Origin of the sequence: Bacillus sp. FSL K6-3176 (genome assembly GCF_038003325.1) — a bacterium.
GTDB classification, from domain to species: domain Bacteria; phylum Bacillota; class Bacilli; order Bacillales; family Bacillaceae; genus Bacillus; species Bacillus altitudinis.
Map to the genome: position 1 here is coordinate 1725624 of NZ_JBBOOX010000001.1, position 57375 is coordinate 1782998.

General features: G+C 39.7%; 63 protein-coding genes and 1 pseudogene (2 of these 64 running past the window's edge). 48 read left to right on the forward strand and 16 right to left on the reverse strand.

The window, feature by feature from the left end; genetic code table 11:
- Window positions 1–888, forward strand: the 3' portion of a protein-coding gene (gene mutS, locus MHB38_RS08860) for a DNA mismatch repair protein MutS (RefSeq protein ID WP_341003117.1). The gene continues 1689 nt to the left of window position 1, outside the view; 888 of the gene's 2577 nt are visible here — the last part of the coding sequence; its start codon lies off the left edge, out of view; its stop codon occupies window positions 886–888.
- Window positions 889–910: 22 nt separating this feature from the next.
- Window positions 911–2812, forward strand: coding sequence for a DNA mismatch repair endonuclease MutL (gene mutL, locus MHB38_RS08865; RefSeq protein WP_046343564.1), 1902 nt, complete (start codon window positions 911–913; stop codon window positions 2810–2812).
- A gap of 520 nt (window positions 2813–3332) precedes the next feature.
- On the opposite strand, the gene bslA is transcribed toward mutL, so the two are convergent.
- Together bslA and MHB38_RS08875 are read right to left on the reverse strand one after the other, a co-directional pair.
- Complete coding sequence (gene bslA, locus MHB38_RS08870; protein ID WP_017359045.1) at window positions 3333–3869, reverse strand: biofilm surface layer hydrophobin BslA; 537 nt, start codon at window positions 3867–3869, stop codon at window positions 3333–3335.
- 125 nt (window positions 3870–3994) lie between these two features.
- The gene (locus MHB38_RS08875; RefSeq protein WP_029575494.1) at window positions 3995–4396 is read right to left on the reverse strand and encodes a hypothetical protein; all 402 of its coding nucleotides are present in this window, start codon (window positions 4394–4396) and stop codon (window positions 3995–3997) included.
- 589 nt (window positions 4397–4985) lie between these two features.
- Between MHB38_RS08875 and MHB38_RS08880 the strand changes: the two genes are divergently transcribed.
- The 3 genes from MHB38_RS08880 (at window position 4986) to MHB38_RS08890 (ending at window position 7837) form a co-directional block, all read left to right on the forward strand.
- On the forward strand, window positions 4986–5459 hold the full coding sequence (locus MHB38_RS08880) for a CarD family transcriptional regulator (protein WP_007499456.1): 474 nt from the start codon (window positions 4986–4988) through the stop codon (window positions 5457–5459).
- A gap of 314 nt (window positions 5460–5773) precedes the next feature.
- The gene (locus MHB38_RS08885; protein ID WP_046343567.1) at window positions 5774–6523 is read left to right on the forward strand and encodes a poly-gamma-glutamate hydrolase family protein; all 750 of its coding nucleotides are present in this window, start codon (window positions 5774–5776) and stop codon (window positions 6521–6523) included.
- Between the two features lie 165 nt (window positions 6524–6688).
- Window positions 6689–7837 carry a Rap family tetratricopeptide repeat protein gene (locus MHB38_RS08890; RefSeq protein ID WP_046343569.1) on the forward strand — a complete coding sequence of 383 codons (1149 nt, stop codon included), beginning with the start codon at window positions 6689–6691 and terminating at the stop codon, window positions 7835–7837.
- Window positions 7838–7926: 89 nt separating this feature from the next.
- Here the strand turns inward: MHB38_RS08890 and MHB38_RS08895 are convergent, their stop codons facing one another.
- Window positions 7927–9252, reverse strand: a complete 1326-nt coding sequence (locus MHB38_RS08895; RefSeq protein ID WP_046343570.1) for a S8 family peptidase — start codon at window positions 9250–9252, stop codon at window positions 7927–7929.
- Between the two features lie 584 nt (window positions 9253–9836).
- On the opposite strand from MHB38_RS08895, the gene MHB38_RS08900 reads away from it, so the two are divergent.
- Window positions 9837–10571 carry a poly-gamma-glutamate hydrolase family protein gene (locus MHB38_RS08900; protein ID WP_007499447.1) on the forward strand — a complete coding sequence of 245 codons (735 nt, stop codon included), beginning with the start codon at window positions 9837–9839 and terminating at the stop codon, window positions 10569–10571.
- Window positions 10572–10647: 76 nt separating this feature from the next.
- The gene (locus MHB38_RS08905) at window positions 10648–11097 is read left to right on the forward strand and encodes an OsmC family protein (RefSeq protein ID WP_008344017.1); all 450 of its coding nucleotides are present in this window, start codon (window positions 10648–10650) and stop codon (window positions 11095–11097) included.
- 46 nt (window positions 11098–11143) lie between these two features.
- Here the strand turns inward: MHB38_RS08905 and erbB are convergent, their stop codons facing one another.
- The 4 genes from erbB to MHB38_RS08925 form a co-directional block, all read right to left on the reverse strand.
- Window positions 11144–11512 (reverse strand): SMR family multidrug efflux transporter EbrB, encoded by a 369-nt coding sequence (erbB, locus tag MHB38_RS08910; protein WP_007499443.1) that lies wholly within the window; start codon window positions 11510–11512, stop codon window positions 11144–11146.
- Between the two features lie 15 nt (window positions 11513–11527).
- Entirely contained in the window at window positions 11528–11845 is a 318-nt protein-coding gene (gene erbA, locus MHB38_RS08915; RefSeq protein WP_017367286.1) for an SMR family multidrug efflux transporter EbrA, read from the reverse strand.
- 2 nt (window positions 11846–11847) lie between these two features.
- Window positions 11848–12390 (reverse strand): TetR/AcrR family transcriptional regulator, encoded by a 543-nt coding sequence (locus tag MHB38_RS08920; RefSeq protein WP_046343573.1) that lies wholly within the window; start codon window positions 12388–12390, stop codon window positions 11848–11850.
- 112 nt (window positions 12391–12502) lie between these two features.
- Entirely contained in the window at window positions 12503–12766 is a 264-nt protein-coding gene (locus MHB38_RS08925) for a hypothetical protein (protein WP_017359036.1), read from the reverse strand.
- Window positions 12767–12870: 104 nt separating this feature from the next.
- Between MHB38_RS08925 and MHB38_RS08930 the strand changes: the two genes are divergently transcribed.
- From MHB38_RS08930 to MHB38_RS08970, 9 genes are all read left to right on the forward strand, one after another.
- Complete coding sequence (locus MHB38_RS08930; RefSeq protein WP_007499437.1) at window positions 12871–13272, forward strand: YmaF family protein; 402 nt, start codon at window positions 12871–12873, stop codon at window positions 13270–13272.
- Between the two features lie 68 nt (window positions 13273–13340).
- Entirely contained in the window at window positions 13341–14291 is a 951-nt protein-coding gene (miaA, locus tag MHB38_RS08935; RefSeq protein ID WP_017359035.1) for a tRNA (adenosine(37)-N6)-dimethylallyltransferase MiaA, read from the forward strand.
- A gap of 25 nt (window positions 14292–14316) precedes the next feature.
- The gene (gene hfq, locus MHB38_RS08940; RefSeq protein WP_003211269.1) at window positions 14317–14538 is read left to right on the forward strand and encodes an RNA chaperone Hfq; all 222 of its coding nucleotides are present in this window, start codon (window positions 14317–14319) and stop codon (window positions 14536–14538) included.
- Between the two features lie 162 nt (window positions 14539–14700).
- Entirely contained in the window at window positions 14701–15033 is a 333-nt protein-coding gene (locus MHB38_RS08945; protein WP_046343575.1) for a YmzC family protein, read from the forward strand.
- Between the two features lie 79 nt (window positions 15034–15112).
- Complete coding sequence (locus MHB38_RS08950) at window positions 15113–15325, forward strand: hypothetical protein (protein ID WP_003212415.1); 213 nt, start codon at window positions 15113–15115, stop codon at window positions 15323–15325.
- A gap of 265 nt (window positions 15326–15590) precedes the next feature.
- Window positions 15591–15983, forward strand: a complete 393-nt coding sequence (gene nrdI, locus MHB38_RS08955; protein WP_017359034.1) for a class Ib ribonucleoside-diphosphate reductase assembly flavoprotein NrdI — start codon at window positions 15591–15593, stop codon at window positions 15981–15983.
- On the forward strand, window positions 15943–18045 hold the full coding sequence (nrdE, locus tag MHB38_RS08960) for a class 1b ribonucleoside-diphosphate reductase subunit alpha (RefSeq protein ID WP_019743850.1): 2103 nt from the start codon (window positions 15943–15945) through the stop codon (window positions 18043–18045). The genes nrdI and nrdE overlap by 41 nt, the downstream gene beginning before the upstream one ends.
- 17 nt (window positions 18046–18062) lie before the next feature.
- A complete protein-coding gene (nrdF, locus tag MHB38_RS08965; protein ID WP_008344010.1) occupies window positions 18063–19043 on the forward strand; it encodes a class 1b ribonucleoside-diphosphate reductase subunit beta in 981 nt (326 codons plus the stop codon).
- Between the two features lie 84 nt (window positions 19044–19127).
- Window positions 19128–19745, forward strand: coding sequence for a hypothetical protein (locus tag MHB38_RS08970; RefSeq protein ID WP_146270279.1), 618 nt, complete (start codon window positions 19128–19130; stop codon window positions 19743–19745).
- A gap of 55 nt (window positions 19746–19800) precedes the next feature.
- Here the strand turns inward: MHB38_RS08970 and MHB38_RS08975 are convergent, their stop codons facing one another.
- Window positions 19801–20559, reverse strand: coding sequence for an N-acetylmuramoyl-L-alanine amidase (locus MHB38_RS08975; protein WP_341003126.1), 759 nt, complete (start codon window positions 20557–20559; stop codon window positions 19801–19803).
- Between the two features lie 320 nt (window positions 20560–20879).
- Here MHB38_RS08975 and spoVK point away from each other — a divergent pair, with 320 nt between their 5' ends.
- From spoVK to MHB38_RS09020, 10 genes and pseudogenes are all read left to right on the forward strand, one after another.
- On the forward strand, window positions 20880–21839 hold the full coding sequence (gene spoVK / locus MHB38_RS08980) for a stage V sporulation protein K (protein WP_008344008.1): 960 nt from the start codon (window positions 20880–20882) through the stop codon (window positions 21837–21839).
- Window positions 21840–21959: 120 nt separating this feature from the next.
- Window positions 21960–23222: a GTPase HflX gene (hflX, locus tag MHB38_RS08985; RefSeq protein WP_017359031.1), complete on the forward strand. Its 1263-nt coding sequence runs from the start codon at window positions 21960–21962 to the stop codon at window positions 23220–23222.
- Window positions 23223–23240: 18 nt separating this feature from the next.
- The gene (locus MHB38_RS08990) at window positions 23241–24521 is read left to right on the forward strand and encodes a methionine gamma-lyase family protein (RefSeq protein ID WP_048002222.1); all 1281 of its coding nucleotides are present in this window, start codon (window positions 23241–23243) and stop codon (window positions 24519–24521) included.
- A 91-nt stretch (window positions 24522–24612) separates the two neighbouring features.
- Entirely contained in the window at window positions 24613–25023 is a 411-nt protein-coding gene (locus tag MHB38_RS08995; RefSeq protein WP_007499423.1) for a MerR family transcriptional regulator, read from the forward strand.
- A gap of 60 nt (window positions 25024–25083) precedes the next feature.
- On the forward strand, window positions 25084–26418 hold the full coding sequence (glnA, locus tag MHB38_RS09000; protein WP_007499421.1) for a type I glutamate--ammonia ligase: 1335 nt from the start codon (window positions 25084–25086) through the stop codon (window positions 26416–26418).
- 434 nt (window positions 26419–26852) lie between these two features.
- Entirely contained in the window at window positions 26853–26978 is a 126-nt protein-coding gene (locus MHB38_RS09005; RefSeq protein ID WP_268989646.1) for a hypothetical protein, read from the forward strand.
- A 40-nt stretch (window positions 26979–27018) separates the two neighbouring features.
- Window positions 27019–27243 carry a S8 family serine peptidase gene (locus MHB38_RS19560; protein ID WP_445661573.1) on the forward strand — a complete coding sequence of 75 codons (225 nt, stop codon included), beginning with the start codon at window positions 27019–27021 and terminating at the stop codon, window positions 27241–27243.
- The gene (locus MHB38_RS09010) at window positions 27173–27412 is read left to right on the forward strand and encodes a S8 family serine peptidase (RefSeq protein ID WP_123768174.1); all 240 of its coding nucleotides are present in this window, start codon (window positions 27173–27175) and stop codon (window positions 27410–27412) included. Before MHB38_RS19560 ends, MHB38_RS09010 begins: the two co-directional genes overlap by 71 nt.
- 199 nt (window positions 27413–27611) lie before the next feature.
- The gene (locus MHB38_RS09015) at window positions 27612–28274 is read left to right on the forward strand and encodes a DUF3986 family protein (RefSeq protein ID WP_341003132.1); all 663 of its coding nucleotides are present in this window, start codon (window positions 27612–27614) and stop codon (window positions 28272–28274) included.
- A 371-nt stretch (window positions 28275–28645) separates the two neighbouring features.
- Window positions 28646–29869 (forward strand): annotated as a pseudogene (locus MHB38_RS09020) (ribonuclease YeeF family protein); the annotation flags it as partial.
- A 435-nt stretch (window positions 29870–30304) separates the two neighbouring features.
- Here the strand turns inward: MHB38_RS09020 and MHB38_RS09025 are convergent.
- A complete protein-coding gene (locus tag MHB38_RS09025) occupies window positions 30305–30565 on the reverse strand; it encodes a YesK family protein (RefSeq protein ID WP_135227065.1) in 261 nt (86 codons plus the stop codon).
- 34 nt (window positions 30566–30599) lie between these two features.
- Window positions 30600–31019 (reverse strand): stress protein, encoded by a 420-nt coding sequence (locus tag MHB38_RS09030; protein ID WP_202734434.1) that lies wholly within the window; start codon window positions 31017–31019, stop codon window positions 30600–30602.
- Between the two features lie 191 nt (window positions 31020–31210).
- Between MHB38_RS09030 and MHB38_RS09035 the strand changes: the two genes are divergently transcribed.
- From MHB38_RS09035 to MHB38_RS09055, 5 genes are all read left to right on the forward strand, one after another.
- Window positions 31211–32050 carry an SMI1/KNR4 family protein gene (locus MHB38_RS09035; RefSeq protein WP_202734433.1) on the forward strand — a complete coding sequence of 280 codons (840 nt, stop codon included), beginning with the start codon at window positions 31211–31213 and terminating at the stop codon, window positions 32048–32050.
- A gap of 25 nt (window positions 32051–32075) precedes the next feature.
- Window positions 32076–32513, forward strand: coding sequence for an NUDIX hydrolase (locus MHB38_RS09040; RefSeq protein ID WP_202734700.1), 438 nt, complete (start codon window positions 32076–32078; stop codon window positions 32511–32513).
- Window positions 32514–32927: 414 nt separating this feature from the next.
- Window positions 32928–34019, forward strand: a complete 1092-nt coding sequence (locus tag MHB38_RS09045; protein ID WP_202734432.1) for a Rap family tetratricopeptide repeat protein — start codon at window positions 32928–32930, stop codon at window positions 34017–34019.
- Window positions 34020–34021: 2 nt separating this feature from the next.
- On the forward strand, window positions 34022–34156 hold the full coding sequence (locus MHB38_RS09050; RefSeq protein WP_273542936.1) for a hypothetical protein: 135 nt from the start codon (window positions 34022–34024) through the stop codon (window positions 34154–34156).
- Window positions 34157–35188: 1032 nt separating this feature from the next.
- Entirely contained in the window at window positions 35189–35521 is a 333-nt protein-coding gene (locus tag MHB38_RS09055) for a hypothetical protein (RefSeq protein WP_202734699.1), read from the forward strand.
- 132 nt (window positions 35522–35653) lie between these two features.
- On the opposite strand, the gene MHB38_RS09060 is transcribed toward MHB38_RS09055, so the two are convergent.
- Window positions 35654–36640 carry a YhdH/YhfP family quinone oxidoreductase gene (locus MHB38_RS09060; protein WP_202734431.1) on the reverse strand — a complete coding sequence of 329 codons (987 nt, stop codon included), beginning with the start codon at window positions 36638–36640 and terminating at the stop codon, window positions 35654–35656.
- 112 nt (window positions 36641–36752) lie between these two features.
- Here MHB38_RS09060 and MHB38_RS09065 point away from each other — a divergent pair, with 112 nt between their 5' ends.
- The 3 genes from MHB38_RS09065 (at window position 36753) to MHB38_RS09075 (ending at window position 39717) form a co-directional block, all read left to right on the forward strand.
- Window positions 36753–37172, forward strand: a complete 420-nt coding sequence (locus tag MHB38_RS09065) for a MarR family winged helix-turn-helix transcriptional regulator (RefSeq protein WP_079920565.1) — start codon at window positions 36753–36755, stop codon at window positions 37170–37172.
- Between the two features lie 142 nt (window positions 37173–37314).
- A complete protein-coding gene (locus tag MHB38_RS09070; RefSeq protein WP_202734430.1) occupies window positions 37315–39240 on the forward strand; it encodes a T7SS effector LXG polymorphic toxin in 1926 nt (641 codons plus the stop codon).
- A gap of 6 nt (window positions 39241–39246) precedes the next feature.
- On the forward strand, window positions 39247–39717 hold the full coding sequence (locus tag MHB38_RS09075) for an immunity protein YezG family protein (protein WP_074042019.1): 471 nt from the start codon (window positions 39247–39249) through the stop codon (window positions 39715–39717).
- A 77-nt stretch (window positions 39718–39794) separates the two neighbouring features.
- Here the strand turns inward: MHB38_RS09075 and MHB38_RS09080 are convergent, their stop codons facing one another.
- Window positions 39795–40256: a macro domain-containing protein gene (locus MHB38_RS09080; RefSeq protein ID WP_017367303.1), complete on the reverse strand. Its 462-nt coding sequence runs from the start codon at window positions 40254–40256 to the stop codon at window positions 39795–39797.
- A 165-nt stretch (window positions 40257–40421) separates the two neighbouring features.
- On the opposite strand from MHB38_RS09080, the gene MHB38_RS09085 reads away from it, so the two are divergent.
- Both MHB38_RS09085 and MHB38_RS09090 read left to right on the forward strand, forming a co-directional pair.
- Window positions 40422–40964 (forward strand): GNAT family N-acetyltransferase, encoded by a 543-nt coding sequence (locus tag MHB38_RS09085; RefSeq protein ID WP_052320859.1) that lies wholly within the window; start codon window positions 40422–40424, stop codon window positions 40962–40964.
- Between the two features lie 140 nt (window positions 40965–41104).
- On the forward strand, window positions 41105–41686 hold the full coding sequence (locus tag MHB38_RS09090) for an undecaprenyl-diphosphatase (protein WP_008343955.1): 582 nt from the start codon (window positions 41105–41107) through the stop codon (window positions 41684–41686).
- 57 nt (window positions 41687–41743) lie between these two features.
- Here MHB38_RS09090 and MHB38_RS09095 read toward each other — a convergent pair whose 3' ends face one another.
- Complete coding sequence (locus MHB38_RS09095) at window positions 41744–42115, reverse strand: iron chaperone (protein ID WP_008343954.1); 372 nt, start codon at window positions 42113–42115, stop codon at window positions 41744–41746.
- A gap of 386 nt (window positions 42116–42501) precedes the next feature.
- Between MHB38_RS09095 and MHB38_RS09100 the strand changes: the two genes are divergently transcribed.
- The 5 genes from MHB38_RS09100 to MHB38_RS09120 all read left to right on the forward strand — a co-directional run bounded on the left by MHB38_RS09100 (window position 42502) and on the right by MHB38_RS09120 (window position 47183).
- The gene (locus MHB38_RS09100; protein ID WP_017367305.1) at window positions 42502–43155 is read left to right on the forward strand and encodes a CotZ-related putative spore coat protein; all 654 of its coding nucleotides are present in this window, start codon (window positions 42502–42504) and stop codon (window positions 43153–43155) included.
- 74 nt (window positions 43156–43229) lie between these two features.
- The gene (locus MHB38_RS09105; protein ID WP_008343952.1) at window positions 43230–43574 is read left to right on the forward strand and encodes a DUF3992 domain-containing protein; all 345 of its coding nucleotides are present in this window, start codon (window positions 43230–43232) and stop codon (window positions 43572–43574) included.
- 44 nt (window positions 43575–43618) lie between these two features.
- A complete protein-coding gene (locus tag MHB38_RS09110) occupies window positions 43619–45142 on the forward strand; it encodes a BclA C-terminal domain-containing protein (RefSeq protein WP_445661574.1) in 1524 nt (507 codons plus the stop codon).
- A 244-nt stretch (window positions 45143–45386) separates the two neighbouring features.
- Window positions 45387–46499, forward strand: a complete 1113-nt coding sequence (locus MHB38_RS09115) for a response regulator aspartate phosphatase (RefSeq protein ID WP_035391960.1) — start codon at window positions 45387–45389, stop codon at window positions 46497–46499.
- Between the two features lie 462 nt (window positions 46500–46961).
- A complete protein-coding gene (locus tag MHB38_RS09120) occupies window positions 46962–47183 on the forward strand; it encodes a hypothetical protein (RefSeq protein ID WP_008343948.1) in 222 nt (73 codons plus the stop codon).
- Window positions 47184–47222: 39 nt separating this feature from the next.
- On the opposite strand, the gene MHB38_RS09125 is transcribed toward MHB38_RS09120, so the two are convergent.
- Entirely contained in the window at window positions 47223–47918 is a 696-nt protein-coding gene (locus MHB38_RS09125) for a YoaK family protein (RefSeq protein ID WP_008343947.1), read from the reverse strand.
- Between the two features lie 34 nt (window positions 47919–47952).
- On the reverse strand, window positions 47953–49818 hold the full coding sequence (locus tag MHB38_RS09130) for a DNA ligase D (protein ID WP_052321075.1): 1866 nt from the start codon (window positions 49816–49818) through the stop codon (window positions 47953–47955).
- A 114-nt stretch (window positions 49819–49932) separates the two neighbouring features.
- Here MHB38_RS09130 and ku point away from each other — a divergent pair, with 114 nt between their 5' ends.
- Window positions 49933–50781, forward strand: a complete 849-nt coding sequence (ku, locus tag MHB38_RS09135; RefSeq protein WP_052321076.1) for a non-homologous end joining protein Ku — start codon at window positions 49933–49935, stop codon at window positions 50779–50781.
- A gap of 28 nt (window positions 50782–50809) precedes the next feature.
- On the opposite strand, the gene MHB38_RS09140 is transcribed toward ku, so the two are convergent.
- Window positions 50810–51253 carry a DUF2188 domain-containing protein gene (locus tag MHB38_RS09140; protein ID WP_052321077.1) on the reverse strand — a complete coding sequence of 148 codons (444 nt, stop codon included), beginning with the start codon at window positions 51251–51253 and terminating at the stop codon, window positions 50810–50812.
- A 159-nt stretch (window positions 51254–51412) separates the two neighbouring features.
- Between MHB38_RS09140 and MHB38_RS09145 the strand changes: the two genes are divergently transcribed.
- From MHB38_RS09145 to MHB38_RS09170, 6 genes are all read left to right on the forward strand, one after another.
- Window positions 51413–51886, forward strand: coding sequence for a VOC family protein (locus MHB38_RS09145; RefSeq protein WP_052321078.1), 474 nt, complete (start codon window positions 51413–51415; stop codon window positions 51884–51886).
- 48 nt (window positions 51887–51934) lie between these two features.
- Window positions 51935–52348 (forward strand): Rrf2 family transcriptional regulator, encoded by a 414-nt coding sequence (locus MHB38_RS09150; protein WP_017367312.1) that lies wholly within the window; start codon window positions 51935–51937, stop codon window positions 52346–52348.
- Between the two features lie 135 nt (window positions 52349–52483).
- A complete protein-coding gene (locus MHB38_RS09155; protein ID WP_135227053.1) occupies window positions 52484–53335 on the forward strand; it encodes an SDR family oxidoreductase in 852 nt (283 codons plus the stop codon).
- Between the two features lie 283 nt (window positions 53336–53618).
- Window positions 53619–55157, forward strand: coding sequence for a M48 family metallopeptidase (locus MHB38_RS09160; RefSeq protein WP_223255620.1), 1539 nt, complete (start codon window positions 53619–53621; stop codon window positions 55155–55157).
- A 245-nt stretch (window positions 55158–55402) separates the two neighbouring features.
- Entirely contained in the window at window positions 55403–56119 is a 717-nt protein-coding gene (locus tag MHB38_RS09165; protein ID WP_019743842.1) for a (Fe-S)-binding protein, read from the forward strand.
- 21 nt (window positions 56120–56140) lie between these two features.
- Window positions 56141–57375 carry the 5' portion of a LutB/LldF family L-lactate oxidation iron-sulfur protein gene (locus tag MHB38_RS09170; protein WP_008343938.1) on the forward strand. Its footprint extends 190 nt past the window's final position, so only the first 1235 of its 1425 coding nucleotides appear in the window; the start codon lies at window positions 56141–56143; the stop codon falls past the right edge of the window.

Consider the following 57375-nt stretch of genomic DNA (forward strand, 5'->3'; position numbering starts at 1 on the left):
GAAGTCATTGATGGTCGTCATCCTGTTGTTGAAAAAGTGATGGATCATCAAGAGTATGTGCCGAATGACTGCCAAATGGGCAAAGGGAGACAAACCTTGCTCATTACTGGTCCGAATATGTCAGGGAAAAGCACATATATGAGACAAATGGCATTGATCTCGATTCTTGCGCAAATCGGCTGTTTTGTGCCAGCATCAAAGGCAACCCTTCCGATTTTTGATCAAATCTTTACACGCATTGGGGCGGCAGATGATTTGATTTCTGGTCAAAGTACTTTTATGGTAGAGATGCTTGAAGCAAAAAATGCGATGGTACATGCGACAAAGAACAGCTTGATTTTATTTGATGAAATTGGACGGGGGACAAGCACTTATGATGGAATGGCTCTTGCGCAGGCAATCATTGAATTTGTGCATGATCATATTGGTGCCAAAACCCTTTTCTCCACTCATTATCATGAACTGACGGTACTTGAATCCCAATTAAGCGAGCTGAAAAATGTCCACGTACGAGCTGAAGAGCATGAAGGGACAGTTGTTTTCTTACATCAAATCAAAGAAGGAGCAGCGGATAAAAGCTACGGCATCCATGTAGCGCAGCTTGCTGAACTGCCTGATGCGATCATTGATCGAGCTCAGACCATCTTAACGGAGCTTGAGAGCGGATCACATGAAGTGATTCCGCGCGTCTCTAAAGCCCCGAAAAAAGAACTGGCTGAGGAAAAACAGCAGCTTTCTTTCTTTGAAGTGGAAGAAAAACCGCAAACAAAACCTTTGCTGAAAAACAAAGATCAAGCAGTGATCGAAGAATTGAAGTCATTTAATTTAATGGATATGACACCGCTTGAAGCGATGACAAAGCTATATGAATTGCAAAAGAAATTATAATGTAAGGTGAGGTGAGCAAGAAATGGCAAAGATTATTCAGTTATCCGATGACCTATCAAATAAAATTGCAGCTGGTGAAGTGGTCGAACGTCCGGCTTCTGTTGTGAAGGAGCTCGTGGAAAATGCGATCGATGCTAGTAGTACTGTCATTGAAATCGATGTAGAAGAAGCAGGACTTTCTTCTATTAGAATTATTGATAATGGGGTGGGAATCGATGCTGAAGATTGTAAGCTCGCCTTTCAGCGTCATGCGACGAGTAAAATCAAAGATGAAAATGATCTGTTTCGTGTCAGGACGCTCGGTTTCAGGGGGGAGGCGCTGCCAAGTATTGCCTCTGTCTCTCACTTAGAAATGAAGACAAGTACCGGTGAAGGTGCTGGAACACACTTAGCTCTCCAAGGCGGGAAGATCATTTCGGAGAAAAAAACCTCTGGCCGTCGCGGCACCGAAATTGTGGTCACCAACTTATTTTATAATACGCCAGCCCGTCTAAAATACATGAAAACTGTTCATACGGAGCTTGGCAACATTTCTGATGTTGTGAACCGAATTGCACTTGCTCATCCAGAAGTGTCGATTCGTTTGCGACATCAAGGAAAAGTGCTGCTTCAAACAAATGGAAACGGAGATGTGCGGCATGTGCTTGCGTCCATTTATGGAACGGCAGTGGCCAAAAAAATGCTGCCACTACATGTACAATCACTTGATTTTGAAGTAAAAGGCTATATTTCCTTACCAGAAGTGACAAGGGCATCACGTAATTATATGTCTTCTGTTGTCAACGGCAGATATGTCAAGCATTTCCCGCTGGTGAAAGCCATTCATGAAGGATACCATACACTCCTCCCGATCGGACGCCATCCGATTACATTTATTGAGATGAAGATGGACCCAATTTTAGTCGATGTGAACGTACATCCTTCTAAACTTGAAGTAAGACTAAGTAAAGAGCAGGAACTTCATGAATTGATCAAACAAGGGATTAAGGACGTCTTTCAAAAACAGCAGCTCATTCCAAGTGCTTCAGTGCCAAAAAAAGCACCAATGCCAGCAGTGAAAAATGAGCAGCAGTCTTTATCTTTTGATTCTAAACAAACAATGAAAAGCCGAATGGAAACACCGGTTTCCTATGAGCCGGACTCGCTCGAATCGGCTGTATACGAGACCAGTCAGAACGACACATACGGGATGCGTGAACCGGAAAGTACGGAAGCGACTTTACCAGCATCGTCTGAAGAAACGTTTGACCATGTATATGTAGAGGAATCTGCAGCTTCGCATGAACAACATGACGAAGTGATACTGGAAGACAGTGCAGCCCAGCATCAGGCTGAAAGTGAACGTGTCCCTGTGATGTATCCGATTGGACAAATGCACGGAACGTATATTTTGGCTCAAAATGAACGCGGTCTTTATATCATCGATCAGCACGCTGCCCAAGAGCGAATCAAGTATGAGTACTTTCGTGAAAAGGTAGGAGACATTGAACAGGAAGTGCAAGAAATGCTTGTTCCATTAACCTTTCACTACTCAAAAAACGATATGTTGATTATTGAAGAGCATATCGATATTTTAGCAAAAGTAGGGGTCTTCTTAGAGCCATTCGGATCAGGCAGCTATATCGTACGATCGCATCCGCAGTGGTTTCCTAAAGGGGAAGAGGCTGAACTCATCGAAGAAATCATTCAGCAAGTACTTGATGAAAAGCGTGTGGACATCAAGAAACTGAGAGAAGAAGCGGCGATCATGATGAGCTGTAAAGGCTCGATTAAAGCAAATCGTCATTTGCGTCACGATGAAATCAAAGCCTTATTAGATGAACTCCGGCAAACACAAGACCCATTTACATGTCCGCATGGCCGGCCGATTATGATTCATCATTCCACATATGAAATGGAGAAGATGTTTAAACGTGTCATGTAGCAAGGTTTAAGATGGTGGGTGAATCGGTTTGCCCACCAATTAATTTTTCAATCCGATAGTTTGGTTCGTGTTTTTGTGATGTGAAGATAAACACCCGCTGTCATGTTGTAAGGATAAACCTCTTTCCTCAAATGGATAGGGGTTTTTGTTATTTGGTTATACGATTAGGTGAAGCGTGATATGATTGTAAAAAGGAGGGAATATGATGACATTCAAAAAAGCGTTCAATATAGGTTACTTTGTTTTGCTTTTATCTTTTTTTGTCGTATATTTTTTGCTTCCATCGACCAACTATTTACCGCAATTATGATTCTAACCTTACTATTTGGCGTATATCAATTTGTGATTTTTAAAAAACTAAAAGAGTAAAAATAATAATAAAAAACGCCATATATGGGTTTGCCAACTAAATGATGACAGACCATAATGAGATATGGTGTAACAATTATATAAAATGCAGTAAGCACAGCGGCAAGGGTTGTGATGAATGAGAAAAAGCGCTCTAAGAGCGCTTTTTTGTTTAGCATCCGCAAGGATTTGGCGGTGTGACGACAACTGGCCGTTTATTAATATCAATCGTATCCTCTGCATAAAATGTGGAACCGATGCTGATCGCACGATTTTCTGCGCGGAACGTATATGTACCTGCAGCAGGAAGTACTTTATGAGAAAGTTGTAATGTATATTGGGAACTTCCGAATAAATCGAAACGAGCTGGAATGCGAACAGTTTTTCCGTTGTTCAAAATGTAACTGTCTTTTAATGCTTTTCCGTTGATAATATCCTTTGTTGTGGCTTGAAAACCTGCTGGTAAAGTAAATTCAACTGCACCAATACTAAGAACAGAATTTGGACGGTAAGTCAGGTCAATGTCAGAAAAAGACCATTCCTGTTTACTTGCTCCTGTGATTTTTGCATAAAGGGCAGCTGGTCGTGCATTTGTTGAAGCTTTGCCTTCCTCTGTTTTAGCCCCTTCAGCTGATGCGGCTAGCGGTACTGAGAGTGCCATGACCAATGTAAGCATCCCCATCATAATGATTGTCCATGTTTTCTTCATTTCTTCCTTCCCCCTTGGTTGATTATAGGTAAATAATAGATGATTACATCCATTATTTACCTATAAGGTTACCATATTCCCATATGTCATTAAATGGTATTTTATACCCTTATTTTGCTTGTTTTTTAGTAATAACGGGGTAGGAATGCATTTGGTTGGTTCATTCCGTAAGCATTTCCTGTCATATGATGATTTGCCGGCATCATCATCTGCATATCATGATAGCCATATGGCTGGTAGGGAGCCATACCATAATTGCCGTAGTGACCGAAGTGATGGTGATCGTTCATCTGTACATTTGAATAGGGTTCATACTGCTTCATAAAAGGGGAATAGGCTGAATGATGATGCGGATGGTGTCCGCTATAAGCATCTTTTTTACCGGTATGATAATGATTTGGCATATTCATAGGGTCATGCATGTTTGGTGCGATCATATGCTCATGATTGGCTGTATACACATTTTCAAACGTGTGATAGGGATTTCCTTGATGGTAATGGTTGGTTTGGTTATTCATATTGTTCATTTTGTATCTCATCCTTTTTTTCAGGTTGCCATATCTTATGAACTGCACCTGTTTCATGAGCCTATCCATATGAAAGAAAAGAACGACATGCAACAAAAAAACCGGCTTTTCAGCCGGGAAAACAAAAGCAGGTGCAGCGTCAAGCACTAAAATGAGAAGCTATGTCTTTTTCTGCGACGCTTCTTACATCTGCTGCAGACACTTTTAGGAAAATAATGGGGATCGTAACTTCTTGAAGTATCCCAAAAATCGCTCTCAAACCAATCATCTTTTTTATGATAAAACTTCTTTTTTTCACACGGATCCATATGGTGATGATCGTCATGCTTTTTATAGCATTTTGAGTGGGAATGTTTGCTCTTGCATTTGCACATTGTCATCCCTCCTAAATGTGACTCAATGCTAGTATATGCAAGAAAGGTGTACGAGGACTGGATGGTGGCGCTCCTTTTGTAAAAAAAGGCTAATTCTTTAAAAACTCAAATAAAAAGAATTGACTAGTGCTAAATTAACATGATAAAATATAAATTTTTATCCTCTGCTGAAATGTGTTATAATGATATTGTGAATACTTTCGGAGGTGGCGGATTTGTTTCAAATAGGTGATAAAATTGTTTATCCAATGCATGGAGCCGGTGTGATTGAAGGAATGGAAGAAAAAGAGATTTTAGGTAAGACGCAGGAATATTTTCTGATTCAAATGCCGAATATGCAGATGATGGTCCCAAAAGGCAGAATCAATCAACTAGGTATACGTCCGGTAGCTGATCAAGCTACGCTGAAAGTTGTGATGAACAATTTTGCAGAAGAAACAAACGACGACACGCTTACTTGGAAGCAAAGATATGATGAAAATCTGAAAAAGCTAAAAACAGGTTCGATTGAAGATGGCGCAGACGTTGTCAAAGATCTGATGAGACGTAATCAGAAAAAAGCCTTAAATTCTAGTGAAAAGAAGATGCTTGAAGATGCACGGGGCATGTTAGTGAGCGAAATTTCACTTGCACAAGGCATGTCGCAAGATGAAGTGCTGACAGCATTAGAGAATGAATTAAGAGTTTAATGCTGGATATACAGAGACTGGCTGTAAACAGAAGGAGATATTCCTTTTGTTTACAGCTTTTTTATTTGAAAAAAGATGAAAATTCCCAATTTTGTAGGTGTTTTTGACTAAAACTAAAATGAGGTCATAGGATTTAGTTTTTACTTGCACATGAACCGTTTGAAAGAAGCCGAAAATACCTAGGGCAACATAAAAAAACAGGTAAGTTCTCCTGATTCATGAAAAGGAGCCGGACATTCTTTGAATTCTTTTAGCGATTGATAGTAAAATAATGCGATAAGATGACATCGAAGAGAATGAAAAGGAGCGGTGAAATGAAAAGACTACTCATAAGTGGATTCATCTTTCTCATCCTGTGTGCTCTTTTAATGGTGAAATGCAGCCATTCTATCCAAGAAAATAAAGAGCAAAAACAACATCATGAAGAAGTAGAAAAGTATAAGAAAGAGCGAAAAAAAGGGGATCAATATGATAGTTTTAAACAGCTTATACGGCATGAAAGAGACGGCTATGAGATAGAGTTTCATGAAAAAGGGGGAAGTGACTTACTTGTCTTTTCTCCTCACGGCGGCGAAATTGAACCAGGAACAAGTGAAATTGTAGAAGCATTTGAAAAGAAGTACTCTACGTATTTATTTGAAGGGACAAAACAAGATAACAATCGTGACTTGCATATCACTAGTACAAAATTCGATGAACCGATTTTGGTTCAAATGATTAAAACATATCCCTTTTCTATATCAATCCACGGCTATAAAAGTGATAGAAGACATACACTTGTGGGCGGGACAAACGAAAAAATGCAAGAAGCGGTTGTGCGAGAACTAAAAGACCGGGGCTTCTCCGCAGAGCTCGTGCAAAAAGGCGAGCGCCTCTCTGGAACGGATCCAAACAACATTAATAATCAAAATGCCAGTGGCGAAAGTGTCCAGTTAGAAATTAGTACGGCGCAGAGAAAAGCCTTTTTTGACAACTTTGATACGAGAAAAGGAAAGAAAAAAGCATTTAGTCGCTATGTCAGTGGTTTAAAAGAAGTGCTTAGAGAATTCGACCCTTCTTCGTAGAAAAAAGGTTTTGATGGGCAAAAGTACTCTCTTTAAACTTGGTAAAAAAGATAGAAATGTGCAAAAACAACATAAAATATGAAATAAATGACAATTTGCCTTAAAATCATAAATTATGTAAAATAATAGTTATCAGTTTGATATGATAGAATGGGGCTGAAGTGGATGGCACACAAAATACCATCTTCCGAAGTAGGTGTAAAAATCAATCAATGGTACACACATATTTGCAAATTTGAAGTCGATCAGGCAAACGATATGAAGCGCCTTGTTGAAGAAGACATTCATGAGATGGAAGAAGATCAAGATTTATTACTCTATTATTCTCTCATGGATTTTCGCCATCAAATGATGCTTCAGCACTTAACGCCAGTCCATGCAGGGAATGAATCGCTTCAAGCGGTTTCTTTTCCAAAAGAAATTGAAGAGGCAGAAGATGAGATGACGGGTTTATTGGGCTATTACTTTCATTTTTTCCATGGAATGTATGCATTTATCCAGCACCGGTATATCGAAGCCATTTCCTATTATAAGCATGCGGAACATCAGCTGATCTTAGTGACAGATGAGATCGAAAAAGCGGAATTTTATTATAAAATTGCTGAAGTATACTATCATATGAAACAAACCTATTTTTCTATGCATTATGCGAAAAAAGCGAGAGACATCTATAAGAAACATCAGCTTTATGGAAAAAGAAGCATTCAATGCGATTTTGTGATGGCAGGTAATTGGATTGATGTAAGTCAGCATCAAAAAGCGCTCCCTTATTTAGAAAAAGCTTTAAAAGTGTGTGAAGCAATGGAAAGAAAAGAATGCACATCTTATTTTAAGGCGATGGCCCTCAATAACTTAGGAACTTGTCATTATAGTATGGGAACCTACCATACAGCGACTGTCTTCTTTGAACAAGCCATTTCACTTTATCAAAAAGATCAAGCTGCAATGATGATCAAATCATTGTTTTCACTGGCTCTTACTTGTTTTAAACTCGAAGATATGGAGCGAGCGAGTGAGGCTATAAAGGAAGGCATGAATCAGGCCTCTATATTGGGAGATGAAATTTATCAATTGAAATTCCAATTTTTACAGGCACTCTATATAGAAACAGACAGCTGGGAACAATTGAGGTCAGCCCTTTTGGGACTACGAAACAAAAAAATGTTTGCTGATTTAGAGGAATTGGCACTTGATGCGGCTAATTATTATAAGGAACGCGGCATGTACAAGGAATCTTCCACTTTTTTTGAAATTGTGATCGAAGCGCGTACGCACATTCAAAAAGGAGATGAGATGTATGAGAACGAAGCATAACATGTCAGCTGCTCAAGTAGAAGAAAGACTTCACACATAAAAACAGATAAAACAACACCCTTTACGAAAAACGTAAAGGGCTTTTTTATTTATTCTTGGATTGCTTTTTCTGCGTCGATGGCACCTGCTCCGTAAATCATTGGATCCTCTCCAGACCACTTGCTTGTATTTTCTTTTAATAAAGTTTTGACTTCATCAGGAGTTAAATCTGATGAATGCTCTAATAATAGTGCGCAGATTCCGGCACAAATAGGCGTCGCCATCGAAGTGCCAGATAACGTCGTATAAACATCATCGACTCTGCTTGATTTATCTAGTTTATCTAGGAATGATCTTGGTGATCTAAGAGAGACGATATTGACTCCTGGTGCGAGGAGGTCGGGCTTTGTTTCACCATAGACCGTTGGACCTCTGCTCGAAAATGGTGCCACGACATCGTCACTTGATTCGGGCGTATTTCGATCATCATAGGCTCCGACTGTAATGACTTTTTGACTCACGGCAGGGCTGGCGATCGTTTGACTGTTAGGGCCGGAGTTCCCAGCAGCAACGCATACGACAATCCCTTGATCCCAAGCCGCATTGACAGCGCGCACCATCGGATCGTCTTGTTCGTCATCATAACGCTGCGCATCGCCGCCAAGTGACATACTGATAATGTGAATTGGGTCGTCAGGATGGTCTTCGTTGAACTGTATGCACCATTCAACACCTTCTATAATAGTAGAAAGTGATCCAGCTCCTTGTTTATTTAACACTTTCACCCCAATGATATTGGCTTTTGGAGCAGGACCTTTGTATAAGCCACCTGAAGCAGCTCCGTCTCCAGCCACATCCCCAGCGCAATGCGTTCCATGACCGTTATCATCATAAGGTTTCGTTTTTTGTTTGACTAAATCTACAAAGTCGCGAATTCTTCCATCTAAGTCCTCATGTGGGTATACGCCTGTGTCAACGACCGCAACCGTAATGCCTTCGCCAGTTAAGGTCGTGCCATTTCGAACGACTTCATCCGCATGACTTGATTGTGTCGCCACATCCAGCAGTGCATGTACCTGTCTGTCTAAATATATTTTGCGAATATGCTCCCCATTCGCTAAGAGTTCCTCTAAAGCAGCAGGGGTAAGATCAGCTGCGCAGCAGTCAATGTGTGAAAAATGTTTTTTGATGTTTGTTTTTCTGCTTTTTTTCAATAGCTGCTTTGTGCTTTGAATACCTGCTTCGACTGCATCTTCTTTAAATTCAATGATGACCCGAAGCTTCTTGCTCTTCTTTAACCTACCTTCAAAAAAACGATGAAGAAAACAAGGTGTCCACTTAAAAGGTTTATAGAGGTGAAGGACGGTCTCTCTTAAAGGTTGATCCAATTTACTAGCATGTGTTCTGACCATTTGTACCATGGAAAATCCAAACATGTGATGCCCTCCATTCTAGCTATCAATTCTCGTACACTCTTACGTTATGAACATGACAGCATCTTCGTTCGGATTCTTGTCCCTTCTTTTGTTCATATTGGCGTCTGACTCATTTCATCCAAAAAGAAAAAGCGTTTACATTTTGTAAAATAATAGAAAAAGGTGGAAATCATATCAAAACTGCCGATGATAGGTGGGAGAGTTCTTCTTAGAGAACCAGTAAAACAGAGGATTCTGCAGAAAAAAGGGGGTTCTAGACAGGGTCAATGCTCATACAAATGTGATTCATTCCAGATGAAAAAAACCAAATCAGCATAAAAAAAAGACGAATTAAAGAAAACAGACTGGGTAGGACTAGGTCATTTTAAACATAACTTCATTTGTTTGTCATACTATTCTAACTCTGTTTTCAATCAGGAGAGGCGTTTCTGTGTATATAAATGCAATTATCTTATTTTTGAGGAATCTCATGATCTAGAGTGTTATGATCAAATTTGAAGAGAAAATGTGGAAAAAATGAAAAGAAATGATGATTCAATATTAATCATAGAAACGGCTTAGAAATCTGTTAAAGGAGAACGGGAATGAAGAAGTTTTTTGCTTTGCTTCTCCTGCTTGTCATCGGATGGGGCGTCTATTATACCATGCAAGCACAGGAACATGATGAGCCAGTGTCATCAGGTGGAGAAGACGAAAGCGGTTCAAATGATATGTATCGAAATTTTAAAGAACTGGAAGAGAATGAATCAACAGATCATTATCAAATCACATCCAATCCAGTGCCCGGCAGCCGTCTTCTAGTGATGTCGCCTCATGGCGGGAGAATCGAAGGCGGCGTTAGTGAGATTGTCCATTTTTTTGATAACGATTTTTCTACGTACTTATTTGAAGGTTTTAGAGAAAATGCATCAGAACTTCATATTACAAGTACAAACTTCGATGAACCAATCGGAGTCGCACAGGCAAAAGCACATGATTATGTATTAGCTGTTCATGGATATAAAGGGGAGCCGGGAATTGACCACACCCTTGTTGGCGGAACAGACTATGACCGTGCTGAAAAAATTGTGAACTCATTAGAGCGCAACGGTTTTTCTGCTGAACTTGCAGTTGCACACGCAACCCTAAGCGGAACGAGCAATCATAATATTAATAATCTTACAAAAACAGGGCAAAGTGTACAGCTTGAGATTAGTAGAAGTCAACGGGAAGCGTTATTTGACAGTTTCGATTTTCGGCAGCGATCGAGTACAAAAAACGAGACGTTCTACCGGTATGTCAGGGCGATTCGAACGGTGCTGGATGAAGAATATACGTAAGGATGGTGCACATCTTAAGACAGCAAGGTGAATTCTTGTTACACTATAAAAAGTGATAACAAAAGGAGAGACAGATATGGCGCGTCATCATTTTCATCTTCAGGCAAGCTGGCCTGGTCTGCGTAACGATGTGGGGACAATCGAATGTGCACAGTTAAAGACGGAGATTTCCATTCCAAAAGAAATGGATGGACCGGGTATTGGAACAAATCCAGATGAAATGCTCCTAGGTGCAGCGGCCACATGTTATATCATTACACTTGCAGCCATGATGGAGCGGATTCAATTAGAGAAAGAGGATCTATCGATGAGCTCTGAGGCAGTTGTCGATGTGACAAACGGTGTGTTTACATATGAGAAAATCATTCACCGTCCTGTCATCATTCTCAAAGAGTCTGCTACTGCACAGGACATAGAACGAGCTCGTAAGCTTGCACATAAAGCTGAAAGCTCATGTATGATCTCTAGAGCTGTGCAAGGGAATGTCCATATTTCTTTAGAAGAAACCATCAAAGCGGGTCATTAAGACAAAAAAGTCATTTTCTCTTGATTAATGGAGAAAATGACTTTTTTTATGACGTCCATTCGGTTTGATCGAATGGTTCTTTCTTTTCTTCCTTTTGTTTTTTGGATTGATTTAAGACAATGACGCCGCATATGACAAGTGCAAGACCAATGAATCCTTTCATATGAATGGTTTCGTTAAATAGTACGAGGCCCACAAGAGCAGTAAGTGCTGTACCGACCCCAGACCAAGTGGCATATGCAGATGACAGCTCAATTGTTTTGAGTGCCAAACTGAGAAAGGTAAAGGCGCACCCAAATCCGATCAGGACCCCCATACTCGGCAGCACCTGTGTAAAACCTTGCGAAAGCTTCAGCATCGTACTGCCAAAAACCTCTGTCAAAATGGCTCCTGTTAAATAAAGCATTCCTTTCATATCACTTCACATCCTTTAAGACATATTTAATAGTACGACCCCTGAAACAAGCATTGCCATTCCAATAAGTGCTTGACGGTTCAAGGTTTCTTTGAAAAAGAGCACGCCAAAAAAAGCCGTGAGGACGGTACCGACCCCAGACCATGTGGCGTAAGACATGCTAAGTGGAATGATATTAAGGGTCAATGACAGCATGTAAAAAGCAAGTGTATAGCCAGCGACAACGACAGCGCTAGGTTTAAAGCGTGTGAAACCATTTGATAGTTTCAGCATCGCTGCCCCAATCGCTTCTGAAAAAATGGCGATAGCCAAAAAAAGATATCCGAGGATCATCATCATCCCTCCTCTAAAATGTGTAAAATCCGATGAAGTAAAAGGGTTTTTTCCTCTCGATTCAATGGTTCAAGCTGAAACATTTCTGAAAACCATATACCATCACAGGCAAGACGGATCAGCTGGCTAAGTGCAGGGTCATTGATTTCCTCGGTTGCTTTTTCTTTAAATTCCGCATAAAAATGACGCCAAGGATTTAATAATGCTTCATCAAATGACATGGTAGCCAGCATGCTTGTACATAGCTGTGTGGTGTTTTGTCTATCAAGGTCATTTAATGTGGCCAATATATAGGCACGTACATAAGGTGCCTTTTCGTTTTTGTATGTTTCCTGATACGTGTCAAGCTGCTGACGAAAAGAGACAACCGCATGCTCATTCATTTGCTGGATCAGGTCTTCCTTGCTCGAAAAATGATACAGTAGCCCGGCTTTGGTCATATTTGCATGTTCTGCCACCTGCTGAAGGGTGAGCTGACTCAATCCTTCTTTTAGAATGGTGTGAGCTGCTGCCTCAAAAATTTGTTCTTTTTTCGTTTTAGACATAAAAAAAACACCTACTTTACTGAACGGTCGGTAAAGTAAATGTTAACCTATGAAAAACAAATGTGTCAATCGATTCATTTTATAAGAGGATGTTTTCACTAAATCGTCATATTTAATAATAAGGGTATGGTCCATATGGCGGGTATGGCGGTGGATAAGGATAACCATAGCCATATCCTGGAGCAAGAAGCGACCCAGCTAGAAGTCCTCCAGCAAAACCACCTAAAAATGGCGGTCCAAAAAATCCAGGTCTCCCATAGCCAAAACCAGGGCGCCCAAAACCAAACCCAGGTCTTCCAAAACCAAATCCAGGGCGTCCAAATCCAAAAGGTCTTCTCATCTCATCTTGAACAAACGGTGCGTCAAAATAATTCATAAAAAAAGACTCCTTTCACATAAAATCACTGTAACTGACATCAGTGTATTCGAGTGGCCCACTTGTGTTTGGGTGAATGCCTAAAATAAGGAGGAATGTAAAAAATGGGCCTGTATCCGTCTGATTGGGCTAAATGTCCACCTCATGCACATGCTTATAAAGCGCGAACGGATGTAACAGAAGAACATTATCATTTAATAGAAGGTATTTCTCAGCCTGTGAATGGAAGCAGTACCGATAGACATACTCATTATTATCGGGGGATCACGTCATTTGAAAGAGGGCATTTCCATAGATATTATGGCGTCACTGGACCTGCTATCCCAAGAGTGGACGGGACGCACTATCATGAAATTGAGGAAGTCACGTTTTCTGCCTATACCGATTCTGTCCCGATTCCATACGGGGGAGTCGTTTACAGTCCAGATGAAGAAAGGCCAACGCATAAGCACCGTTTAAAAGGAAAGACATATGAAGTGGTCGGGAATGAACCACTTGGCTGGTGACGGGAGGATATAGGAGAGAAAGAGAAGTTATGCTATACTGTAGGCAGTTTGTAAAAGAGAGTGATGTTATGAAAAAACAACCAGTGATTGTATTAGTAGGTCCGACGGCTGTCGGAAAAACAAAGCTGAGCATTGATATAGCGAAAGCATTTAATGGAGAAATTATCAGCGGGGATTCCATGCAGATCTATAAAGGGATGGATATTGGCACAGCGAAAATCACCCCTGAAGAAATGAATGGCGTTCCGCACCATTTAATCGATATTAAACAACCGGATGAATCGTTTTCTACAGCTGAATTTCAGCAGCTTGTCCGCTTAAAAATCAAAGAGATTGCTGCGAGAGGAAAAACGCCCATGATTGTTGGTGGAACTGGGCTATATATTCAGTCTGTTTTATATGATTACACGTTTACTGATGAGAAAAGTGATCCTGCTTTTAGAGAAGAGATGACGCTGTTTAAGCAGCAGCATGGACCGATCAAGCTGTATGAAAAGCTAAAAGAAGCCGATCCTGACGCTGCAAAAGCGATTCATCCGAATAACGTCCGCCGCGTGATCAGGGCGCTTGAAATCATCCATACAACAGGTCAGAAAATGTCTGATATGCAAAACGGGCATCAAGAAGTTCCTCTGTATGACACTGCCTTCATTGGGCTGAAAATGGACCGAGAGCTTTTGTACGAGCGCATTCATCAAAGAATTGATATGATGTTAGATGAAGGCTTAATTGAAGAAGTGAGCGCACTTTATCAATCTGGTTTGAAAGATTGTCAGTCTGTTCAAGCGATTGGTTATAAAGAGTTGTATGCCTATTTTCAAGGCAACTGCTCACTTGATGAAGCCATCCAGCAATTAAAACAAAATTCCCGAAGATATGCGAAGCGTCAGTTTACGTGGTTCCGTAATAAAATGGATGTCACCTGGTTTGATATGACACCACCTTGCCACTTTTCGGACAAAAAAGAGGAAATTTTCGCATATATAGCAGGAAAGCTTGGACTTAAAGCGAAACTGTAGTTATCAGAATCAAGGAGGACGAAACATGAAACCGATTAATATTCAGGACCAATTTTTGAATCAGATCCGCAAAGACAATACATTTGTCACAGTATTTTTACTGAATGGCTTTCAGCTTCGCGGTCAAGTAAAGGGATTTGACAATTTCACGGTGCTGCTTGAGACAGAAGGGAAGCAGCAGCTTATTTATAAACATGCGATTTCAACATTTGCACCTCAAAAAAATGTAAATCTTGAATTAGAATAAACACCCGTTTTCACCAATAGCCCCATGCAGCTGCGAATAAACCGGCCGAAACCCGCTACGTTTTTTGTCAGTGCAGAGGGGCTATTTTGCATGCCATGAAACTTTTCTGTCCAAGTTGCGTATAAATCCTTATTGGACATTTAAAAGGGTGAGGGGATTTATATGGAAAATGCAGAGCTTGAATTAAGAAGGATTAGAGTGATCCTTCTTTTGATTGGAATCGTTGTCTTATTTGGATCATGCGCCATCTCGAACATCGAAACGAGACAAGAAAGTTGGCATAACCATTCTTGTGAGCATGATGGGAGCCGTGTTGATGGTCTTTTGCCATCATCTGTTGCGCTAAAAAATAATCACATTGCTGTTGTGAAAGATGATGAAGTACATGTATACCGGTTTGATGAAAAAGAAGGAGAGCTGACGCTCATTACGACAAAGTACATAGATGAATGGGATGAAGATGATGGTGATAGTGAAGACTTTGATGAAGAGTAAGCACGTAAATTTACAAATGAATGTGAAGTCGCTACACTATAAACATGCATCAGACATCTAGACAGAAAAGGATGAGTTCATGACACACAAAATTAAAATTAATCATTGGGAACAAACTTGTGAAGATGACTCCTGTTTCGAATATGGAACAAGCGTTTCTGTAAACGGGAAAGAGTTAGTAAGAGAAGCCTCGATCGTCTCTGCGCTTGAAGCGGTGCTGAAAGAATTAGGTGTTGAAGTGGAAATAACAGAAGTGTCAGAAGATTTACAGTGCGATGCCTACAAAAAATAAAACAAAAAGTCTAGTCTACTAAGCGATTTTTTTTCGTGTTATGATAGATTTCGGTTTCAGTTGAATAGGGAGTAGGGCAGTCTATTTTTAGAACCTGCTCTGCTCTATTTATTTGAACGTACGAGTTCGGCTATGAATGTTCGGCCGGGTTGGTTGATTTTTTTCGTTTCGAGCATCTATATATTGTGTTTTGAAAAAACATAGTATACTATATATAGTGAATAACGAAATGATCAACAATACTAAAAACTAGGTCGTGATGGAATTGATTCAAATCGTATTTGATTCAAAAACAGGAAATGTTCAACGCTTTTTGGACAAGACCCCTTTTACAGACAAACGAAAATTGACTGGAGAAGAGTTTTTGGATACGCCGTTTATTCTCGTCACCTTTACGACAGGATTTGGACAAGTCCCTGGTACCACTCAGTCATTTTTAGAGAAAAATGCGCACCTTTTACTAGGTGTAGCGGTGAGTGGGAACAAAGTGTGGGGAGATAACTTTGCCAAAAGCGCTGATACGATTTCTAAACAATATCAAGTTCCTATTTTGCACACCTTTGAACTAAGCGGAACAAAAAGGGATGTTGAATTGTTTACACAGGAGGTAGAAAGAATTGTCACAAAATCAGGTTCCAAAGTGGATACAATTAAATAACGAGATTATGATTCAAAAAGAAGGAAAGTTTCAGTTCGACAAGGACAAAGAAGCTGTACATAGTTATTTCGTAGATTATATTAATCAAAACACGGTCTTCTTTCATAATCTAGAAGAGAAGATTGATTACTTAATAGAAAACGACTACTATGAGGAAGAATTTTTAAGACAATACAGCATGTCAGATATTAAAGAAGTATTTGAAGCTGCATATGCCAAGAAATTTAGATTCCCATCATTTATGAGTGCGTTTAAGTTTTACAATGACTATGCACTGAAAACAAATGACAAAAAGAAAATCCTTGAACGCTATGAAGACCGCATTTCAGTTGTGGCTCTTTTCTTTGCGGGTGGAGACAAAAAGAAAGCACTTGAGTTTGTGGAACTGATGATCAACCAAGAGTATCAGCCAAGTACACCAACATTCTTAAACGCAGGCCGTAAAAGACGTGGTGAGCTGGTGAGCTGCTTCTTGCTTGAAGTGAATGACTCATTAAACGATATTTCAAGAGCCATTGATATTTCCATGCAGCTGTCTAAATTAGGCGGCGGCGTCAGCTTGAACCTTTCAAAGCTTCGTGCGAAAGGTGAAGCGATCAAAGATGTTGAAAATGCGACCAAAGGTGTCGTAGGCGTCATGAAACTTCTTGATAATGCATTCCGATATGCAGATCAAATGGGACAAAGACAAGGTTCAGGCAGTGCCTACCTGAATATTTTCCACAGAGATATTAATGATTTCTTAGATACGAAAAAAATCTCTGCGGATGAAGATGTTCGTGTGAAAACACTTTCGATCGGTGTCGTCATTCCAGATAAATTTATCGAGCTTGCTAGAGAAGATAAAACAGCTTATACATTCTATCCTCATACAGTTTATAAAACTTATGGACAGCATCTTGATGAGATGGATATGGAAGAAATGTATGACGAGCTTGTAGAAAACCCGAAAGTCAAAAAAGAAAAAGTCAATCCAAGAAAACTTCTTGAAAAATTAGCTGTTCTGCGCTCAGAATCAGGCTATCCATATATCATGTTCCAAGATAATGTGAATAGAGAGCACGCTCTGAACCATATTTCACGTGTGAAATTCTCAAACCTTTGCTCAGAAGTACTTCAAGCTTCAGAAGTCTCTTCTTACACGGACTATGATCAAGATGATGAGATCGGACTTGATATTTCTTGTAACCTTGGTTCTTTAAATATCATGAACGTGATGAAAAACAAATCCATTGAAAAAACAGTCAAGCTTGCAACGGACTCACTTACACTTGTGTCTGAAACAACAGATATCCGCAATGCACCAGCTGTTAGAAAAGCGAACAAAGCGATGAAATCAATTGGACTTGGTGCGATGAACCTTCATGGGTATTTAGCTCAAAACCAAATTGCTTATGAAAGTGAAGAAGCAAGAGATTTCGCTAATACGTTCTTTATGATGGTGAACTATTACTCCATTAAGCGTTCAAGTGAGCTTGCAAAAGAAAAAGGGGAAACATTCCATCGTTATGAGGGCTCTGGTTATGCAACAGGTGAGTACTTCAATAAATACGTAGAAAATGATTTCACTCCAAAAACAGAAAAAGCGGCTGCGCTATTTGAAGGCATGCACATTCCAACAAAAGAAGATTGGGCAGCACTCAAAGACTTTGTAGCGGAAAATGGCATGTACCATAGCTATCGATTATGTATTGCGCCAACAGGTTCTATTTCGTATGTTCAATCGGCAACAGCTTCTGTAATGCCAATTATGGAACGTATCGAAGAAAGAACATACGGAAACAGCAAAACGTATTATCCAATGCCAGGACTTTCAGCACAAAACTGGTTCTTCTATAAAGAAGCATACGATATGGACATGTTTAAAGTAGTCGATATGATCGCAACCATTCAGCAGCACGTCGATCAAGGAATTAGCTTTACATTATTCCTAAAAGATACGATGACAACGCGTGACTTAAACCGCATCGATCTTTATGCACACCATAAAGGCATTAAGACACTTTATTATGCAAGAACGAAGGATACAGGGCAGGAAGGCTGTCTTTCTTGTGTTGTTTGATTAAAGGAGAGTTTAACGTGACAAAAATTTATGATGCAGCCAACTGGTCAAAACACGAAGATGATTTTACACAAATGTTTTACAACCAAAACGTCAAGCAATTCTGGCTTCCAGAAGAGATTTCCTTAAACGGGGATCTCTTAACATGGAAATATTTAGGTGAAGAAGAGCGAGATACGTACATGAAGGTACTGGCTGGACTGACGTTACTTGATACAGAACAAGGAAATACAGGAATGCCGATAGTGGCTGAACATGTGGACGGTCATCAGCGTAAAGCCGTGTTAAACTTTATGGCCATGATGGAAAATGCCGTGCATGCAAAATCATACTCAAATATCTTCATGACGCTTGCACCGACTGAAACGATTAGTGAAGTATTTGAATGGGTCAAGAAAAATAAATTCTTGCAAAAGAAAGCAGATATGATTGTAGGTCTGTACCGTTCCATTCAAAAGGATGACCCGATTTCCTTATTTAAAGCAATGGTTGCTTCAGTGTATTTAGAAAGCTTCCTATTCTATAGCGGCTTTTACTACCCGCTATATTTCTACGGTCAAGGAAAGCTCATGCAAAGTGGTGAAATCATTAACTTGATTTTGCGCGATGAAGCGATTCACGGTGTGTATGTTGGATTGTTGGCACAAGAAATTTACAACAAACAAACACCTGACGTGCAAAAAGAGCTTTATGATTTCTCTATCGATCTGCTTAATGAGCTTTATGAAAATGAACTTCATTACACTGAGGATATTTATGACCAAGTCAATTTATCGCATGATGTGAAAAAGTTCATTCGTTACAATGCCAATAAAGCGTTAATGAACCTTGGATTTGCCCCTTACTTTGAAGAAGAAGAGATCAATCCAATTGTATTGAACGGACTCAATACAAAAACAAAGTCACATGACTTCTTCTCAATGAAAGGGAACGGCTACAAAAAGGCAACAGTTGAGCCGTTAAAAGATGACGATTTCTTCTTTGGAGATGAATCATAAGGAAAGCGTAAAAGTCAAAACGCATCACTCGTTTTGGCTTTTTGCCATTTCTAACAATGTGTTACATACTGGAGGTTACCGAACATGGGAAAAATGGACGAAATGATTTTAGTTGCACCGCGCGCACGCGTGTTCCAAAACGAAACACTTGCGTTTAATGGTGTGAATAGTGAAGAGAAAACAATCAGCACTATTATGAAAGAAATCGAAGAGCACTTCGAGCAGATGCGAAGAGGCGATGCAGAAGAAAATCCTGACTTCAAACAGCCGATACCTTATGTCGTGATTAAGCGTGAGGACGAAGTGTATGTATATGAAAGACTTCAAGGCGGGGGAGAGACGCGCTTACATCATAAGTTATCTCTTGGCTTTGGGGGTCATATGAATTTCATTGAAGGAAAAAAATTTGCTGAGATTCTAAAAGAAAATACCGATCGTGAACTGGACGAGGAACTTTCGATTCAAGAAGCAGACAAACTTGAGATGAAAACCCTTGGACTCATTAATGATGATGACAACAGTGTCGGCCGTGTGCACATCGGACTGTTATCAGCCCTTGAATTATCACCGGGTGCTCATGTAGAAGTAAAAGAAACAGATCAAATCTCAGGCAAATGGATGAAAGTAACAGATTTGAAAAAGCCTGAGTACTTCGATCGTCTTGAAACATGGTCTCAATTTGTCGTGAACATTTTAGCATAATTGGATAGACAACAAACCGGCTCTAAAGATGACTTGAGCCGGTTTGTTTTTTAGATTATTGAAAAACGAATGCGTCGTGACCGGCCTGCTTTAATCGAGCGACGAGGTCATCTGCATTTTGCTTTGAACGGAAAGCGCCAGCTTGGACTCGGTACATGCCGCTATCCAGTACGACCAGCGCTTCAAATCCTTTGGATCTGAGTGTAGCTGCTAGTTCATCCGCATTGGCTTTGACCTTGAAAGCCCCTGCTTGCACTTTATATAGGTTACTTGCTTTTTTTTTCAATTGAAGGGCTTTTTCTAATCCAGTGGCATGAGCACGAGCGATCCCTTGAAGGAAAGTAGCGTTACGGAGCTTATTTGCATCAGCTACCGTATCAATGAAACCGTTTTCAGTTAAAATGGCAGACATAGAAGTTTCCCGCAGAACGTGGAAGTTCGCCGTTTTCTTGCCGCGGTCGGCAAATTCAACGGAGCGGACAATCTCATCATGAAGAGCATTGCGATACGTGGTGGTTGGTGCTGAAACGCCAGGGTACACATAACTTTCAAAACCTGTGCCTCCGCCAGCATTAATATGAATAGACACGAAATAGTCAGCTCCCCAGCTGTTTGCCGCATTGGTACGCTGGGATAACGTGACGGATTGGTCAATTGAACGACTTAAGCGGACGGAAACCCCATCATATTCACTAATCAACATATCTCTCAGAAAAAGCGCAATTTGCAGTGTGATATTTTTCTCCAAAAGTCCATTAGCAGCAGCTCCAGAATCTGTTCCTCCGTGGCCAGGATCAATAAAAATTTTCACCATCTATTCATCACCTCGTCTTTATTTTATGAGGAAATAGAAAAATTGCCTGTACAAAATGCGGAAATCATCGAGACTCTTTTCTGCACAATTTGTGATGAAAAAGCGCCATTTTTCTAAGAAAAAACAAATTGTTGGTTTGTCCGCCCGAAATGGATGAATACAATGGAAATAGCACATCATTTCCTGGGAAACCGCACAATCCCCTACAATAACCGGTATCTCGGGTCATTTTGACAGTAAACTGATGCTAGTGCGGGCGATTGTCACGATTACAGCTCCACCCGAATAGATTAAAGAGAGAAGAGCGAGAGGTGAATACGTTGGAGCGAGCTGTCACATATAAAAATAACGGCCAAATCAACATTATACTTAATGGACAGAAGCAAGTATTGGTTGATGCAGATTCAGAGGCAGAATACTTAGAGGCCTTGCAAAAAAATGAGGCCAAACACAGCATCTTACGAGAAATAGAACGAGAAATGAACAGCCTTGTCGGGATGGATGAAATGAAACGAAACATAAAAGAAATTTATGCTTGGATTTTTGTCAATCAAAAAAGACAAGAACAAGGATTAAAGGTAGGAAAGCAAGCGCTTCATATGATGTTTAAAGGAAATCCTGGCACAGGGAAAACAACGGTTGCACGGCTTGTCGGGAAGCTTTTCTTTGAAATGAATGTTCTTTCAAAAGGGCACTTAATTGAGGCGGAACGAGGAGATCTGGTTGGAGAGTACATTGGACATACAGCTCAAAAAACAAGAGATTTGATTAAAAAATCACTAGGCGGCATTTTGTTCATCGATGAAGCCTATTCTCTTGCCCGCGGAGGAGAGAAAGATTTTGGGAAAGAAGCCATTGATACCCTTGTAAAACATATGGAGGATAAGCAGCATGAATTCATCCTCATCTTAGCTGGATACTCCAAGGAAATGGATCATTTTCTTTCTCTAAACCCTGGTCTGCAATCGAGATTTCCGATTAATATCAACTTCCCTGATTATACAGTCGATCAGCTGATGGATATTGCAAAACGAATGATGGCCGATCGGGAATATGTCTTTACTCAAGAGGCAGAATGGAAACTGCGAGACTATTTAATGCACATCAAGAGCACAACGAGTCCTGCCAAATTCAGCAACGGCCGTTTTGTGCGAAACACCATTGAAAAAGCGATTCGAACTCAGGCGATGAGGCTGCTTCTTGTGGATCATTATGATAAAAAAGACTTACTTACGATTAAAAGCCATGATCTGCAAATGAAAGAGGATACGCCTTCTTGAAATGGCGTATCCTTTTTGTAAAGAGACAAGAAATTAAACCTTCCGAATGGTGGTATACGTGTGGTGTGTTTGGTATGATGGTACTACTGAAACTTAAGTACAGAAAGGAAACAACTGACGTTGAATGAACATGAAATGATAGAAAAAGCGATCCTTGTCGGCTGTCAACTGCCGCATATAACGGATGAACGCTTTCAATATTCTATGGAAGAATTAGCTTCCTTAACCAAAACAGCTGGCGGTGAAGCTGTCAGCATCATGACGCAAAAAAGAAATAGACAGGACAGCGCGACTTACATCGGGAAAGGGAAAGTGGAAGAGCTTGAAGTGCTTTGCGACGAGTTAGACTGTGACGTTATTATTTTTAACGACGAGCTTTCGCCTAGCCAGTTAAAAGCTTTGGCGACTGCCTTAGATGTGAAAATCATTGACCGTACGCAATTGATTCTAGACATCTTTGCCAAAAGAGCCCGTACAAGAGAGGGGAAGCTGCAAATAGAGCTTGCCCAGCTTCAGTATGCCTTGCCAAGACTGAGCGGACAAGGGATCAGCCTTTCAAGACAAGGCGGCGGAATTGGCGCAAGAGGTCCAGGTGAAACAAAACTTGAAACAGACAGACGTCATATTCGAAACCGCATACACGAAATTCACGGACAACTGTCTGCAGTCAAAGAACATCGCACGAGATACCGGGAACGACGGAAGAAAAATGGCGTATTCCAAATCGCTATTGTCGGGTACACAAATGCCGGGAAATCAACATTGTTTAACCAGTTAACAGAAGCGGATAGCCATGAAGAAGATTTGCTGTTTGCCACACTTGACCCAATGACGCGTAAAATGACACTTGAATCTGGCTACAGTGTACTGATTTCCGATACAGTTGGTTTTATTCAAGACCTTCCAACCACACTGATTGCAGCATTTCGTTCCACTCTTGAAGAAGTAAAAGAAGCAGACTATTTGCTTCATGTGATCGATTCTTCGAATGAGGATTATGAAGGGCATGAACGAACGGTTCATAAGCTTTTAGAAGAATTAGAAGCTGACCGTATTCCGATGCTGACTGTCTATAACAAAAAAGACCAAATCCGGCCGGATTTTATCCCTTCCTCAAAGCAGCGCCACATTTTAATCAGTGCTAGGCGCGAGGAAGATGTGAAGCGGTTAAAAGCGGATATCATGGCTGAACTGAAAAAAGATTTTTTAAAGCCATATCATGTAAGAATTCCGGCATATGAAGGGAAACTCATATCTGCCTTGAAGTCAGAAACCTTGGTGGAATCACTGGAATTTCAAAAGGAAGCAGAGCTTTATGACATCACTGGATTTAGTGGTGAGGAGCAAACCATATTAGGACAAATCAAGAAGTATATGTTGTAGGAAAGGAATTAAATCACGATGTTTCACACTTTAAAACATGGCACCATTTTAGAAAAAATAGCAGCAGAAGCAGAACAAGACATTTCACAAATACATCAGCAAATTGATCGAAAGAGTGAACAAAATGAGTGGCGGGTTCTTGAAAGCTACCGGAAACATAAAGTCAGTGACTCTCATTTTAACCCGACAACTGGTTATGGCTACGATGATATGGGAAGAGACACGTTAGAAAAGATCTATGCGGATGTATTTGGAGGGGAAAGCGGTCTTGTACGCCCGCAGATCATTTCTGGAACACATGCCATTTCCATCGCCTTATTCGGTGTGCTAAGACCTGGTGATGAATTGATCTACATGACGGGGAAACCTTACGATACCCTAGAAGAGATTGTCGGGATTCGCGGCAAAGAAGGGACAGGCTCATTAAAAGATTTTCAGATCGATTACAAAGCCATTGATTTGCGTCAAGATGGATCTGTCGATTTCGACAAAGTCAAAGAATCTATTTCCCCAAAAACAAAAGTCATCGGGATTCAGCGTTCTAAAGGCTATGCGTCAAGACCATCCTTTACAATAGAAGAAATTGAACAAATGATTTCATTTGTGAAAGACATCAATGAGGACATCATTGTGTTTGTTGACAACTGTTATGGTGAATTTACTGAATTACAAGAGCCGTGTCATGTGGGTGCAGACCTTATGGCAGGTTCTCTCATTAAAAACCCAGGCGGCGGCCTTGCCAAAACGGGCGGCTACATCGTCGGAAAAGAAAAATGGGTAGAAGCTTGCTCTTATCGAATGACATCTCCAGGCATCGGCAGTGAAGCGGGTGCATCGCTGTATGCGCTTCAGGAAATGTATCAAGGATTTTTCTTAGCACCGCATGTTGTTGCACAAAGTTTAAAAGGCGCCGTGTTTACAGCGCGTTTTCTTGAAAAACTCGGGTTCCAAACAAACCCGGCGTGGAATGCGAAAAGAACCGACTTGATTCAATCTGTAGAATTTGGAGACCCTAAAAAAATGATTGCATTTTGTCAGGCGATTCAATATGCATCACCGATTAACAGTCATGTCACACCGCATGCAAGCTATATGCCGGGATACGAGGACGATGTGATTATGGCAGCGGGCACATTTGTCCAAGGAGCCAGCATTGAATTATCAGCTGATGGTCCGATTAGACCGCCTTACACAGCCTATGTTCAGGGCGGTCTCACGTATGCCCATGTGAAAAATGCCATTTGCAGTGCTGTAGATGCCTTATTAGAGCAAGGTTTTATTGAAGTGCCTGCTCGATAAAAAAATCCATGTTAATATTCCTAACATTTCGTTGACACATAATATAACATGACATATAATAAATTTAAGCAAAGAGGAGGAGACAGTTGAGATGAGTGATAACATTCGCCGCTCAATGCCTTTATTCCCAATTGGGATTGTCATGCAGCTAACAGAATTATCTGCAAGACAAATTCGCTATTATGAGGAAAATGGTTTAGTATTTCCAGCTAGAAGTGATGGGAATCGCCGATTATTTTCTTTCCATGATGTTGATAAATTACTAGAAATCAAAAACCTCATCGAACAAGGTGTAAACATGGCAGGAATCAAAAAACTTTTTGCCAAAGCTGAGGCAGAAAATCCATCGTCTGAAACAAAGACAGAGGAGAAAACCACAGCGAAGCACAACTTGACAGATGATGAACTCAGGAAGCTACTGAAGAAGGAACTCATTCAGGCTGGACGTTTCCAACAAGGAACGACCTTTAGGCAGGGGGATATGTCAAGGTTCTTCCGTTAACCAATTAGCAAAAGCATTGCTATACACATTTTACCTTTTGTAGGGGAGGAGTTTTACGAAATGGCAAAGTACACAAGAGAAGATATCGTAAAATTAGTAAATGAGGAAAACGTAAAGTACATCCGTCTGCAATTTACAGACATTCTCGGAACAATTAAAAATGTTGAGATTCCTGTGAGCCAGTTAGAAAAAGCTCTCGATAACAAATGTATGTTTGATGGTTCATCTATTGAAGGGTTTGTACGTATCGAAGAATCAGATATGTACCTATATCCAGATCTAAACACGTTTGTTATTTTCCCTTGGACAGCAGAAAAAGGTAAAGTTGCACGCTTTATTTGTGACATTTATAAGCCAGACGGAACACCATTTGATGGAGACCCTCGTAACAACTTAAAGCGTATCTTAAAGGAAATGGAAGAACTAGGATTTAGTGATTTCAACCTTGGACCTGAGCCAGAATTCTTCTTATTTAAATTAGACGAAAAAGGCGAGCCAACGCTCGAACTAAACGATAAAGGTGGATACTTTGACCTTGCACCAACAGATCTAGGCGAAAACTGCCGCCGTGATATCGTGCTTGAGCTTGAAGAAATGGGCTTTGAAATTGAAGCGTCTCACCACGAAGTAGCACCTGGACAGCATGAAATTGACTTCAAATATGCAGGCGCTATCCGCTCTTGTGATGACATTCAAACGTTCAAACTCGTTGTGAAAACAATTGCGAGAAAGCACGGACTTCATGCAACATTCATGCCAAAACCATTGTTCGGTGTAAACGGATCTGGTATGCACTGTAACCTATCATTATTCAAAAATGGCAAAAACGCATTCTTTGATGAAAAAGCAGATTTACAATTAAGTGAGACAGCTAGACACTTTATCGCAGGTATCGTGAAGCACGCAACAAGCTTCACAGCGGTCACAAACCCAACGGTGAACTCTTACAAACGTCTTGTTCCTGGCTATGAAGCACCTTGCTACGTAGCATGGAGTGCACAAAATCGCAGCCCATTGATTCGTATTCCAGCATCACGCGGCATCAGCACACGTGTAGAAGTACGCAGTGTAGACCCATCTGCAAACCCATACCTTGCACTAAGTGTATTACTTGCAGCAGGTCTAGACGGAATCAAAAACAAACTAGACGCACCAGCGCCAATCGACAGAAACATCTATGTCATGGACAAAGAAGAGCGCCTTGAAAACGGCATCGCTGACTTACCTGCAACACTTGCAGAAGCACTTGAGCTGCTCAAGTCAAACGAAGTCATGATCAACGCACTAGGCGATCACTTATTCGAGCACTTCATCGAATCAAAAGAAATCGAATGGGATATGTTCCGCACCCAAGTACACCCATGGGAACGCGATCAGTATATGTCTCAGTATTAATCAAGAAACCCCTTGAAGCCATTGGCTTCAGGGGGATTTTTGTTTTTGTGGGTGTTTCTTATATTTTAAAATGAAGCAGGCACCACCCGCCATTCACCCATAAAAAAGTGATAAAAAACCACTCCATTATCTTGGTGATATACTATTCATATTTATTCATTGAATCTGTGTCTATTTTTTCTAGTATGAGGCCCGAGCCAACGAAGCTGTACCGATGCAGAAAGATGAGAAGCAGCTGCTAATGATTAGATTGCCCTCAAAGTGTGCAAGACGATTCTGACGAGAATGATTAAAAAGAAGAGGAAGACGGGGCTGCCTAAGATGGCACGCAAACGATCAAAACGGTGGTTCCTACTTTATCGCTTAGAGGATGGACATCGTGTTCATCTCTATGAACTGCTTAGTCGGATCAGGAAAGGGTGGAGGATTATCAGATGAAAAACAAATTCTTAGAAGGAGACTGGATCAAAGCATCTAGGAAAGGAAAAAGAGAACAACTTAATAAAGCAGGTTATGTACTTAAAGTAGCTGAGGATGACATTTTAGTAAGGTTTCCTTAGTGGTAATACCTTCGTTGTTCCAAAGTCTTGGGCTGAAAATTTGGATGAGGCACTTATTGTTGTAATATCATCGGTTGGGAATTATGGGTTACAAGAAAAGAGTGATATACTCTACCCTGCTAAATTTGAAGGTGTTATCGCTGTAGGAGCATTAAATATGAACGGTGATATATGGAAAGGGACAACTGTAGGTAATGGCCTTAAATGTGTTACTTCCGGGGCATTATATAAAAAGTTATTCAAAAGATGGTTCTTTTTTATATAGTAGTGGTACTTCAATGGCGGCTGCCTACATGGCAGGTCTTGCTGCTCTCTTTTTTGAAGAATATTCTTCTTATAATAAATCCACAATCTCTAAAAAATCATGGGAAAAAATCAAAAATTCAGATAAAATAAATGGGTATTCAGTTATGGATACAGTTAAATTTTTTTGAGAAACTAGGGTTTATATGAAGAATAAGCTTATTTTAGTAGTACTGTCTTTTATTCTATGTTTTTCGCGGTGACTCCAGCATATTCTTAGAGCGTAACTTCACTGAATAGTGAACTTGTGGTTAGTGATCAATTGATTGAACAAGATACGAGGATACCAGTATAGATGTTTCAAACTTTAATAAAGAATTTGACTTTCTTTTGAATGATCCAGTATTTATTGAAATAGAAGAAACTTTAGCGTTACAGAGTCAGAATGCTGAATTGAAAGAAGACAGTGTAACTGGTCAGTGGATACCGGTGGTGGCTGCTGCTTTAAGATTATTAATTTCTCAAGTTGGAAAAAAGGGAATGCAAAAAGGATGGAAAGTAGCTAGACCATATGTGCAGAAAGCATTAAAGGCGCCTCAAAATCGTATTATTGATGGCCCTGGATCAGGAGGGTGCATTATACAGGTACGTAGCAAAAAAACCACTATTCAGACTAGATTATGCACCTATAAAACATGGAAGACCTGCTGTTCTGCATTATCATGTTCCACCAAATCTAAAAGATCATCATGTTATTTTCTAAAGGGGAGATCAACGTTGCTTAACTTAGACGATACAATGCATTTGCATGTAGGCTATTATGAAAATGATTTAGATTATGAAGGAGTGTTTTTAAAAAGTTTAGATTCAGGGAAATGGTTATTGTTTTTTTATCAAGAAAGCTATGGTATAAAACTTGAACAAAAATATGAAAAATATGATGATTTTGTTTTGTTGGTTGGAGAGTATAATATTGATGATGAAGATATTGAGGATAAAGGTGATGCATTGTTCGAACAATTTCTAAAAGAAAATGGTTTAATAAAAGCATAACGTTTTTGTGTGATACGTCACAATAAATAAAATGATATAGAAGAAGATATCTTTATCTGTTTAAAGACTGTTATGTAGACTTTAAAACTTTTCTAGAAGTATATTGATTCTGAAGGCGATGCATTTTGGGAATAATAGAACCAAAGTGTCCATTTTTATGGGCACTTTTTTTATTTGCATTGCCGAGAAAAAGCGAACATGAATATTTTGTCCAGAAAGAAGAACCTGTGGACGCTGATCATTGGGCAATTTAAGTGCCACAATGGGTGCCCGCTTTTATGTTGTGTTTTTTGTATCTTTATTCCTATTTAATGACAAGTTTTGTGTTAGTAGAATTGACCTTGTCAATGAATAGGAGGGAGTGACTTCTTCTGGGGAAGATACTTGATGCAAAAGCACTAACAAGTGCCATGGATACAAGGGCGAAATCCTATCAGGAACTCCGCGAACAAATGATTGATTTAAAAAAGGCACTACAAGGCGTAGCAAATCTCAGTGACGATTTCACTGTGAAAGGTGCGGATAACATTAAAAGTTTCTACAAAGAGCTCGCCGGAAATGTAGATATGTTTATCAGCTTCATCGATAAGCAGAAAGCCTTTCATGATGGTGTATCTGGTACGCTTGATGATACGAGCTTTGGCGGGGACACCTTTGTAGAAGAACACTTTTTAGACAATGCAGTACATATGGTCATGAAAAACGCCAAAAGCATTGTGAAGGATCAAAAAAATGCTCTTAAAACGATTTTTGAAGATATCGATGACCTCATTTCACTGGAGGTATTCGATAGCAAAACCTTTGATGAAAAAATAGAAGATGCTGAAGATGTTCGAAAAAAGACAGTAAAAGACTTAATAAAACTAGATCAAAATTTAAAAGATGAATATGCTTTGTCAGAAACGGAGCAGCAAGCTACAATGGCATTGTATGCAGAAATGATCAATGCCACGAATGACGGTAAATCCATTTCACCTCTGAATTTTGATAAAAAAGCATTTCAAGATAGTGAAATCTATAAGGCAAAAAGTGATATTGAGAAGCAAACTGCAGAATATCTCAAAATCAAAAAAGAACAAGAAGAAGCCCGCGAGATTGCAAAGGAACAAGAAGCACTCGCCAACCGTCCTTGGTATGAAAAAGCCCTTGATTATGGCGGGAATATCGTGAATGAACTCACTGGCGTGAATGATGCAAAACGCGCCGCAACAGGTGTCGATCCAATCTCAGGCGAAGAGCTTACGGCAGGCCAACGAGTCGCTGCAGGTGGCATGGCAGCAGCCGGCTACATCCCAATTGTCGGCTGGGTAGGGCGCATTTTTAAAGGTGGAAAAGCGGTCTATAAAACCACCCAAGCCACATCAACCGCAGTCAGAGCGGTCGATATCTACAAGACGTCACAAAAATCTTTTGATGCCCTAAAGACATCCCAAAAAGGTTTATACGGCCTCATTGCGACCAACGGCTTCAGCGAAGCGATTACTGGTAGAGATATGTTTGGGAAAAAGATCTCGAAAGAACAGCAGGAGGCGAGTATGAATGCGGCGCTTGGAATGCTTTTGCCGTTTGGGGCGAAAGGGTTTCATGGAAAGATGGATCAAATCAGGTATGTAATAAACCAATAGAATGGCATGCAAATCATTTGTTGGCTACTACTGCGAATTCACCAGTAAAATTAGTTCTTCAAGATTTTTTTTCAAAAATGAATTCAAATTAGAATCTCACTAGCAATCAAACACCCTCTCTTATCAATGGCGTAATCTGGATACGGAACAAAGGTGCTGAGGAATGTGGCCATATGCATATTTTAGGGAAGGATATGGTCGTTCGTGTTGCTGTCAAAAATGACAATGACTATATAGCAGAACCAAGCCTTATTCCGCAGCGTAAGGAAGGTGGGAAGAGGGTAACGCTTAAGCATTTCCTCCAATTATTGAAAGGGTCGAAGCACTTTTAAAAGCATGTCCGTTATCTTTGAGTACCCTGAAGATTAAAAAGTACGCAACTTCTGAATGGGAAGTTGCTCTATGTTATTTACTCCTAAAATAACTCAAGATGGCATTTATAATTAAAGTGATCACAGATGCAATCAGTAAAGATATACTGATTGCACCCAGTCCTAAACCTTCCCACTTTCCTACGAAAAAACTTATTAATAATAAGATAATACTCATGAGAATAAGAATCGATGGTATTCCATACTGTAAAGGTGCATTCTTTCTTTTAAAGACCAAAGAAACACCCAATATAACAATCGTAAGGATAACTGTTAGCAGCCAAAATGATGACATTTATTGACCTTCCTTCTTTTGAAAATATATGAAATTATTTTATTTCCTCATCCATTACTTTCTTATACTTTTCAAATTCAGAATCTTTCATTTCACCGTTCATTTGTAATAAAAAGTTTCCTTTTGAATAGGTGTGAGAGAAGAACATAGATCCAGCATTGCCTAACTCATCATAATAGGATTTCGCCTGCTGTAAATCAGTTTCATTTCCAAATTTAAAAATCCTTCCACCAGCATTTTCACCTAAGGAAGGAACGAGAATCCTTTTTCCTTCTTCTCTTATATTTCCAAACTCTTTTTGTTTAAGATCAGATGGTTTTTCTGCTTCAAGCCCAGCACTTTTAAAAGCTTCAATAATATTGGCTGTCGTGAGCTGTTTTTCATTTAATGCTGCGCTACTGCAAGCTGTTAGCATCATTAAACAAATAAAAATGAATATAGATAATTTCTTCATATTGGATCCTCCTGATTTTTAGGTGCAAAGGAAATTTTACATGAAGTACCTTCTTTTTACTATCGTTTCGACAAAAATAGACAGCGTGAATGACTAAGTAACAAATATTCTTCTTTTATTTTCATTAAATTGTTAAATATACTCAGCAAGATGGTATACTTATGTGCATATTTTACTAGGAGGCATTCATCTTGAAATCATTTTGGGAAATAGACGAGGAAGGTTACTATACGTTAAAAAACATCAACGAAGCAGAAATAGCTAAAGCTGAAAAGAAACTTGGTGTCACTTTGCCAGATACATATAAAAAGCTCATTTTAGAGCAGAATGGTGGTTATACCATTCATAATGCTTTTCCAACCACTCACTCTAATTCATGGGCTGAGGATCATATTCAATTTAATCACCTGCTGGGAATTGCTGAAGATGAAGGAATTATGGATAGTGCCTATTTGATAAAAGAGTGGGAGCTGCCAGAAGGGCTTGTCTTAATTAACGGGGATGGTCACACTTGGGTAGCGATGGATTATCGAAAAACGAAAGAGAATCCTGCAATTCATTATTTTGATGTTGAGATGGAAGAAGACTTTAAGTTAGCAGATTCCTTTGATGAATTCATTGAGGGGCTTTATACAGCTGAATACACTGTTGATGAGGAAGCAGCAGCGGCTGAATATAAGCTTCCTGAAGAGCATTTAAGTAAAGAAGAACTTAAAGCCATATTTGAATTGGACATCCTTGATGAAGATAATCTGTATAAAATTCAATATTATCCGATGGTTGATTTAAACGAAATTGAATGGTTTTTTAAAAAGATGCAATATCACATTGAAAAAACAAAAGATGAAGATGCGCTTTATCAAGTAGCTGATACGATTATTAACATTCTCTTATTGAATCCATATATGCCAATCAATAATAATATTAAAGAGCTGGTACAACAAATATCTAATTTCTTACAAAGTAATGAAGAGCCGCTTGTAGTAAATGTAGGCGAACTTATTCTTAGTCAGTTCGAGAGTATTGTTTAAGGTGAATCTTAAGAAAAAGAGGGTTATGAGAGCACCGTATCAAGTTTTGATATTTCCTTATATAGAAACTGAAAATTCCATTCAATATGCTATTTTTCATCGAAGTGATTATGTTTATTGGCAAGGAATAGCTGGTGGTGGTGAAGAAGGTGAGACTCCTATTGAAGCAGCAAAACGGGAAGCGTTTGAAGAGGCTGGTATTATAAGAGAATGTCCATATATAACACTCGATTCTGTGTCTTCACTACCCGTAGAGGATGTAGTTGGTGAATTTCTTTGGGGAAAAGATGTTTATGTGATAAAAGAATTTTCTTTTGGCGTTAAAGTTTCTACAAAAAATATTAAATTATCTAAAGAACACGTTGATTATAAATGGGTGTGTTTTGAGGTAGCGGTAAGTCTTTTAAAATGGGATAGTAACAAAACAGCTTTGTGGGAACTAAACAAAAGGCTATCAAAATAATTGAAATGTTGTTAACAAAGCCAATAGTAGAACGAGAATTAAACGGAAGAAACTTTGCTACACCTCTAAAGCAAAGCTCTTTTGCTTCTTCAATCAATTCAGGTTCCTCCTTACATAGTGAAATATGAAGTATCCTATCAAGTTCTTCTTTAGGCGCATTCCCAATAAAACATTTAAATAACCCTGTGTTCATCTAAGTCCTTCTTTTTATTTAAGTAAATCAAAAATCTACACTTTACTTTATTTTTGAAAAACTTCTAAATAGCGAATGGGAACAAATGTTTGATTAACGGTTTGGATTTCATGTATTTTGCGGGATACCGAAAACTTTTAAAATAAACACCTTGTCTTTACATATGTTGTAAATATCATGTTAAAATTATACAAAGGAAATGATAGCAAGGGGGTAATGGAATGTCGAATTTGATTGCTTCTGTAGATGTAGCAAACACTCTCAACAAATGGTATTTACATATTAAAAAGAGAGAAGTTTCACAAGCAGTAGAGTTGAGGGATGAGATTCAAGATATGTTAGGCGAAATGGAAGAAAATCAAGATGTTTTACTCTATTTCAATATTCTTGATTACAGGTTTAAGGTGCTTATGGAAGATTTAGTTGGGCAACCAACCATAACAGAAAGTGAAAGAGTCAAAACAGATGACATGCTAAGGTTTTACTTTTATCTTTTTAAAGGTATGTATGAGAGTGCAAAGAATAACTATTCAGAAGCTCTAGTCCTATTCAGAGTAGCTGAGAGACAATTGGACAAGGTACATGATGAAATTGAAAAGGCTGAGTTCCATTATAAAATTGGTACACTCTACTATTTCAATAAGGTCACGCTCCTTTCTCACCATCATCTACAAACAGCAAAGGACATCTACAAGGGTCATGAAGGCTACAGCATACAGACCATAAACTGTAATATGTTGTTGGCACTGAATTTGATTGATGATGGTAGACTAGACAAAGCTGAAAAAATGCTTTTGGATTGTGTTGAGAAACTGATTGAAAAGAATGATAAGAGATTGTTAGCGTTAGCTTATTATGATCTAGGATTTCTAAAAATTCAGGATGACCACCATATAGAAGCAATTGAATATTTCAACAAAGCAATTTCCGCAGATGATCTAAAACAGTCAGCTCCCGTTTCATACTTACAATGTGCGTATGAATTTGCAAGATCAAGCTATAAATCAAATCAGTTGGATCAGGCAATAAGTTGGGTTGCTGAGGGGAAAGCCTTTTCTAAAGAACAGCAGAACACAAACTTTATTTTAAAATTCAATATCCTTGAGAAATGTTATACAACACCACAGGAAAGCTCTGAGGATATCAAGAAAGAACTAGGACTTTTGGAAGAAAGAAAAGCATATGTTGATATAGAGGCTTTAGCTCCTGATGTTGCCTCCATTTATAAGAAGTTAAATCTTTATGAAGAAAGTAACTATTTCTTGGAATTGGCTTTAAAATCTTGTACGCTTATAGGAAAGGAGGTCATATGATCATGAAAAAAATAATGATGATGATTACTACTGCTTTGCTATTAGGTACAATTCTAGGAATGCCTGCTGTACAACAAACTCAGGCAGATGCGAAAAATGAGATAGTGTTACTTTCCTCAAGAGGTGCAGGATCATAAAAAAGGATACAGTTTAATCCTCTACTACATATTAGCTCTGGAGGTTAATTGGTTAAAAAGCAATAAAATGGATTAAAGTGTAAGGCTCCTTATGGTATTCTACTAAAAGAATATGCCGTAAAAGGAGTCTTTTTTATATGAAAATATTAGATGCTTTATTTGCTTTGATAGCAGCGTATAGAGATACTAAAAAACAAATGAATTAATTAAGATTTTTGAAGAGGAGACTTTCAGTGCGTGTTGGAGGGGCTCTGGGTATTACCCAATTTCACTGTATATATTTATGCGAGAGCTGTATAAAGCGTGGGATTCTGAAAAACCGAAAAAAATTTATGAAGAATTTCAGGATGTTTTTATGAAGAAAGAGAAGAAAAGAATTTTGAGGTAAAAAACAAATATAGTACATAGTATATTTTCATCTCCGCCAGATGCATGCTAAAACGTCTGCCTGAATTGCATTTCAGTCTTAGAAGTTTAGAATGATTTAGAGGGGATTTCCTAACTTTCTCTAATGGTAGCAAGGTTCATCGAAGCAAAACAAGTATGATAAAGCAGCCTGGTGGAGACCCATCATTCAATTTTGTTACTTAACTCCTAAATATGGCACTGACTGTAGAATGTTAAGACTGATTGTTTTATAATTTCATGGTACATAACTTTCTCTGGATTGTAATTAAAAGTATATAATGTAAGTGGAAGTATATCGGGGGATTTGGATGATAAAAAAAAAGTTTTTCAAATAGTTTTGTTTACAGTCCTTTTGGCAATTTTTCTTTATCAAGGTGTACAAAGAGATTTTCCTTTTGAATATCTGATTACCTTAGTTGTGTGCTATGTTGCTGTAATAGTTTATAGAATTATAAAAGTAATGAAATATAAAAAGGAGCAAAGTACAGTTAAGTAGTATGAGCTATTTTTGTTTGCGGTGTCCGCAATCACTTTTGGGATCAGACGTTTGAGGTCATGGCTCTTTGGCCTGTTGACATTATGAATTATATAATGAACTAAATTTAATTTCGGAGGTGCTTTTATCTGTCTATTCAAGCGGATGATGATGTTTTAGAGATGTGTAATATATATGCTCAAGAAACTCATCATAGAGAAGCATTGATTTTAGGAAACAGGAAAGGTCTATTGGAATTAAAAAATGCGATAGATCAGGCTTTAAAAACTGGTAGTGCTGTTGCAAATTTATACCCATCTGATTTTGAAGGATATGAAACTTGTATTGCTTTAGTAGATGATGAAAATAAGTTTGAGAAGTTGATGACTCCTTATGTAGAGCAATATGTACAAGATGATGATGCAATTGATCCAATTGAAATTATTAAAGATTACGATTCCAAAAAAGAAAAACCCTTATAATAGGGTTTTTCTTTTATTATTTAGTGGAGTATAGTTTCACCTTTTTTAGCTTTGTGTTTACTTGGTATTGATGCATGGGGTATATGGATTGGTAGTCTTGAATAATATAGTTCAAATAGAGTTTGTGTTATTTTAATATTTAATAATTGTTCTTCCTAAATGTTGGCCATTTTTAATGGATTCAATTGTTTCAGGTAACGTATCGAGAGTAATCTCATTGACTAGAGTCGTTTGGGCGATATTCCATTCGTTTGCTATCTCGTTCCAAATGACTTTGCGTTTATTGATTGGTACATTTACAGAATCGATCCCTAGAAGGTTGATTCCTCTTAAAATAAAAGGTAACACAGTTGTTGTTAATTTAATTCCACCTGCATTCCCGCACATGCTCATGCTTCCACCATAAGAAATTTGAGGTATTATGACAGAAGCCACATCTCCTCCTACGGTATCTAAGACGAAGTCATATTTTTGCTTGTTTAATGGTTTTTTGAGCTCTCCTAACTCGTTTGCAAAAATGACATCAGTTGCTCCTAAAGATTTTGCAATGTCGACTTGATGATCTTTACGCACTAAAGCATTCATATTTTTATACCCAATTTTAGATAATAATTGTATCGCGATGCTACCAACTCCACCAGTTGAACCTGTAACGAGTATATGAGGTTGATTTTTTGTATTCATTCCATTTTCCTGTAAAGCCATGATCGAAAGAGCGGCTGTAAAGCCTGCTGTTCCAAAAATCATTGCTTCTTTTAAAGTCAAGTTATTTGGCAAAGGAACAATCCAATCCGCAGGCACTCTAGCATATTCTGAAAAACCTCCAGTGTGGCTCATGCCCATAGCGAAACCTGTTACAATCACTTGTTGACCTTCTACGAAACGATGATCTGTTGTATGAACGATCGTTCCACTTAAATCAATTCCGGGAATCATCGGATAGTTACGAATAACACCTCCATTTTTTTGAACAGCCAGCATATCTTTATAATTGATTGAAGAATATGCTACTTTAATTAATACTTCTCCTTCAGATAATTCATTCACACTTACATTTTGAAGATCATAATTCACTTGATCATTTTGTTCTGTCACTAGTATCGCTTTAAATGAATCCACTATTTATCTTCCTCTCTGAAAATATGTTATAACAAAACATTTCTGATGCAAAAGTGTTTCAATTAAAAAACTACCATGATATTATAGGTGAAGTCAATGTGGGGGAGATAAAATGGAATTATCAGAGTGCATAAATTTTTTACTAAGTGTTAGTCAAAATAAAGTGTTTAAGTACTTTAGTAAGCTTTTAGAGGAATGTGATTTGACACCCGCTCAATATGGTGTGTTGAACTGTTTGTGGAGAGAGGGCCAGCTATCTCCTAAACAAATTGGAGAACTTGTGTATTTAGAAGCCTCAACAGTTTCTGGAATTTTAGATAAAATGCAAAAAGCGGACTTAATTGAACGCACAATAGATCCAAAAAATCGAAGAAATATTTTAGTAGAGGCGACTCAAAAATCTTTAGACATTAGAGAAAAAGTTGAAGCAGCAACAATTGAGCTGAACAATACAGCGCTCCAAAACTTGTCAAATGATGATAAGGTTGTGCTAAAAAAAGCATTGTATACAATTATCAATAACTTTAAATGATGTATTTTTATAAACAAGTTACTTATGTATCAAGAGGTAGCTCTGATAGATAATTGGTTAAAAAACGATAAAGTGGATTAAAGTGTCAGACTCCTTATGGTATTCTAGTAAAAGAATATGCCATAAAAGGAGTCCTTTTTATATGAAAATATTAGATGCTCCATCTTTACTATCAGCTGTAGAACAGAGATCAAAGGCTTATCATGAGCTTCAAGAAGAAATGAAACTTGTGAAAAAAGCATTAAAAAGTGTGTCGGGCTTAGGTGATGAATTTACTGGAAAAGGTGCAGACAATATCAAATCTTTTTATGAGGATCTTGCGCTGTACACAGACACATATCTTGATTTTATCGATATGAAGAAAGCTTTTTTAGATGGGGTGAAAGGAAAGCTTGATGATGAATCATTAGGCGGGAGTACTTTTATTGATGAGCACTTTTTAGACACTCAATTGAAACAAGGGATTCAGAACAATAAAGATATGGTCAAAGAACAAAAAGAGGCACTTTCCACTATTTTTGACGATATCAGTGATTTAATTGAATTACATACTTTTTCAAGTAAAGAGGTCAATGAACATTTAGACGATGCGAACAAAAAAAGAAAAGAGACCATTGAAGTTTTACATCAAATAGACAATGATTTGAAAACGGAATACGCAAATTCAGAAGCGGTTGAGAATCACCTCAACACTTTTTATGCAAAGATGATGGCTGCTACTGGAAAAGGAAAAAATGCGCAGCCAATGTATTATGATGCAAAAGCATTCCATGAGACAGACGTGTACAAGAACCATGATCAGATTGATGCTCAAGTGAAAGCCTATTTAAAGGTGAAAAAAGAAGAAAAAGAAAAACGAAGAATCAAAGAATTGAAAGAAAAGCTCAATGATCCTTCGTGTCTATCAGAAGCGAAGTACTTTGAGATTGTAGATGAGATCGGTTATGAGAATCTCACATATGATCAAAAAATGTATTACAGCCAGCTTCTCCAAATCAAAGCACAGGAAGAAGCATCGGAGGTGTTCATTGATAGTGTAAAAGGTGCTGCAGTGGGTCTATATGATGTGGCAAAAGATACAGTGACCGGAATATATGATCTTGTCACTGACCCTGGTGGGGCTGTGGAATCAGTTGTAACGGCTGTTTCACATCCAATTGAAACATCGAAAGCGATTGGAAAATCGATTTCAGACTCATTCCAAAAAGAAGTCATAAATGGTGACGCGTATTCACGGTCACACTGGTTCGCCTATGCGACTGGTTCTCTTGCAGAAATTGTCTTTGGTTCTAAAGGGGCAGGAGCCATCACAAAAACAGGGACAACAGCGGCCAAAACAACAGTGAAGAAAGGCCTTGAACAAGGAGCAAAATCATTAGATAGAGTCTCTATTCCGAATCTATTGCCATACTCACCAAAGTTTCAAATGGCTGGTGGAGGGAAACTCCCTTATAACGTGTTTGACGGAGAAAATCTCAAAAATAAACTCCTCTCCATGGCAAAGCGTCTAGACAACAACTCAGGATACGGAATCTCTAAGACAGGCAGACGCTTACCGGCACCAAAATCACCACCGACTGTTGTCAGTTACGGAGAGCACTATGTGCGATGGAAACGCAAAAAGGTATTAAAACCGAATGTCGTTTATTCAACAAAGCAAGGTTACACCTACACAACAGATCACTATGGCCGCATTGTCAAAGTCGAAGCAAGTGATTTAAAATACGGAGAAGTCAAAAGAAATCAATATGCTCAATCCAATTCAGGTAAGCCGGATCGATTGCTGGATGATGATGGAGGGCATTTAATTGCATCTATTTTTAAAGGGTCTGGGGATATTGATAACCTACTTCCGATGAATTCACAGATTAATCGAAGCGGCGGGAAATGGTACACCATGGAACAACGGTGGTTGAAAGCTTTGAATTCAAACCCACCTAAACAAGTAGCAGTGAACATTGAACCTATCTATAAGGGAGATTCATTACGACCTGTTAGTTTCTCTGTGGAGTATAAAATTGGAGAACGTTATTCTCAAGTATTTATTAAGAATCAACCTGGAGGTTAAAACCCAATGGAAGAATTAGAAAAAAATTATAAACAAATAGCAGAATCAATTAATGAATTAATACCATGTGATTGGGATAAAGTTTGGATGTATGCAGAAATACTTGATGATTCGGCTGAGATAGTGTTTTATTTTAAAGAACAAAATGGAAATGAATATGTTAATGGACATCAAATTCCTCATAAATATAGTGTAAATAAGTCAACATACATCCACTTATTATACGAACTTAGTGAAATTTTTGAAGCATTGAAAAAGGCATATATACAAAATGATTTAGGTGCTTGGACAACAGCTACCCTCCAATTAGATCATAAAGGGGAATTCTCTATTGAGTATGGATACGATGATGTTTATTCATTAGGCATAGACAATGTACAAAGAATAGCCGTTTGGGAATACGAAACGTTCGGATTTCTACCTGAAGATGAGGAAGATAAAGAAGCTGTGCTAAATTATTTGAAAAATAACAAATAGCAATTAGCAAATGACCCTCCAAATAAATGAAGGAGGGTTTTTGTAATATTTGTTTTCATCAGAATTTCTCATTTCACCTATTTAAACCGATAAACCGTCACTTCACAATCGCCAAGAACCTCTTCCATCATCTCTCGAACAATCGTCCAATCGCCGCCTGCCAAGCCGCAGCCGATCCCATAAGGAATGGCGATAGAATGAAGGGGATGCTCTTCATTTAGATTTGTCACTGTCTGTTTTAGATGTTCAAAGCAGCTGCGTAATGCGTCGTCATCTGTTTGTTTTGTTTTTCTTCCGTATCCAACTTGGGCGAATAAGTTGGCAATGGTTTTTCCGTCGCTCGTTGTGATGAGCTGAACGGAGCTTAATAAATCATCTCCTTGTTCTGCACATAACCGTTTATAGTCTTTATACACATTTGGATATTTGCTTTTGATCTGCTTTGCTAACCCTGCTCCCATGACACCCTTACAATTCACTTGGTGACAGATGATGTCTTCTTCTGCGTCTAAGATATTGCCTTCTACCGTTTTGATCATTTCAAGTCATCCCTTTTCAATAAAATGCAAACTTATGTTCTATTATATCAGTTTTGATGACATTATGTTTAAAAAAATGGATACGTTCATACGATCAAATTGGCAAAAACAGTCCATGACATCTAAAATAGTGAAAGATAAAGAAAAAGTAGTAAGGAGAGTCTTATGGATAAAATAGAAACAAATCGGTTAATTCTTAGACCATTTCGTGATGAAGATGCACCCGGAATGCTTGCATACTTGTCTCAACCAAGAGTGAATTGTTTTCTGGATGATCAAATCTCTACATTAGAAGAAGCGGTAGCTAAGGTGCAAAAAAGAAAAGCAGATCACTCTTATATGGCGGTTTGTTTAAAAGAAAGTCAGTTGATTATCGGTGAACTGTTTTATCTAAAAGATGAGCCGGATACGTATTCGATTGGCTGGAATTTTCATGCGTCATATGAAGGAAAGGGATATGCCCGTGAAAGTGCTGAAGCGCTCTTGTCATATCTATTTGTCAATAAAGGAGCAAGACGCTTATATGCATATGTAGAGGATGACAATGATCGATCTCAAACATTATGTGAGCGTTTAGGCATGAGGAAGGAAGGCCTCTTTCTTGAGTTTGTTTCATTTACTACAAATGAGGATGGCACCCCTAAATATGAAAACACCTATCAATATGCTTTGCTGAAAAAAGAATGGGAGCAGTATCATTCTAAATAGTGCTTTGTTTCTTGGTATCCGAATGACAACGAAGTGACAAAAATGTGAGATGATCCCTTTATTTTGTTCGCTCGATCGATGTCACGGTCTTCTTTTTTCATTTATCCTTTTCCTAAACGAAGCAAAAGGAATGAAATGAGATGCAGGAGTTTAATGAACGGGTATTTCGGTCGATTAATCAACTTAGTATGAATCACGATGTCTTAAATCCAGTTCTTATTGGATTGGCTGAATATTCAGTGATGTTCATTGCGATCATATTTTTGATCATGTGGTTTCAAAATCGGAGCAGAAGAAACAGATGGATGATGATATCTGCTGGGTTGACCTTTATCTTGGCAGAGATGTTAGGGAAAGTCGCTGGGCTCTTTTATTCCAATCAGCAGCCCTTTGCAGAATTGAATCATGTTAATCTTTTAATCGAAAAGGAAGTGAACAACTCTTTTCCGAGTGATCACACCATTTTTATTTTTTCCATTTGTATAGTCTTATGGCTTTTTCACAAGCGTCGTATTTATTGGCTTTTCATTGCCTGCGCTGTAGGATTTTCAAGGATTTGGGTAGGTGTTCATTATCCATTTGATGTGCTGGCAGGTGCTGTGATCGCTTGTTTAACGGCGGTAACGGTTGTTTATTTGCCGCTATTCCAAAAGGGCGTTAGCCTGCTTCTGTCGTGCTTTGAATGGGTGGAGCAGAAATGGGCAGGAGAGAGAACCAAATAAAATGTAAGTCCACGAAAAAACACCCCAATCTGTTATGAAATCAGATCGGGGTGTTTATTATTTTCGCCAAAATGTGGAACAATCTGCTTTGTCTTCAATGTTAAATTCAATGATTTTTTTAAGTAGAGGATAGTCAATCGGTAAGCTTTCCTTCATCCGAAACATCTTTTTTCCATGGTCATAACCAGCTTGTACAATATCTGCTGAAAAGTGATCAATCCCTTTTCCTTCTGGTGCGACAGAAATGTGGTGTTTTGCGACGCTAAATCCGATAATAAATGTGCCATGATCTGTGAACATGGGCTGATTCCAAGCAATTCTGGGCTCTAATTGAGGGAATGTGTCTGAAATCCATTGTAAGATGTCTTGCATGCGCTGTTTCAGCTCTGGATGACCGATGTTGCTTACATATTCTTCAAAAACCTGCATTGTTTTCATCCTCCATATTCATCAAGCCTCAGACGGGATTCGAACCCGCACTCCTTTCGTAAGCATAGGCTAGGGGGCAACACGCTTCCCTACGGAATTTCACCGACAGGAGTTTCACCTGTCTCAGCTCATTTGCTTTTCGGTGCTTCTGAAACCCTTGCCTTGCGACCCGCCAGCTACAATTGTTTTACGGCGCTCTTCCCTTCTAGAGCTACTGAGGCACGGAAGTTCTTGTTCATATTATATAGAGAAACTTGAAAAATGAAAAGCTATGCTCATCATCTAATCCAATCGCGCACAAAATAGTCAAAGGCACATATGATAAAAGACCATATAGTTATGTATACAGCATGGAATTGGGCTGATTGTAAGTGACAAACCTGTTGATGAGTAAACTAAAAGAGATAAACAATCAAACAAAATTAGAAGGCTTTACTCACAAACGTTCGATGAGTTCTCCCTTTTTGCTCACCATGGAAGATGGGGAACCTTTTTACTCATGGGTGTTTTTTGAAAGAAGTGTGTTTAAGACTTGCTATTTTTCTTTGAGCTCTATCAATGAAAAGCAAAATTGTGTGCTGTTGGAACTTCTTGTACCGTGCTGCAATAGATCAACATGCTGTCAAAAAGTTTTGTATCGATCTAGTTCGAAAATTCTTGTCGATCTTTCTTTTTTATGTGGAATGATTGAAGTAGAGCTTCCTGTATATGATGCGCTTATTTTAAAAAACATAGAATCTCACCACATCTTTCTTTGTTTTTCCACATCGTCCAGTTCGGTGGAAGTATGGCGGAATGGAACAAAATTTCTCAATACGGCAACTGTTGTGTTGCATCATCAAGATCATCAGGATGTACCAGTCGCAATTAGGATTCAAACTGGTACATTTTGTTATGATCTTCTTGTCCAAAAAGGAGAAAGTCGTGCGATTACTGTGAAAGATGTGAAATTTATCTTGAAATCTCCATCAACTGAAAGTGTGCAAGCACGATTAGACATGCAAATCAACATGGTGCAAAGAAGAAAAATAAAGCTTTGAAGCTGTGATAATCGCACAATCATCCAATATCAATGGATCATAGTCTATCAAGATTAGGTTGAAGGAGGGTTAAAATGGCTATTTTAGGCGGATGTAGTAATGAACAAGCGGGCTTTGTAAATGATGCAGTATGCTTCACACTTGATTTAGCAGCAGCAGCTGATGCAGTTGTCGTCTGGACAGATGGAACACCTTATGTCATAAACGGAACCATCATGGTGGAAAACAATGGGATTGTGGCTGTGGCACCTACCGTGGCTTTAGAGGTAAACGGTACAGCTGTTCCTGATTTCACGGTACCGCCAGGAGAGAGTCGATCCATTACGCTCAGTGATCTGAACTCAATTGGGATTTTAGCTACTGGTGGAACCTCGACTGGAAGTATTGTCGTTTCGTTTTCTCTCAATTATCAGTATTAGTGTGTATGTCTTGATGATTCCACAGTTTGAAAGTAGTGAGAGACATGTGCGCCCAACTTAATATGTGTGGAGGAATAACTGGTCCAACCGGGGCCACGGGTTCAACGGGAGTAACTGGCCCAACGGGAGCCACGGGTTCATCCGGAGTAACTGGTCCAACCGGTGCAACGGGCTCAACGGGAGTAACTGGCCCAACGGGAGCCACGGGTTCAACCGGAGTCACGGGTTCAACAGGAGTAACTGGTCCAACGGGAGCCACGGGTTCAACCGGAGTAACCGGTCCAACCGGTCCAACCGGTGCAACGGGCCCAACGGGAGCCACGGGTTCATCCGGAGTAACTGGTCCAACGGGGGTAACCGGCTCAACCGGAGCCACGGGTTCAACGGGAGTAACTGGCCCAACGGGAGCCACGGGTCCAACGGGAGTAACCGGCCCAACGGGAGCCACGGGTTCAACAGGAATAACTGGTCCAACGGGAGCCACGGGTTCAACCGGAGTCACGGGTCCAACGGGAGTAACCGGCCCAACGGGAGCCACGGGTTCAACCGGAGCCACGGGTTCAACGGGAGTAACTGGTCCAACGGGAGCCACGGGTTCAACCGGAGTCACGGGTCCAACGGGAGTAACTGGTCCAACGGGAGCCACGGGTTCAACCGGAGTCACTGGTCCAACGGGAGCCACGGGTTCAACGGGAGTAACTGGCCCAACGGGAGCCACGGGTTCAACCGGAGTCACTGGTCCAACGGGAGCCACGGGTTCAACCGGAGTCACTGGTCCAACGGGAGCCACGGGTTCAACAGGAATAACTGGTCCAACGGGAGCCACGGGCTCAACGGGAGTAACTGGCCCAACGGGAGCCACGGGTTCAACAGGAATAACCGGTCCAACGGGAGCCACGGGCTCAACGGGATCGACGGGTTTAACGGGAGCCACGGGCTCAACGGGATCGACGGGTCCAACGGGAGTAACTGGCCCAACGGGAGTAACTGGCCCAACGGGAGTAACTGGCCCAACGGGAGCCACGGGTTCAACAGGAATAACCGGCCCGACTGGAGCCACGGGTTCAACCGGTGCAACGGGCACAACTGGTGCCACAGGTCCAACAGGAGTAACTGGTCCAACCGGAGCCACAGGTGACACAGGTCCAACCGGTACTAGTTTAACAACTAACTCGATGTACGCATCCAATACGTCGGGAAGTACGGTGCTGGTTGTTTTGGGCGGAACGGCAGTGACGCTGCCTAATAACCAAAGTTTAGATGGATTTACCGTAAGTGGTGGTAATACGGTGTTTACTGTACCTGTTTCAGGACGATATTTCATCACGTATCAAGTAAATACAAACGCTGCACTTCTGGCAGGAACAAGAGTAATTAACAACGGAACCCCCATAGCAGGGTCTATTTTAACACCTGCTTTATCTACATCTACCTACAATGTATCTCTCATTACAACACTTGCAGCAGGGAATCAAATTTCTCTTCAAATATTCGGTTTAGTCGCAACCGTAGTATTACTTGGCGGGGGATCTGTTGGAGCGGCATTAACCATTATCAGATTGGAATAAATCCAAAAAGCCCAATAAGGGCTTTTTTTCAATTCAACCGTGTCCTTTAATAGAAAAAAGACGGATTTTTTAGTGTATGCATCATTGACTAGGAGAAAGAAACGCAATAACAAAGGAATCGGTTATTGAAGATTCAAGTGATTCATATTAAAATGATGTCAAATGGACGAATTAGCAATTGCTAATAGAAGTTCCATATTTAGTGAAATCATGTGGTGTAGCTGAAGGTGATTGGGGGTGTAGAATGAGCAAAGTTCCTGTGGCGGAATTGGCATCACTATTAAATGACTGGAACATGGAAATCAAAAAAGATCATGCAGATGAGGCAGAACGGCTATTTGCTAAAGCGAAACAAGCAGTAGAGGAAATTGATGATGCTGACATCCTCATGTATTATTCTCTTCTTGAGAAAAGGCATCATATTCTGATGTACAATTTAAGAGGGCAAAAAGGCAATGTTTCAACGAAAAGTAAAGAAGGCCATTATGGGAAAAAAGATGATGATTTGTCTAATCGCCTTGCTTACTATTTTGATTTTTATGAGGGTGTGTATGAACAGCATCAGGGGAATTATGAGGTTGCATTACAGATGTATCAAAGTGCGGAAAAGCTCTTAGATAAAATTCCAAGTGAAATCGAACGCGCTGATTTCGATTTTAAGGTCGCGTGGCTTTACTATCGCCTGAGTCATATCATGCTTTCATTAAGTTATATTCGCAGGGCTCTACACGTCTATAAACGTCACAAGCACTATGAAAGAAGAACTGCACTTTCATATTCTCTTATTGCAGCCAACCTTACAGAGATTGGCAGGTACGAAGAAGCGCTTGAGAATTATCGTTTGGCGGAAGAGGTGTTGACGAGCGAACAGGATGATTTTATGCTGGCTCAGCACCATCATAATGTCGCCATTTTATATTCATTTTGGAATAAACCGAAAGAATCTATACGACATCTTGAAAAAGCATTGTCTCATCAAGAGTATTATGATTCAGATTTCTTTTTCCATTCTACGTATCTGATCAGCCGGGAACTCTGTGTGATTGGTGAAAAGCAGCGTGCAAGTCAGTATATAGATGCTGCATATGCCCGAATGAAAGAAGCTTCTCATGAAGTGTTTCAGCTCAAAATAGGCATCGTACATGATCTTTACTTAACGAATGTGCCACAAAGATTTCAGCAAATTAATGAGAAATTAAGAAAGTTAGAAGAAAAGAATGAATATCATGAAGTGAAAGAGCTTTCTCACTTTGCTGCAAAGTATTGTGAAAAGCAAGCACTTTATGAGCAGTCTGTTTTTTACTTGAATAAAAGTTTAGAAGCGGATTTACATATGAAAAGAATGGGGTTGATATAAGATGAAAACAGGATTAAAAGTATTATTCGTTGTGGGTTTAGCGGTCGCTGCGGCTGTTTTAACTGAAAATGTAGCGGGTTCTTTCGAAGTAGCAGAAAAAATCATTGGTGGTTAATCACCCAATCATTTCTCGCCCTTGTTGATGATGATCAGCAAGGGTTTTTTATATGTGTGAAAATAGGCTCTTCTTATTAAACGCTGCAAGAACGTTTAATAAGAAGAATTCGCAACAAAGGGGGTGTGCAAATTTGTTACCTGCTCCATTATTCTAAATAAATATAGGGCAGAGCAACAAGTTAAAAAGGTCACCTTTCTTTGCTTAATTTAATTTTTTGCAGGACTTTTCATTCAAATTTCATCAAATTGGTCTATAGTACATAGAAATTGTTACAAAAGTGGGAACACCGCTCCATTTGTCACGCATATGATGAGATGAAGTGTAAGTTGAAGGCAGGTGATTGTATGGATCCTCGGGTATATGGAGGCTTTCATGGCGGCGGTTTTAGCGGAGGTGCAGTGGGCCCTCATATTGGCTTTGGCGGGTATTATGTGAGCCCTGGCGTATTCTCGGGCTTAGGAGGTTACCCTGGATATGGAGGGTTCGGGACGTTTTCTGGATATTCTCCATATGGCTCCACATTCATTATGGGGCGTCCTCCTGGTTTTTATGTAAGAAGTTATTAATGTTTTATCACAGTGGTTGAAATAGCCATCTAAGATTGGCTATTTCAATTGGTGAAAGTGCTTAAATGTAGCTGTGATCACGATAACCCCTAGGATGCAAATAGGCAGCCAAATGATGATAAACGGATCGTACGCATCTGTGTATGCTGCTAAAGCAGCTCCTAGGCAGTAAAAGACAATAGAACCGATTCGCAGCAAGCTCACATGTTGAATAGGGGCTTTTCTTTTTTCCCGATTTGATAAGCGCTGCGCCAAATCTTCAAATAAGTTAGCAAGTGTACTCGTTAAAACTGTTGTAGAAATGCCAGCGACATTTAATTTGCGTGCGGCCGCCGTTTGCATGCCCATCGCCATACTTAAAAGGATAATCAGCATAAAATAAGCACCTTGCGTATAAGGAAAAATGGTCATAAGAGCAAATAGAAGCAAGATGATGACTTCTATGATAAAGATGCGTGTAACGGCTTTTGGCCAAAATGTTTTTTCTTGTTTTCCACCTATGACAACAGCTAGTAAAACACCTAGAACAAATCCGCTAAGTGCCGTGATGGAATGAAGAGCGGTTAACTGCAATGAACTGCCTGCTGCAATGCCAAGCAGTACAATATTTCCCGTCATATTTGCTGTAAACACATGCCCAAGGCTTAAATAGCCAATAACATCCACTATTCCTGCGGTAAGACATAAGAACATCAGTGCAATGTTTCGTATTGAGTGTGCGGTCAAAATAGTCATCCCTTTCTTCCTCTCTAATGAATAAGTGTAACGCTTAATGACCGCGTGTGTCCATTTTATGAGCTGGTAATATGTCCTGCAGCTGATATAAAACTTGTCGAAAAGAATCATCATTCACATGGTGCCTCATTTGACGGAATGGATCGCCTTTTTCCTTTAGACGTTTCATAACAGCCGGCATCGTAAATAAAGAAGGATGACATTCTTCGCTATTTAATTCTTCCCATTCAATCGGTGTTGCAACAAGTCCAAGCTCGTTTCCTCTCGGGGAATACGGGGCGATGATTGTTTTTCCAGCATCATGTTGAAGGTAGTCTAAATATAAACGGTTGCCGCGGTTTTTCTTTAGACGCTCTAGCGTAAACAGCTCGGGTGCTTGTTCGCATAAAAATTGGCAGATGAACGCAGTGAATTGTCTAGTTTGTTCATATGTGAAGGCATTTTTCTTCAATGGGATATAAACTTGCAGCCCTTTCCCACCACTTGTTTTAATAAATGCGGTGAGAAAGAGTCCATCTAAAATGGCCTTGATTCGTTTGGCTGCTTCTATTGCTAGGTGAAACTCTTTAACAGAAGGCGGATCTAAATCAAATACAATTTCTACAGGCCGATCTGTATCTCTCGTTTCAAAAGGAATATGAAATTCCATCGCCAGCTGGTTACCAAGCCAAAGCAACGTGTCAGGATCATTACAGATTGTGTAAGAAATATCGTGCGCTTGATCTGTCTCAACAAAATCAGGCGCATAATCGGGCGTTGCCTTTTGATAAAAAGATTCTCCACCAGTGCCATGAGGAAAGCGTATTAACGTAAGACGTCTTTCACGTAAAAAGGGTAATAAATAGGGAGCGGCTTGCCTCAAATAAAGTAAGTAATCTGCCTTTGTGATATGAAGGGCAGGTACAACCGGTTTCTCTGGGTGGGTGACGTCAATCATAGCTGGGAGCGGATAAAGCTGTTTGAGCATGTGTTGAAAGGTACACGTTGCTGGATCTGCATCGAATAAAAACGAAAAGAACCGGGGCTCACGTAAGGCTGATCCATCAAAAGAAATACAGGCGATCTTTGCGACAATGGATGGTGGGATTTCATAATGTGATGCTCCAGTCATTTGACCTTTGGTTAGAAATAAGGTGCGCAGGGTTTGTTCTTCTTCTTTAGAAAAACCATGCTTAAATTGGACAACCTCTAAGAGATTCGTTTCTTGATAAAGACATCCTTGAAAATAGCCATTGTCTTTATCAAAACGAGTCACGATGACAGATACAAACCGCCAATTTTTGATTTTGAGCCATTCTTTCGAGCGGGTATGCTCCTGCCATTTACTCATTTTCTTTTTAGCAACTAATCCTTCCGCTAAATAGGTCAGCATGATTTTTTTCATGTCATCAGGGCTGCTATCGGTTTGGATGATTTGAAGAAGAGAGGGGTGATTCAGCTGAACGGAGGGAGGAAGATTTGCTGCTTGGAACACCTCATGCAGCTCAGCTTTTCTTACAATCAGCGGTAAATCAACGAGGGATTTCCCTTTGCATCTCAATAGATCAAATGCAATCAAATGGCATGGAAACCGCTTAGCCTGGCGTTGAATGGTTTCTGTGTTTTTCAGGCGGCCTCTTTGCTGAACTTTAGTAAAGTCGCTTTCTTGTTCACTCAGTAAAAAGACCAATTCTCCATCTAGGGTCAGCGGTAAAAAAGGTGCAAGCTGCTTTGTTAGTTGCTGGCACTGATCAATGACTTCAGGAAATTGTTCATTTAATCGCTTTCCGGCTCTGCTCTCTAAATGGATGGCGTCTTTTTCCCATATAAGAATGGCCCTAAAGCCGTCATATTTTAATTCATACAGCCAGTCTGCTCCAACAGGAATATCATGTGCAGACGTTAAACGCATCGGTTTCATTGTGTTTTCACTTCCTTACATCATGTGTTCTTATGGTGGGATGAAATTTTCATAAACATACATAACTCTGATGAAAACATTACATAGTAAGAAGAAAAGAACGGAGGCGTTACGATGCATACAGTATGGAAGGGCGGCATTAGCTTCGGACTGGTCAATATTCCAGTCAAGCTGTTTACCGCTACAGAAAACAAAGATATTAAATTAAGACAGCTTCATAAAGAATGCCATACGCCGATTAACTACAAAAAGGTTTGTGCTAACTGCGGCGAGGAGGTAGCGCCAGAGCAAATTGTAAAAGCGTACGAGTATGCCAAAAATAAATTCATTGAATTGGATGAGGAAGAACTCGAAAGGCTGAGAAAAGAAAATGAAGAAAAAGCCGTCGAAATCATTGATTTTGTGAAGATAGAAGAAATCGACCCCATCTATTATGAAAGAAGTTATTTCCTATCTCCAGATACCGGCGGAGCAAAGGCTTATTCATTATTAAGAAAAGCGTTGAAAGAATCAGGGAAAATCGGTGTAGCCAAGATCATGATTCGCTCAAAGGAGCAATTAGCGATTGTTAGGTGCTACGAACATATTTTACTAATGGAAACCATTCATTTCCCTGACGAAATTAGACAAGTATCAGACGTCCCGAATATCCCGCAAGAGGAAAACATCGTGAAGAAAGAGTTAGACACAGCACTCCTTTTAATTGAGCAGCTGACCACCACATTCGATCCAGCCGCATATCGGGATGAATACAGAGAGCAGCTGATGAATGTCATTGGAGACAAAATCTCTGGAGAACATACCGTTCAACCAGCAACGACAGGTAAAAAAGAGGCTTCATCCAATGTCACTGATTTGATGGCCGCTTTGCAGGCTTCTATCGATCGATCAAAACCAGAAAAAACGAAAAAAGCAGCACCTAAGAAAAGAAAAGCACCCGCTAAAAAAGAAAAGAATGCATAAAGAAAAGACCGCTCGCCAAAGGGCGGTCTTATTTTGGCTTCACCACATCCTGAATCGTCCCATCTGTTCGGTGGATGACAACTGATGTTCCTTTTTTAGATGAAATCTCTTTCGCGCGGTCGATGGCTTCCTGTTTCGTTTCTTTTACCTCACTTGCACGCTTCGCTTTTTCAGTTTGAACCGCCCAGCCTTCATCATGTTTCACGACATGCTGCGCATGATCCATGAGCTCAGGTCGTGCAGAGCTGCTTTTCTTAGAAGGAGTCACAGAACCATGAGAGTGAAAGTCCTCCATTTCTTTTTCTGTCGCATTCTTTTTCCACTCTTTTGCTTGATTGATCGCAATTGGAATCGCTCTACCTTCTTCATAGCCTTCCTGCACCATTTTGTTGGCAATCTCAAGTGCTTTTTTTCGAATGACTTTGTCTAGTGATTGGAATGAAGCTGGATAATCTTCCATTGTCCAAGGCATATTGAACACTCCTTTCTTTTATTTGAACACCTTCCCCCATATGCAATGGATCAAACATTTAACCATCTCAATCCAATGGCTTGGTTGAAATACATCGTTTTGCTGAGGAAGAATGATTTCAATTCCTGCACAATAGAAGATAGTAAAGGAGTGAATGAAATGATGATGAAAGGCTTGTATGAAGCACATTTACCTGTGAGTGATTTGAAGGCATCCATTTCTTTTTTTGAAAAATTGGAATTAACCCTTGCTCATGAAAATGAACGAGTGGCCTTTTTATGGATTGAGAAAGGAAAGAGCTGGCTTGGCCTTTGGAAGGTTGATATGTCCACTGTTCCATATCATCCAGCGACGCGACATGTCGCCTTCCAAATAGAAACATCCAGCATTGAGCAAATCAAAGAATGGCTGATAGAAAAAGGGATCAGCATTCATCCGATGTTTGGTTTTTCGGAAGAGCAGCAGCCTTTAGTTCTTGATAATCCGCCACAATTTCATGCCGCGATTTACTTTCTTGACCCAGATGGCAATTTGCTTGAATGCATAGCACCGCTTGAAATTGATGCAGGAGAACATCATGAGATGATGACATTTGAAGATTGGGAAAGAAAGAAACATCCGTTTATTGATTGACAAATGCATTCATTGTAACTATATTGATTACAACGGTGGTGAAGGAATGTGAAACAAATTAGCAGCAGGTATACCATTGCTGTTCATATCTTGTCATTTATTGCGGGTGTTTCAAAAGAGTGCACAGGGGATTTTATTGCAGAAAGTGTCAATTCAAATCCAGTCATTATCAGAAAAATGATGGCTATGCTCAAAAAGGCGGATCTCATTGAGATTCGCCGAGGAGTTGGCGGTGCTTCCTTAAAAAGGCCGGCAGAGGACATCACTCTACTAGATGTGTACCGGGCTGTGGATGTAAGCGCAGATGAAGAGTTATTTAGCTTTCATCAACCAGTCATTGCATGTCCAATTGGTCAAGCCATGGATACGAGACTGCGGCAAGAACTTAAAGAAGCACAGTCCGCACTTGAGCATCATCTTAAACAAGTGACAATTAAGCAATTATTAATCGAGGCAGAGTAGAAAAAGCTCATACATAGAGCTTTTTTTACCCCTTCGTTGTAACCATTTCGATTATAACGAATGATCTGATGCAAGAAACCAGCTGCTTCATACATGAAACATCACCGTTGAACGAAAAATGAGGAGGTCAAATCAATGACATTATTAGTGACAGGTGCAACAGGACAACTTGGATCGCTCGTCGTCAAACATTTGCTCGCAAAAGTACCAGCTGAACAATTGGCGGTCAGTGTTCGAGATCCGCAAAAAGCAGTCCATCTAAAGGAAGCTGGGGTGGATGTGCGCAAGGGAGACTTCACACAGCCGGATACACTTCAATCAGCGTTTCAAGGGATTGATCGCCTTTTGATCATTTCGTCTGGGGATGGAGATCGCGTGAAGCAGCATATCAATGCCATCCAAGCAGCGAAAGCAGCGAATGTGTCATTTATTGCTTATACAAGTGTTGTCAATGCAAGAGAAAGTCAGCTTAACCTAGCACATGACCATGCAAAAACAGAAGAAGCAATTTTGACCTCTGGCATACCTCATGTTTTTCTAAGAAACAATTGGTATGTGGAAAATGAAAAAGATACGATTCTGGCATCAGTGAACGGAGCGCCGTTTATCAGCCCAATTGGTGAAGGTAAAGTCGGCTGGGCAACAAGAAATGACTATGCAGAAGCAGCAGCAAATGCGTTAACACTGCCGGCACATGATCAGGAAATCTATGAATTGTCAGGACCGCTTCGCACACACACTGAACTTGCACAAATGGTCAGCAAAGTGAGCGGGAAAGAAATCAAAGTAGAGCACATGGATGTAGATACATTTGGAGAATTTTTAGCGTCAAATGGTGTACCGAAAGAAGCTGTTCCATTTGTCAAAGCGATGCAAAGCGGAATTCGCGATGGGGCATTAGCAGTCGAAAGCCATGATTTCGAAAAACTATTAGGCCGCTCTTTAACACCTATTGAAGATAGAATACGAGAAATGATGTCAAACTAAACATGTAAAAACGCCCTGTAAAAGGGCGTTTTTTCTATCCTTGTTGATCCGTTATTTTGAAAATATAGGTGTAATGTCCATTTTGTCGTACATATTCTTGTATGTAGATGTTAGAATTTTATGAGATGATTCCAACAAATGAATGACGCTTACTTTATTATGAAATACATTATTCAAGATATTCATTTTGTTTTAATCCTATTAAATAGCAGGATGTGATGACATGTTACGCAAAGCCTTTCTCTCTTATTTGACTGCCAGTATGATCACAATCATCGTCATTATGATTGAACTCGGTTTTCGTTCAGCCGTTGTTTCACCATTTGTTTTACTTGATTCGAACAAAGAAAGCAACCCAAAAGTATTCGTCGCTCATTCGCTATATCAGGGTGACGTTTTATTAACCTATCAAGACGGTTCTTTCAATGGCCCTTCAGAAGCATCCCTTCAATTAAGTGGAAAGAACATAAATCTCACACAGATCCCATCTGCGAATGGAATCAGTATGATTGAAACAGACAAAATAATGAATGATAAGGCATTGGTTTTTCTAAGAAAAGGTTTTGTACCTATCCATGATGATACGATCATGATGGAACAGGTAACGCAAAATCCCTTCTTTTCTACATACAATCTAACGAATCTAACAGAAACAACTAAGATCAACACAAACTTTAAGCATAGCATTACATTTGTTACATTCATGACTTTAATGGGAATTCTTTTGCCCGCTTTGTTATTTTTCCTTTTTAACCTTCACGAATCGATGAAAAACCTATTCACATTATTCATTCCCTTTGTTCTAGCCATTTTTCTTCCCTTGGGATTAAATTATTATTTCTTAATGGGATACGTGCTATCTGTTACAGGATCTTATGTGTTGAGTATGATTCTCTCTATACTTGTGCCTAGTTTCCTGTCAGTCTTATTGACAGCTTATTCATTTGAGTATGTGACAAAAGATTCTTCTGATGTAGTAGGAGAAAATGAAGACACTTTAGGGAATTCATTCTTCCTGAACGTTAGGGAGCAAGCCGTTTTATTTGGTGCTATCACATTATCCTTGATATATTTCGGCTCTTATTTAGTCATGCCTTTGGCGTTTCAAGCGAAGGTTATGGATCATCTTTTTCTATTTTGTGCTTGGTATTTCGCCCTAGTCATCTTATTTATTATGGGTTACTCATTCATTCAAAAAATGATAAATAAGTATGAAATCTTACGGACGGACGAATTCATAAATATTTGCAAAGATATTGAGCATAAAACGAACCAAAAGGTAAATATATGGGTGAAAAAAGACTCACAACATGATGTGAATGCCTGGATATATTCATTTCAACTTCCATTTAGAAGAAAAGTCAATCTATATGTGACGGAAGGGTTATTAGATAAGTTTGATAGAGAGGAAATTCGTGCGATCTTATTCCACGAAATGGGACATGTAAAATTAAAACATGCGCATTTCACCATTTACCTCACTGTGATTGTCACCTTACTTATGGGAATCAGTATGTACTATGCCAGACAGGTGATGCTTGCCAATGGTTGGTGGCAATATATTTTGTTGTTCCCAGCAGGGTTATTGATCATGATATTTATGACGGAGTGGTTGCCAAAGAAAATGAGTCGCTTATTTGAGATTCAGGCGGATCGCTTTGCTGTTCACCATCTTGAGAATCAAACTCTATATCTCAATACTTTGATAAAATTAAGTCATTTGATTGAAGAAGATGGAGATGACGGAAGAAAATCTGAATGGCGTGAAAGTCATCCTTCTTTTGAAAAACGAATTCATCACATAAAGAAAATCATGAAGTGAAGGCGGTTTGTGTGAAAGACGACACTTCCTTCGGTAGTATGAAGAAATAAAAACATGAATGTTCTCAAACGCCCTGTAAAAAGGGCGTTTTTTCATGTATCACACAAGCATGATGTCCAAATTTTAGACAAATCCGTTCGTTGAAATTTCAGAAATTTGGGATTAAAATGAAATGAAGGTCCATTATTCAGTCATCAGATGACCGGACATAAATCAAGGTGCAGCAAAAGAAAGGAAGTTCGCCGATGAGAGTCAGTTTATTTGTCACCTGTTTAATTGACACTATGCAGCCACATGTAGGAAAGGCGACTGTTGAGGTGTTAGAGCGGCTTGGTGTTGAAGTGGAATTCCCTGAAGCACAAGTGTGCTGCGGGCAGCCCGCCTTTAACAGCGGCTATACAAAAGAAACAATCAAAGCGGCCAAAAATATGATGAAAGCCTTTGAATCAGCTGAATATGTCGTCACACCATCAGGTTCTTGTAAGGCCATGTTTTTAGAATATCCGCACCTTTTTAAAGAAGACCGAGCGTGGTTCGCCCGTGCTCAGGCACTTGCTGAGAAAACATATGAATTAACGGAATTTATTGTTGATATATTACATGTAACAGATGTAGGTGCGAGTTTGAAAGGAAAAGCCACCTATCATACCTCCTGCCATATGACGAGACTGCTTAGAATTAAGGAAGCGCCTCTCACACTGTTGTCAAATGTCAAAGATTTGGTGATGGAACCATTGCCTCGCGCTGAAAATTGCTGCGGATTTGGAGGAGCTTTTTCAATCAAAATGACACCCATTTCTGAGCAGATGGTCGATGAAAAAGTACAAAGCATAGAGGAGACAGGCGCTGAATATATCATTGGTGCTGATTGTGGATGTCTGCTCAATATCGGAGGAAGACTGAATCGTCTTCATAAGCCAGTCAAAGTGATGCATATCGCAGAAGTGTTGAATAGCCGCTGAAGCTAAGAGGGGGAACGGCACATGAGTATGAAAATTGGAGAGAAGGCTTTTAAAGAGCGGATCGGCGAAGGATTAGAAGACGCTGTGATGAGAGGAGCTGTTTCTTCGGCACAGGAGCGTCTGTATAAAAGGCGGATGACTGCAAGTGAAGAGCTTGGAAACTGGGAAAGGTGGCGTGAACTTGGAGAGGACATCAGGCAGCATACACTGGCCCATCTTGATGACTATTTATATCAATTAAGTGAGAGCGTGAGTAGACGTGGAGGTCATGTGTTTTTTGCAAAAACAAAGGAAGAGGCATCAGCGTACATTCAAGATGTAGCACAAAAAAAAGCAGCAAAAAAGATCGTGAAATCAAAATCAATGGTCACAGAAGAAATTGAAATGAATCAAGCGCTAGAAGAGATTGGCTGCGAGGTAGTTGAAAGCGATCTTGGAGAATATATTCTTCAAGTTGATGACCATGAACCACCTTCACATATCGTGGCACCAGCCCTTCATATGACGAAAGAACAAATACGGGAAGTTTTTCACGAAAAGCTTGGATATGATATGTCAGAGACTCCTGAAGAAATGACCAAATTTGTAAGAGCTTTGTTACGAGAAAAATTTCTTGAAGCAGATATTGGTGTGACGGGCTGTAACTTTGCTGTGGCTGACACAGGATCGATTTGTCTTGTGACGAATGAAGGGAATGCGGATCTTGTCACGTCCATTCCAAAGACACATATCGCAGTCATGGGGATGGAGCGGCTTGTACCAACGATGGAGGAGCTCGATGTCCTTGTCGGTCTATTGTGCAGAAGCGCAGTCGGTCAAAAGTTAACAAGCTATATCTCTGTCGTGGGACCAAAAGGAGAAGGAGAGGTCGATGGACCAGAAGAGTTTCATTTGGTCATTGTGGATAACGGACGGTCAAATATATTAGGGACGGAATTTCAGCCAGTTTTGCAATGTATTCGGTGTGCAGCCTGTATCAATGTGTGCCCCGTTTATCGGCATGTTGGCGGTCATTCGTACGGATCAATTTACCCGGGTCCGATTGGTGCTGTTCTTTCGCCGCTACTTGGAGGATATGACGACTACCAAGAGCTTCCTTTCGCCTCAAGTTTGTGCGCAGCCTGTACAGATGCTTGTCCAGTGAAAATTCCACTTCACGAATTATTAATCAAACATCGACAAGTCATCGTTGAAAAAGAGGGGAGAGCGCCTAAAGCGGAAATGATGGCAATGAAAATGTTCGGAATGGGCGCATC

Coding starts and splice junctions, on each gene's coding strand:
- MHB38_RS09080 (WP_017367303.1), bottom strand. CDS start 40,256: ATGATCAAAACGGTAGAAGGCAATATCTTAGACGCAGAAGAAGACATC.
- MHB38_RS09040 (WP_202734700.1), top strand. CDS start 32,076: ATGAGAGCACCGTATCAAGTTTTGATATTTCCTTATATAGAAACTGAA.
- MHB38_RS09095 (WP_008343954.1), bottom strand. CDS start 42,115: ATGCAGGTTTTTGAAGAATATGTAAGCAACATCGGTCATCCAGAGCTG.
- MHB38_RS09140 (WP_052321077.1), bottom strand. CDS start 51,253: ATGCCTTGGACAATGGAAGATTATCCAGCTTCATTCCAATCACTAGAC.
- MHB38_RS08990 (WP_048002222.1), top strand. CDS start 23,241: ATGTTTCACACTTTAAAACATGGCACCATTTTAGAAAAAATAGCAGCA.
- MHB38_RS08905 (WP_008344017.1), top strand. CDS start 10,648: ATGGCGCGTCATCATTTTCATCTTCAGGCAAGCTGGCCTGGTCTGCGT.
- MHB38_RS09165 (WP_019743842.1), top strand. CDS start 55,403: ATGAGAGTCAGTTTATTTGTCACCTGTTTAATTGACACTATGCAGCCA.
- bslA (WP_017359045.1), bottom strand. CDS start 3,869: ATGAAGAAAACATGGACAATCATTATGATGGGGATGCTTACATTGGTC.
- MHB38_RS09005 (WP_268989646.1), top strand. CDS start 26,853: ATGAAAAACAAATTCTTAGAAGGAGACTGGATCAAAGCATCTAGGAAA.
- MHB38_RS09065 (WP_079920565.1), top strand. CDS start 36,753: ATGGAATTATCAGAGTGCATAAATTTTTTACTAAGTGTTAGTCAAAAT.
- MHB38_RS08975 (WP_341003126.1), bottom strand. CDS start 20,559: ATGGTGAAAATTTTTATTGATCCTGGCCACGGAGGAACAGATTCTGGA.
- MHB38_RS09050 (WP_273542936.1), top strand. CDS start 34,022: ATGAAAAAAATAATGATGATGATTACTACTGCTTTGCTATTAGGTACA.
- MHB38_RS08875 (WP_029575494.1), bottom strand. CDS start 4,396: ATGAACAATATGAATAACCAAACCAACCATTACCATCAAGGAAATCCC.
- MHB38_RS09125 (WP_008343947.1), bottom strand. CDS start 47,918: ATGACTATTTTGACCGCACACTCAATACGAAACATTGCACTGATGTTC.
- MHB38_RS09120 (WP_008343948.1), top strand. CDS start 46,962: ATGGATCCTCGGGTATATGGAGGCTTTCATGGCGGCGGTTTTAGCGGA.
- MHB38_RS09105 (WP_008343952.1), top strand. CDS start 43,230: ATGGCTATTTTAGGCGGATGTAGTAATGAACAAGCGGGCTTTGTAAAT.
- MHB38_RS09130 (WP_052321075.1), bottom strand. CDS start 49,818: ATGAAACCGATGCGTTTAACGTCTGCACATGATATTCCTGTTGGAGCA.
- MHB38_RS08890 (WP_046343569.1), top strand. CDS start 6,689: ATGGCACACAAAATACCATCTTCCGAAGTAGGTGTAAAAATCAATCAA.
- MHB38_RS08885 (WP_046343567.1), top strand. CDS start 5,774: ATGAAAAGACTACTCATAAGTGGATTCATCTTTCTCATCCTGTGTGCT.
- MHB38_RS09110 (WP_445661574.1), top strand. CDS start 43,619: ATGTGCGCCCAACTTAATATGTGTGGAGGAATAACTGGTCCAACCGGG.
- hfq (WP_003211269.1), top strand. CDS start 14,317: ATGAAACCGATTAATATTCAGGACCAATTTTTGAATCAGATCCGCAAA.
- MHB38_RS09045 (WP_202734432.1), top strand. CDS start 32,928: ATGTCGAATTTGATTGCTTCTGTAGATGTAGCAAACACTCTCAACAAA.
- MHB38_RS09100 (WP_017367305.1), top strand. CDS start 42,502: ATGAGTAAACTAAAAGAGATAAACAATCAAACAAAATTAGAAGGCTTT.
- MHB38_RS09030 (WP_202734434.1), bottom strand. CDS start 31,019: ATGAAGAAATTATCTATATTCATTTTTATTTGTTTAATGATGCTAACA.
- erbA (WP_017367286.1), bottom strand. CDS start 11,845: ATGATCCTCGGATATCTTTTTTTGGCTATCGCCATTTTTTCAGAAGCG.
- MHB38_RS08995 (WP_007499423.1), top strand. CDS start 24,613: ATGAGTGATAACATTCGCCGCTCAATGCCTTTATTCCCAATTGGGATT.
- MHB38_RS09010 (WP_123768174.1), top strand. CDS start 27,173: ATGGCCTTAAATGTGTTACTTCCGGGGCATTATATAAAAAGTTATTCA.
- MHB38_RS09070 (WP_202734430.1), top strand. CDS start 37,315: ATGAAAATATTAGATGCTCCATCTTTACTATCAGCTGTAGAACAGAGA.
- MHB38_RS09155 (WP_135227053.1), top strand. CDS start 52,484: ATGACATTATTAGTGACAGGTGCAACAGGACAACTTGGATCGCTCGTC.
- miaA (WP_017359035.1), top strand. CDS start 13,341: ATGAAAAAACAACCAGTGATTGTATTAGTAGGTCCGACGGCTGTCGGA.
- MHB38_RS08900 (WP_007499447.1), top strand. CDS start 9,837: ATGAAGAAGTTTTTTGCTTTGCTTCTCCTGCTTGTCATCGGATGGGGC.
- MHB38_RS09085 (WP_052320859.1), top strand. CDS start 40,422: ATGGATAAAATAGAAACAAATCGGTTAATTCTTAGACCATTTCGTGAT.
- MHB38_RS08925 (WP_017359036.1), bottom strand. CDS start 12,766: ATGAATTATTTTGACGCACCGTTTGTTCAAGATGAGATGAGAAGACCT.
- MHB38_RS09160 (WP_223255620.1), top strand. CDS start 53,619: ATGATTGAACTCGGTTTTCGTTCAGCCGTTGTTTCACCATTTGTTTTA.
- MHB38_RS08920 (WP_046343573.1), bottom strand. CDS start 12,390: ATGTCTAAAACGAAAAAAGAACAAATTTTTGAGGCAGCAGCTCACACC.
- MHB38_RS09145 (WP_052321078.1), top strand. CDS start 51,413: ATGATGATGAAAGGCTTGTATGAAGCACATTTACCTGTGAGTGATTTG.
- MHB38_RS08950 (WP_003212415.1), top strand. CDS start 15,113: ATGACACACAAAATTAAAATTAATCATTGGGAACAAACTTGTGAAGAT.
- erbB (WP_007499443.1), bottom strand. CDS start 11,512: ATGAAAGGAATGCTTTATTTAACAGGAGCCATTTTGACAGAGGTTTTT.
- glnA (WP_007499421.1), top strand. CDS start 25,084: ATGGCAAAGTACACAAGAGAAGATATCGTAAAATTAGTAAATGAGGAA.
- mutL (WP_046343564.1), top strand. CDS start 911: ATGGCAAAGATTATTCAGTTATCCGATGACCTATCAAATAAAATTGCA.
- MHB38_RS09090 (WP_008343955.1), top strand. CDS start 41,105: ATGCAGGAGTTTAATGAACGGGTATTTCGGTCGATTAATCAACTTAGT.
- MHB38_RS08970 (WP_146270279.1), top strand. CDS start 19,128: ATGGGAAAAATGGACGAAATGATTTTAGTTGCACCGCGCGCACGCGTG.
- MHB38_RS08895 (WP_046343570.1), bottom strand. CDS start 9,252: ATGTTTGGATTTTCCATGGTACAAATGGTCAGAACACATGCTAGTAAA.
- MHB38_RS09025 (WP_135227065.1), bottom strand. CDS start 30,565: ATGTCATCATTTTGGCTGCTAACAGTTATCCTTACGATTGTTATATTG.
- MHB38_RS08945 (WP_046343575.1), top strand. CDS start 14,701: ATGGAAAATGCAGAGCTTGAATTAAGAAGGATTAGAGTGATCCTTCTT.
- MHB38_RS08930 (WP_007499437.1), top strand. CDS start 12,871: ATGGGCCTGTATCCGTCTGATTGGGCTAAATGTCCACCTCATGCACAT.
- MHB38_RS09115 (WP_035391960.1), top strand. CDS start 45,387: ATGAGCAAAGTTCCTGTGGCGGAATTGGCATCACTATTAAATGACTGG.
- ku (WP_052321076.1), top strand. CDS start 49,933: ATGCATACAGTATGGAAGGGCGGCATTAGCTTCGGACTGGTCAATATT.
- MHB38_RS09075 (WP_074042019.1), top strand. CDS start 39,247: ATGGAAGAATTAGAAAAAAATTATAAACAAATAGCAGAATCAATTAAT.